At 30.5% G+C, this 57,671-nt stretch carries 53 protein-coding genes and 4 tRNA genes (2 of these 57 running past the window's edge); 24 read left to right on the top strand and 33 right to left on the bottom strand.

Going from position 1 to position 57,671, the window contains the following annotated elements; translation table 11 throughout:
- The 9 genes from AC28QF_RS09880 to AC28QF_RS09840 all read right to left on the bottom strand — a co-directional run.
- Positions 1-1,712, bottom strand: partial view of an McrB family protein gene (locus tag AC28QF_RS09880; protein WP_488201506.1) — the 5' portion only. Its footprint begins 70 nt before the window's first position; the window shows 1,712 of its 1,782 coding nt (coding positions 1-1,712); it begins with the start codon at positions 1,710-1,712; its stop codon lies beyond the left edge, outside the window.
- Positions 1,713-1,733: 21 nt separating this feature from the next.
- On the bottom strand, positions 1,734-2,699 hold the full coding sequence (locus AC28QF_RS09875) for a hypothetical protein (RefSeq protein WP_488201507.1): 966 nt from the start codon (positions 2,697-2,699) through the stop codon (positions 1,734-1,736).
- A 161-nt stretch (positions 2,700-2,860) separates the two neighbouring features.
- Positions 2,861-3,373, bottom strand: a complete 513-nt coding sequence (locus AC28QF_RS09870; protein ID WP_488201508.1) for a hypothetical protein — start codon at positions 3,371-3,373, stop codon at positions 2,861-2,863.
- Positions 3,373-4,563 carry a restriction endonuclease subunit S gene (locus AC28QF_RS09865; RefSeq protein WP_488201509.1) on the bottom strand — a complete coding sequence of 397 codons (1,191 nt, stop codon included), beginning with the start codon at positions 4,561-4,563 and terminating at the stop codon, positions 3,373-3,375. The genes AC28QF_RS09870 and AC28QF_RS09865 overlap by 1 nt, the downstream gene beginning before the upstream one ends.
- Positions 4,560-6,995 (bottom strand): type I restriction-modification system subunit M, encoded by a 2,436-nt coding sequence (locus AC28QF_RS09860; protein ID WP_488201510.1) that lies wholly within the window; start codon positions 6,993-6,995, stop codon positions 4,560-4,562. Before AC28QF_RS09860 ends, AC28QF_RS09865 begins: the two co-directional genes overlap by 4 nt.
- A gap of 133 nt (positions 6,996-7,128) precedes the next feature.
- The gene (locus AC28QF_RS09855; protein WP_488201511.1) at positions 7,129-7,962 is read right to left on the bottom strand and encodes a hypothetical protein; all 834 of its coding nucleotides are present in this window, start codon (positions 7,960-7,962) and stop codon (positions 7,129-7,131) included.
- Between the two features lie 60 nt (positions 7,963-8,022).
- Positions 8,023-8,160, bottom strand: a complete 138-nt coding sequence (locus AC28QF_RS09850) for a hypothetical protein (protein WP_488201512.1) — start codon at positions 8,158-8,160, stop codon at positions 8,023-8,025.
- A 111-nt stretch (positions 8,161-8,271) separates the two neighbouring features.
- Positions 8,272-9,279 (bottom strand): DUF3871 family protein, encoded by a 1,008-nt coding sequence (locus AC28QF_RS09845; RefSeq protein ID WP_488201513.1) that lies wholly within the window; start codon positions 9,277-9,279, stop codon positions 8,272-8,274.
- Positions 9,254-10,126 carry an AAA family ATPase gene (locus AC28QF_RS09840; protein ID WP_488201514.1) on the bottom strand — a complete coding sequence of 291 codons (873 nt, stop codon included), beginning with the start codon at positions 10,124-10,126 and terminating at the stop codon, positions 9,254-9,256. The genes AC28QF_RS09845 and AC28QF_RS09840 overlap by 26 nt, the downstream gene beginning before the upstream one ends.
- Before the next feature lie 163 nt (positions 10,127-10,289).
- Between AC28QF_RS09840 and AC28QF_RS09835 the strand changes: the two genes are divergently transcribed.
- A complete protein-coding gene (locus AC28QF_RS09835; protein ID WP_488201515.1) occupies positions 10,290-11,729 on the top strand; it encodes a hypothetical protein in 1,440 nt (479 codons plus the stop codon).
- A 24-nt stretch (positions 11,730-11,753) separates the two neighbouring features.
- On the opposite strand, the gene AC28QF_RS09830 is transcribed toward AC28QF_RS09835, so the two are convergent.
- The 5 genes from AC28QF_RS09830 to AC28QF_RS09810 form a co-directional block, all read right to left on the bottom strand.
- The gene (locus tag AC28QF_RS09830) at positions 11,754-12,956 is read right to left on the bottom strand and encodes a site-specific integrase (RefSeq protein WP_488201516.1); all 1,203 of its coding nucleotides are present in this window, start codon (positions 12,954-12,956) and stop codon (positions 11,754-11,756) included.
- A 184-nt stretch (positions 12,957-13,140) separates the two neighbouring features.
- A tRNA-Arg gene (locus AC28QF_RS09825) sits at positions 13,141-13,214 on the bottom strand.
- Positions 13,215-13,243: 29 nt separating this feature from the next.
- Positions 13,244-13,318: transfer RNA gene (locus AC28QF_RS09820), tRNA-Pro, on the bottom strand.
- Between the two features lie 15 nt (positions 13,319-13,333).
- Positions 13,334-13,417: transfer RNA gene (locus AC28QF_RS09815), tRNA-Ser, on the bottom strand.
- 99 nt (positions 13,418-13,516) lie between these two features.
- A complete protein-coding gene (locus AC28QF_RS09810; RefSeq protein WP_488201517.1) occupies positions 13,517-15,565 on the bottom strand; it encodes an HD family phosphohydrolase in 2,049 nt (682 codons plus the stop codon).
- Between the two features lie 105 nt (positions 15,566-15,670).
- Between AC28QF_RS09810 and AC28QF_RS09805 the strand changes: the two genes are divergently transcribed.
- Positions 15,671-16,846: an acetyl-CoA C-acyltransferase gene (locus AC28QF_RS09805; protein WP_488201518.1), complete on the top strand. Its 1,176-nt coding sequence runs from the start codon at positions 15,671-15,673 to the stop codon at positions 16,844-16,846.
- A gap of 18 nt (positions 16,847-16,864) precedes the next feature.
- Positions 16,865-17,635, top strand: coding sequence for a C40 family peptidase (locus AC28QF_RS09800; protein WP_488201519.1), 771 nt, complete (start codon positions 16,865-16,867; stop codon positions 17,633-17,635).
- Between the two features lie 74 nt (positions 17,636-17,709).
- Here the strand turns inward: AC28QF_RS09800 and AC28QF_RS09795 are convergent, their stop codons facing one another.
- Positions 17,710-18,945, bottom strand: a complete 1,236-nt coding sequence (locus AC28QF_RS09795) for a tetratricopeptide repeat protein (protein WP_488201520.1) — start codon at positions 18,943-18,945, stop codon at positions 17,710-17,712.
- Between the two features lie 17 nt (positions 18,946-18,962).
- A complete protein-coding gene (gyrA, locus tag AC28QF_RS09790) occupies positions 18,963-21,485 on the bottom strand; it encodes a DNA gyrase subunit A (protein ID WP_488201521.1) in 2,523 nt (840 codons plus the stop codon).
- Between the two features lie 296 nt (positions 21,486-21,781).
- Here gyrA and AC28QF_RS09785 point away from each other — a divergent pair, with 296 nt between their 5' ends.
- Together AC28QF_RS09785 and AC28QF_RS09780 are read left to right on the top strand one after the other, a co-directional pair.
- A complete protein-coding gene (locus AC28QF_RS09785) occupies positions 21,782-24,334 on the top strand; it encodes an ATP-dependent Clp protease ATP-binding subunit (RefSeq protein ID WP_488201522.1) in 2,553 nt (850 codons plus the stop codon).
- Between the two features lie 183 nt (positions 24,335-24,517).
- Positions 24,518-25,903, top strand: a complete 1,386-nt coding sequence (locus AC28QF_RS09780; RefSeq protein ID WP_488201523.1) for a TlpA family protein disulfide reductase — start codon at positions 24,518-24,520, stop codon at positions 25,901-25,903.
- Between the two features lie 62 nt (positions 25,904-25,965).
- Here AC28QF_RS09780 and AC28QF_RS09775 read toward each other — a convergent pair whose 3' ends face one another.
- Positions 25,966-26,766: a TIGR00266 family protein gene (locus AC28QF_RS09775; RefSeq protein WP_488201524.1), complete on the bottom strand. Its 801-nt coding sequence runs from the start codon at positions 26,764-26,766 to the stop codon at positions 25,966-25,968.
- A 48-nt stretch (positions 26,767-26,814) separates the two neighbouring features.
- The gene (locus tag AC28QF_RS09770) at positions 26,815-27,270 is read right to left on the bottom strand and encodes a DUF4442 domain-containing protein (RefSeq protein WP_488201525.1); all 456 of its coding nucleotides are present in this window, start codon (positions 27,268-27,270) and stop codon (positions 26,815-26,817) included.
- A 155-nt stretch (positions 27,271-27,425) separates the two neighbouring features.
- Between AC28QF_RS09770 and AC28QF_RS09765 the strand changes: the two genes are divergently transcribed.
- From AC28QF_RS09765 to AC28QF_RS09745, 5 genes are all read left to right on the top strand, one after another.
- The gene (locus AC28QF_RS09765) at positions 27,426-27,854 is read left to right on the top strand and encodes a DUF4870 domain-containing protein (RefSeq protein WP_488201526.1); all 429 of its coding nucleotides are present in this window, start codon (positions 27,426-27,428) and stop codon (positions 27,852-27,854) included.
- A gap of 18 nt (positions 27,855-27,872) precedes the next feature.
- Positions 27,873-28,217: a PadR family transcriptional regulator gene (locus AC28QF_RS09760; protein ID WP_483706663.1), complete on the top strand. Its 345-nt coding sequence runs from the start codon at positions 27,873-27,875 to the stop codon at positions 28,215-28,217.
- Positions 28,210-30,183 carry a PspC domain-containing protein gene (locus AC28QF_RS09755; protein WP_488201527.1) on the top strand — a complete coding sequence of 658 codons (1,974 nt, stop codon included), beginning with the start codon at positions 28,210-28,212 and terminating at the stop codon, positions 30,181-30,183. Before AC28QF_RS09760 ends, AC28QF_RS09755 begins: the two co-directional genes overlap by 8 nt.
- 15 nt (positions 30,184-30,198) lie before the next feature.
- Positions 30,199-30,603, top strand: a complete 405-nt coding sequence (locus AC28QF_RS09750) for a nuclear transport factor 2 family protein (protein WP_488201528.1) — start codon at positions 30,199-30,201, stop codon at positions 30,601-30,603.
- Positions 30,604-30,941: 338 nt separating this feature from the next.
- On the top strand, positions 30,942-31,952 hold the full coding sequence (locus tag AC28QF_RS09745) for an OmpA family protein (protein ID WP_488201529.1): 1,011 nt from the start codon (positions 30,942-30,944) through the stop codon (positions 31,950-31,952).
- Between the two features lie 101 nt (positions 31,953-32,053).
- Here AC28QF_RS09745 and AC28QF_RS09740 read toward each other — a convergent pair whose 3' ends face one another.
- The gene (locus AC28QF_RS09740) at positions 32,054-32,341 is read right to left on the bottom strand and encodes a hypothetical protein (protein WP_488201530.1); all 288 of its coding nucleotides are present in this window, start codon (positions 32,339-32,341) and stop codon (positions 32,054-32,056) included.
- A gap of 219 nt (positions 32,342-32,560) precedes the next feature.
- Between AC28QF_RS09740 and AC28QF_RS09735 the strand changes: the two genes are divergently transcribed.
- From AC28QF_RS09735 to AC28QF_RS09720, 4 genes are all read left to right on the top strand, one after another.
- Positions 32,561-33,226 carry a M15 family metallopeptidase gene (locus tag AC28QF_RS09735; protein ID WP_488201531.1) on the top strand — a complete coding sequence of 222 codons (666 nt, stop codon included), beginning with the start codon at positions 32,561-32,563 and terminating at the stop codon, positions 33,224-33,226.
- Positions 33,227-33,312: 86 nt separating this feature from the next.
- Entirely contained in the window at positions 33,313-33,993 is a 681-nt protein-coding gene (locus AC28QF_RS09730) for a hypothetical protein (protein WP_488201532.1), read from the top strand.
- Positions 33,994-34,135: 142 nt separating this feature from the next.
- Positions 34,136-35,131 (top strand): pyruvate dehydrogenase (acetyl-transferring) E1 component subunit alpha, encoded by a 996-nt coding sequence (gene pdhA / locus AC28QF_RS09725; protein WP_488201533.1) that lies wholly within the window; start codon positions 34,136-34,138, stop codon positions 35,129-35,131.
- Between the two features lie 3 nt (positions 35,132-35,134).
- Positions 35,135-36,766: a dihydrolipoyl dehydrogenase family protein gene (locus AC28QF_RS09720; protein WP_488201534.1), complete on the top strand. Its 1,632-nt coding sequence runs from the start codon at positions 35,135-35,137 to the stop codon at positions 36,764-36,766.
- Between the two features lie 64 nt (positions 36,767-36,830).
- Here the strand turns inward: AC28QF_RS09720 and AC28QF_RS09715 are convergent, their stop codons facing one another.
- From AC28QF_RS09715 to aroC, 6 genes are all read right to left on the bottom strand, one after another.
- The gene (locus AC28QF_RS09715) at positions 36,831-39,005 is read right to left on the bottom strand and encodes a DUF5916 domain-containing protein (RefSeq protein WP_488201535.1); all 2,175 of its coding nucleotides are present in this window, start codon (positions 39,003-39,005) and stop codon (positions 36,831-36,833) included.
- Entirely contained in the window at positions 38,995-39,423 is a 429-nt protein-coding gene (locus AC28QF_RS09710) for a nuclear transport factor 2 family protein (RefSeq protein WP_488201536.1), read from the bottom strand. The genes AC28QF_RS09715 and AC28QF_RS09710 overlap by 11 nt, the downstream gene beginning before the upstream one ends.
- Before the next feature lie 101 nt (positions 39,424-39,524).
- On the bottom strand, positions 39,525-40,439 hold the full coding sequence (locus AC28QF_RS09705; RefSeq protein ID WP_488201537.1) for a helix-turn-helix domain-containing protein: 915 nt from the start codon (positions 40,437-40,439) through the stop codon (positions 39,525-39,527).
- Between the two features lie 225 nt (positions 40,440-40,664).
- Positions 40,665-41,237 (bottom strand): DinB family protein, encoded by a 573-nt coding sequence (locus AC28QF_RS09700; RefSeq protein WP_488201538.1) that lies wholly within the window; start codon positions 41,235-41,237, stop codon positions 40,665-40,667.
- 33 nt (positions 41,238-41,270) lie between these two features.
- A complete protein-coding gene (locus tag AC28QF_RS09695) occupies positions 41,271-41,807 on the bottom strand; it encodes a Crp/Fnr family transcriptional regulator (protein WP_488201539.1) in 537 nt (178 codons plus the stop codon).
- Positions 41,808-42,869 (bottom strand): chorismate synthase, encoded by a 1,062-nt coding sequence (aroC, locus tag AC28QF_RS09690; protein ID WP_488201540.1) that lies wholly within the window; start codon positions 42,867-42,869, stop codon positions 41,808-41,810.
- Positions 42,870-43,203: 334 nt separating this feature from the next.
- Between aroC and AC28QF_RS09685 the strand changes: the two genes are divergently transcribed.
- A tRNA-Ser gene (locus AC28QF_RS09685) sits at positions 43,204-43,288 on the top strand.
- 217 nt (positions 43,289-43,505) lie between these two features.
- Here the strand turns inward: AC28QF_RS09685 and AC28QF_RS09680 are convergent.
- The 5 genes from AC28QF_RS09680 to AC28QF_RS09660 form a co-directional block, all read right to left on the bottom strand.
- Entirely contained in the window at positions 43,506-44,066 is a 561-nt protein-coding gene (locus AC28QF_RS09680; protein WP_488201541.1) for a phosphatase PAP2 family protein, read from the bottom strand.
- A gap of 2 nt (positions 44,067-44,068) precedes the next feature.
- Positions 44,069-45,112 (bottom strand): peptidylprolyl isomerase, encoded by a 1,044-nt coding sequence (locus AC28QF_RS09675; RefSeq protein ID WP_488201542.1) that lies wholly within the window; start codon positions 45,110-45,112, stop codon positions 44,069-44,071.
- Between the two features lie 89 nt (positions 45,113-45,201).
- Positions 45,202-45,927, bottom strand: coding sequence for a BamJ family beta-barrel-assembly machinery protein (gene bamJ, locus AC28QF_RS09670; protein WP_488201543.1), 726 nt, complete (start codon positions 45,925-45,927; stop codon positions 45,202-45,204).
- Between the two features lie 13 nt (positions 45,928-45,940).
- Complete coding sequence (gene gldI, locus AC28QF_RS09665) at positions 45,941-46,465, bottom strand: gliding motility-associated peptidyl-prolyl isomerase GldI (protein WP_488201544.1); 525 nt, start codon at positions 46,463-46,465, stop codon at positions 45,941-45,943.
- Positions 46,455-47,483: a DHH family phosphoesterase gene (locus AC28QF_RS09660; protein WP_488201545.1), complete on the bottom strand. Its 1,029-nt coding sequence runs from the start codon at positions 47,481-47,483 to the stop codon at positions 46,455-46,457. Before AC28QF_RS09660 ends, gldI begins: the two co-directional genes overlap by 11 nt.
- Before the next feature lie 93 nt (positions 47,484-47,576).
- Here AC28QF_RS09660 and AC28QF_RS09655 point away from each other — a divergent pair, with 93 nt between their 5' ends.
- Positions 47,577-47,996, top strand: coding sequence for a nucleoside-diphosphate kinase (locus AC28QF_RS09655; RefSeq protein ID WP_218771098.1), 420 nt, complete (start codon positions 47,577-47,579; stop codon positions 47,994-47,996).
- A 582-nt stretch (positions 47,997-48,578) separates the two neighbouring features.
- On the opposite strand, the gene AC28QF_RS09650 is transcribed toward AC28QF_RS09655, so the two are convergent.
- Together AC28QF_RS09650 and recF are read right to left on the bottom strand one after the other, a co-directional pair.
- Positions 48,579-48,875 carry a DciA family protein gene (locus AC28QF_RS09650; RefSeq protein WP_488201546.1) on the bottom strand — a complete coding sequence of 99 codons (297 nt, stop codon included), beginning with the start codon at positions 48,873-48,875 and terminating at the stop codon, positions 48,579-48,581.
- 81 nt (positions 48,876-48,956) lie between these two features.
- On the bottom strand, positions 48,957-50,036 hold the full coding sequence (gene recF / locus AC28QF_RS09645) for a DNA replication/repair protein RecF (protein WP_488201547.1): 1,080 nt from the start codon (positions 50,034-50,036) through the stop codon (positions 48,957-48,959).
- Between the two features lie 114 nt (positions 50,037-50,150).
- Between recF and AC28QF_RS09640 the strand changes: the two genes are divergently transcribed.
- From AC28QF_RS09640 to AC28QF_RS09605, 8 genes are all read left to right on the top strand, one after another.
- Positions 50,151-50,933 carry a tetratricopeptide repeat protein gene (locus AC28QF_RS09640; RefSeq protein WP_488201548.1) on the top strand — a complete coding sequence of 261 codons (783 nt, stop codon included), beginning with the start codon at positions 50,151-50,153 and terminating at the stop codon, positions 50,931-50,933.
- Positions 50,933-51,439, top strand: coding sequence for a 6,7-dimethyl-8-ribityllumazine synthase (gene ribH, locus AC28QF_RS09635; RefSeq protein ID WP_488201549.1), 507 nt, complete (start codon positions 50,933-50,935; stop codon positions 51,437-51,439). The genes AC28QF_RS09640 and ribH overlap by 1 nt, the downstream gene beginning before the upstream one ends.
- A gap of 175 nt (positions 51,440-51,614) precedes the next feature.
- Entirely contained in the window at positions 51,615-51,899 is a 285-nt protein-coding gene (locus tag AC28QF_RS09630) for a riboflavin synthase subunit beta (protein ID WP_488201550.1), read from the top strand.
- Positions 51,899-53,758: a DNA mismatch repair endonuclease MutL gene (gene mutL / locus AC28QF_RS09625; RefSeq protein WP_488201551.1), complete on the top strand. Its 1,860-nt coding sequence runs from the start codon at positions 51,899-51,901 to the stop codon at positions 53,756-53,758. Before AC28QF_RS09630 ends, mutL begins: the two co-directional genes overlap by 1 nt.
- Before the next feature lie 9 nt (positions 53,759-53,767).
- Positions 53,768-54,493: a rhomboid family intramembrane serine protease gene (locus AC28QF_RS09620; protein WP_488201552.1), complete on the top strand. Its 726-nt coding sequence runs from the start codon at positions 53,768-53,770 to the stop codon at positions 54,491-54,493.
- A 38-nt stretch (positions 54,494-54,531) separates the two neighbouring features.
- A complete protein-coding gene (locus AC28QF_RS09615; protein ID WP_488201553.1) occupies positions 54,532-55,389 on the top strand; it encodes a rhomboid family intramembrane serine protease in 858 nt (285 codons plus the stop codon).
- Between the two features lie 4 nt (positions 55,390-55,393).
- A complete protein-coding gene (locus AC28QF_RS09610; RefSeq protein WP_488201554.1) occupies positions 55,394-56,410 on the top strand; it encodes an endonuclease/exonuclease/phosphatase family protein in 1,017 nt (338 codons plus the stop codon).
- Positions 56,411-56,440: 30 nt separating this feature from the next.
- A complete protein-coding gene (locus AC28QF_RS09605; RefSeq protein ID WP_488201555.1) occupies positions 56,441-57,580 on the top strand; it encodes a geranylgeranyl reductase family protein in 1,140 nt (379 codons plus the stop codon).
- A 68-nt stretch (positions 57,581-57,648) separates the two neighbouring features.
- Here AC28QF_RS09605 and AC28QF_RS09600 read toward each other — a convergent pair whose 3' ends face one another.
- Positions 57,649-57,671: the end of an ABC transporter substrate-binding protein gene (locus AC28QF_RS09600; protein WP_488202421.1), read on the bottom strand. The gene runs 1,612 nt beyond the window's last position; only the last 23 of its 1,635 coding nucleotides appear in the window; the start codon falls outside the window, past its right edge — the gene reads right to left on this strand; its stop codon occupies positions 57,649-57,651.

The raw sequence follows: 57,671 nt of genomic DNA, 5'->3' as shown, positions 1-57,671 counted from the left end.
AAAAAAGATTTAAGCATTGGCTCTATAGATATAGCCCATAAAATAGATACGGGTCCTTTAGCTCTGTATAATTGCTTTTGCAAAGACTTATAACCTCCTATCTCTTTATAACTTTTATAGATATCTACAATTTCTCCAAAAAAAGTGTGCCCTAATTGGTATTCCTTTCCTAATTCAGGTATCTCTGATATTCTTTTATTTAACTTTACTACATTACCTACAAACATTTTTACATCATCCTCTAACTTCAACTTAGTAGATAAAGCTTCATTCTTGTATCTAATGATTTCATTTAAAACACCTTCATTAAAGCCATAAAAGAACCATAAAAACCTTCTTTGTAAAGCAAAATCAATCTGTTCCAATGAAAAATCAATTTCATTCATTGTTCCTATTACATAAAGATTCCTTGGTATGGATAGTTCTAATCCACCAACACCTAACTTAATAAGTATTTCTCTGTTTTCAAGAGCTGAGAAAACCTCTCCAAAAAGCCTAGATAAATCAACACGGTTTATTTCATCTAATATTAATACATGTGGTGTATCTTCCTCTGGTTTACTTCCTTTATCTTTTTCTGCTAATTCACAAATAGAGAATAATAAACCTTTTGTAGCTTTTGATTCATTTTCTTTAAGTTGATATCCTGCCACAAAATCTTCATAGGTATAGTTTGGGTGTAGTTGTAAATGATGTATTTTACCTTCTGAGGGGTCTAAATCATTTTTAAAATAACTTAAAACATTAGCTTTATCTTTTAAATAAGAGTTGTTAATAAGTGCTTTAGCTAACCTTTTTGCTGAATATGTTTTACTTGTTCCTGGTGGTCCATGAAGAATAATTGCTTTTTTATATTGCAGCCCCTGTACCTCATCAAACCCTTCCTCTAACAAAGAATAATTCCAGACCTTCACATACCTGTTCTCATAAAAATCTAAGTTTTTATTACCTGTTAGCTCACTTAGTATCTCTCTTATTTTTAATATTTTTTTATCTAAATTAAGACCTTCTCCATCTGTTAGTAGAGTTTTAAAAGACTGTACTATTTGGTTTTTATGTGTATCTGAAGCTATTCTTTCATATGCATCTGGATTTGATACATAAGTTAAAATATTGCTCATTGACAACTTGTTTTCTGGAATTTTATCTTTTAAAGAGTCTGGAATAGAGTAACCTTCTACTTCTTCTTCATACTTTTTAAATAAACAGATATACTCCATCCAATGTTTTACCTCATCAACTGTAGTTATTTCGTTGTTCTGTATTTTACTTTTAAGAAATTGGATAATCTGTAGGTTAAAACATATCTCAAAATACTTATTATTTGTATGCCATTGTCCTGCACTTCCAAAACCTTCATTTGGATAAATATCATCTATTAACTCTATATCTGATAAGCCTGTAGTACGCCTAGTATAATGTTTCTTTTTATTTTTACTAATATCATTTACAGCAAAAGACCACAACCATTCAGCATGTGCAAATACTAGCTTTGAATTTAAACTAGCATCTTTAAATTGAAGTTCTATCTTTTGATCAAAGTTTTGTGCTCCCTCATCAAAGTTCTCTACAAAACATTTTATACATTCACTAATTGTATTTACATTTAGTATGTCTTCATGATTTGATAGAATACTGTTATTTTTAAAAAGAAAAACATTTACAAATTTTTCATATGAATTGTAAATATCTTCTGCGTGGACTTGTCTCATAGTAATTCTTTTTTATTTTTTCTATTTATAGCAAAGGCTACAAGCCTTTAAATTGTAATCTTCTAAAAATATCTCTTCAAAAGTACTTGAATTATAATTATATGTCCATTTAAAGAAATCACTTAACAATTGCATTGCTTCCCCTTTTAAGCTCAAGTGAAAACTCCAAAACTCCTTTAATCTTTCTATTTTAAAATTATCTATAAAAGAATAGCTAACTTCTCGTAAGTATCCTTTTTCTATACTTTCATTAATATAACTTACAATAGCTTCATTATCTCTTCTTACTAAATAATCATATTTAGATAAATTTTGCAGAGTTTTACTATTACAAGTATAATCTCTCTGTTTTATTAATTCTGAAATTTTCTCTAAAAAAATATTATGGTTAAATGATTTTTTTGTATGCTTTATCTCTTTGGTTTTCTTTTCAACATACCATTGAAATTGACCTTTATCTGATTGACTAATAATAATTTTATCAACATCAGATTTATCAGCAAAGGTTGAATTAAAATCTCTAGTTAAAATTCTATCATTAATTTCTCCTAACTCATATCTCTCTACAGTATAATTTTTTATTTTAAACCAATTTCTAATCTCTTCTACCAATCTTTTGTGCTTATCTGGATTTTCTTTTTCTAACCTTACAATAGACTCTGGTATAAAAAAGTTTCTAAACCCTTTATGCAAAGCTTCACAACTACCATCTTTATGGTATTTAACTTTACCTTTGATAGACATTATATAATTTAAATTGTCTGCTCTTTCAGGAACTTTTTTATAAACAGGTACAAATCTTTCATCACCACTTAACAATACTTTTTCTGCAAATAATTTTTTTAATTCTAACTGATTAAAAAAATAATACAGATAGTCATTATCATATATATTAGTTTTAAAAAATTGTTTATCAATTTTATCTACATCTTCTATTTCTACTCTTTGTATTAATTGTTTGTACGAATAACCTGTTAAAAATGCCATTTTTTTTTTTACATCATAGTTATTAACTACCATGTAATTATTAATCTTTCTTCTTTTTATTTCTTGTATTATCTATAAAGAACAGTAACTATAGCTTGAGCAGATTATTTACTTATAAGTTTTTTATTATTACTTCCCTTAATGAGTAATAATAAATCACTCTATTTCTTTTCATACTCCTTAAATAAATTATCTCCTTTTTTTAAATAAAACGACACATAACCATCATCCTTAATCTCCTCCTCCCATAGTCTTCTTATAATCAAACTATTTTTATAATAAAAGTTCATTCCTACAAACCAAGCCTCCCAGACATCTTTACCTATTCTACCTTTTTTGTGCCAATAATATTCTTCTGCACATAGATTGAAAAAATCCATTATTGTTTTGTATTGAATAATATACTTTTCTTTAATAAAGCTTATTTCATAATTTTCTAGTAAGTGTCCGTTTTTCGCAAGATCATTTAATACCTCATTTAACTCATCATACTTTTTATTAAAATTTTCAAACAAGCCTTTTTCAAACTCATGTTTTTGCAACTCAAAAGCATTTTTGTGTTGTTGTTTTGCTAATTTTACTGAGTTTTTATGATGATAAATAGATAACAAAAAACCCACTACACCTAAAACTAATGAAGCTATTACAGCACTAAAATCTTTTAATATTTCCATTATACCAACCTAGTTTCACCTGTTAATAGCTCTTGTGCTAACCCTTTTTTTAATTGTATGTATTTTTCTTTTTTAATTTCTAAAGCATCTATTTCCTTATCCATATCACTTAAAACAGTTGCTATCGCTTGTTGTTCTTCTATATCTAAAGGGAGATGAAAAATTATAGGATTAATATCACTTGGATGGATATGAGGTTGAGCTCCACCTGTCTGCTTTTTGTAGATTCTATCTTGAATTAATTTCAAGTAGTTATAAATAAATCTTATATCATACTTAGTTGACTCACTAATTGTAGAACAATCTGAAGCAAAAATATCATATTGATGAAATGAAACATAACCTGCATTAGCTCCAGAACCACTAATTGTAATTGTCCTTCCTGTTCTGTTTGCTGTATTATGATAATATGCAGGTTTTTTTCCTCCTGCAATAACAGGTACATTACCTTTTACTCTTGTACTACCTGTTATTAATTGTCCTTTCTTAACATCACAAACCTCTCCCAAACTTTTCTCCACCCACTCACCAGAAAAACTAGGTAATCTTTTACCTCCTTTATTTGGTGGAGTAAGCAACTCTTGCATAGCTCCTTTTTTAATAGCTTTCTTTTTTGCTATTACATTTTCTAAACCTTGTATTAAGTTATCTGTATCTGTAAGAACTTTTGCTATTGCTTCTTGTTCTTTTAGAGTTGGAGGTATTGGGATTTTAATTGACTCTAATCCTTTGGCATAAATATGTACTACTGTATCTCCTTGTCCATTTAAAGATTTTTGATAATTAACTATATCTGAATTTGATAAATATCCTAAAAAAACTGAATTAACATCTTTTGCTCTTAGGATAACAATATCTCCACCTGCGTAACAGTCATCTCTCAAAACTACAGCTGATTTTCCTATATCCTCCCTTGTCTCTCCAGAACCTGCAAATAAAACATCTCCATATCTAAGCTTTATACTTTCTTTAGATACTTCCTCCGTAATGAATGAAAAAGTATTCTTTATCACATTATTATACAAAGTGTATAACTCACCATACCTTACACAAGGAATTCCATCATTTACAACTTCATCTTTCCTTATTCCTTTTCCTTTGAAAAATCTTCCTATATCTCCTAAGTTGGCAACACTCCAATCATTTGGAATTAAACCAATCTCTGTTTGTTTATAACCTTTTGCTATCATAGTAAACCCATTTTTTGTAAATGAGTATTTACTTCACTTTCTAAATCTGTAACTGTAGTATCTAGTTGTGTAAGTGTTTTGCTATATCTTTCAGCTAGAGTTTTTATAGTAGTTGTTAAACTTTGAGATATACTTTCTACTTCTGTTTGTAAAGCATTTTGTAAATATGCTAACCATTTATGGTGTACTACTAAATTCTGTACCTCATCATCAGTTAACTCAGCATACTTTTTTAACAACAAAGTATCTAAGTTTGTTTCTGCTGTTTTAATACCTTTTTTAAGCTTAGTGTCTTTAGTATATCCACTTAAAACTTCATTAGCTAAAACTACAGCTTCTTTTTCTGTACTATCTCCTTTATTTTTCTTTATAAAAGCAGTTATTATAGCTTTGGTAAAAGCTCCTTTATCATTTGTAGCATCTTCTAGTAAGCCACCTTCTACTGCATGCTCCTCTTGTAAACTTAAAATAGTAGCAACAGTGTTTTCTAATTGGTTTTGTAGCTCTTGTAACTGTTCTTTCTCTGTACTTAAACAGGTATCTATTACTAAGCTTTTAGGTAGTAAATCACAAGTCCAACCTTTATCTACCTCAACACCTTTTTTATTTTTCTCTGTAATACGTTTTACTGTAGCTTTCCAACCATCTTCCACTACTAAATACACATCATCTTTTAAAGTGCTTTCCCAATAATCCATTAGGTGTTGGTATATCTTATAATTATCTACCAATGGTTTGTTTTGATATGCCTTTAGTAAACCTTCTGATAATTCATGTATAAAAACCTTTGGAGCTGTAGTTTCTTTAATACTCTCTAACAATCCTTTAGCTTGTAGCTGCCAAGTACTAAAGACTTGCTTTAACTGATTATTGTAATCAATAAACTCAGGATGCGTATATATACTTTCCTTTATAATCTCTTCAGCTATATTAAGCTTACTATAGTTTGTTCTTAATTCACTAAACAAGGTAGTTTTTAAGTTTGGATAAACCTCCCAATACTCATTAAGAGCTTCAATATCTCTATTTGGTATTCCTCCTTTTAAATGCGCAGTAAGATCTTGTATTTCTTCTACTTCTTGCGTGTCTATATATCTTGGTATATTAAGATTAAAGTCATTAGCTTCTATTTCTGTAAAAGGTACAAAACGTGCATATTTACTTTGTTCTGCTTGCTCATTAAAAGTATCTACTATGTTATGTATATCTTGTTCTCTTAACTTATTTTTATTACCATCTTTAATAAAACCTTTACTAGCATCTATTATAAAAATACCTTGTTTTTCTTTAGGTAATTGCTCTTGTAGTGTAGCATTTTCTTTATCTATTACTATAATACTTGCAGGTATACCAGTACCATAAAACAAGTTAGCAGGTAAACCTATAATACCTTTTATAAGTTTTCTTTCTAATAGGTTTTTTCTTATTTGTGCTTCTGCATTACCTCTAAATAATACTCCATGAGGTAATATAATGGCTCCTTTACCTGTACTTTTTAATGAAGCTATAATATGCAGTAAAAAAGCATAATCTCCATTTTTATCTGGTGGTACACCATAGCCTCTAAACCTATTAAATTCATCATTTAATACATCTATACCTTTGTTCCAACTTTTTACAGAAAAAGGAGGGTTGGCTACTACAAAATCAAACCTTCTTAAGCTACCATCTTTTTCTTTAAACTGAGGGTTTGCTAAAGTATTTCCTGATGCTATTTCTGCAGTAGGACTACCATGCAACCACATATTCATTATTGATAAACTTTTGGTGGCTATGTCTTTTTCTTGTCCATAAATAGTTAATCCATTTTTAGACTCTCCAGCTACTTTTAAGAGCAATGAACCCGAGCCACATGTTGGGTCATATACAGAATAAGATGGTGTATCTGCCTTATCTACCTGAATTATCTTAGCTAATATTCTAGATACCTCAGCAGGTGTATAAAACTGCCCTTTACTTTTACCTGATTCACTTGCAAAGTGCCTCATTAAAAACTCGTAAGCATCTCCTAAAATATCATCATCTTCTGCTCTGTTGTTTTTAAAATTTAAACCAGGGTTTTCAAATACAGCAATTAGATTACTTAAAGTTTCTACCTTGTCTTTACCACTACCTAACTTATCATCATCATTAAAATCTACAAGCTCCATGGTTCCTTCTAAACCATTAGCTTCAAATAGAGGTCTTAAAATAGTTTTGTTAATCTGGTCTCCAATATCAGGTGTTCCTTTAAGGTTTACCATATCTTCAAAAGAAGCTCCCTTAGGTACTTCTATTAAACTACCTGATTTATTACCGTATTTATCTGATACATACTTTACAAATAATAAAGTAAGTACATAATCTTTATATTGTGAGGCATCCATACCACCTCTTAACTCATTACAACTTGCCCATAATGAGCTATACAGTTCTGATTTCTTTATAGCCATTGCTTGATTTTGATTACTTGTAAAAATAGAAATTAAAATGGTTTTATGTTTCCTATTCTACTTTTTTCTAAAAAAAATACCCAACTTCTAAATAAATAGAAACTGGGTATTAAGTTATAGTTTTATAAAAATCTTAAGAATCTATTTCATCACCTAATTCTTCAACTAATAGTTTTGCAATAGAATAAGGAAAAACATCTGTGAAATTATAAAATTCTTTACCTCCCAATTGTTCTTTTTGAATTCTTAACAATGTACTAATATCTAACGGAGAACCTTCGTTTGTACACTTTGCTATATCTTTTTTTCTATACTTCAATCCTTTGGAAAGTCTTTTCTTATAGACATTAATGTTTTCTACTAAATCTAACTCTTCATCTTTTGCTAAGAAAAGAGCTTTGAAAATTTCAATATATTCATCATAATATACTATTCTAACTCCTTTAAACCTATCATTAAATAGAATTCTCAACCAATTATTTAGTGTGTCAAGATCAACCCCAAACTCATTTGCTATGTTAGTTTTATTAGTTGAAAAAAGTTTCTTTTTAACAGCCTCTTTCTCTAATTTACTAATACCTAATGCATCATAAAAAACTTCTTTTATAGTTTCTTTATTTTCAAGATAAAATTCATCAAATATATTCCAATGCTCATTTGGAATTTTACCTACAAGTTCCTTTAGCTTTTCATTTGACAAAGCCTTTACCATATCAACAACACCAGATGCTTCTACTAAGTCTTCAATTAGTAATTTAAAGAAATACATTAAGGAGAAATTTTCCTCCAAGAATAAATCTATACTTTCTTCAGTTTCTAGACTAGCTCTATTATTATGCAAAAACTTAACTAACTCTTCTTCATCACCTTCGAAATAAAGTTTAGCCATCAATTCACTATCAAAATTTATAAAAGAATTACTTTCTAAAACTTTTTTTTCTAAAACTTTAAATACTTTTTCAAACATTTCATAAATATAAAAAAAGCTATCCATTTCTTAAATTAATAGCCTTATTAATACTTCTAATTATTTCCCTTGATAGTTAGAGTTATTAGGATTTAATTGATTAGATGTATTATTCAAACTACTTTGATAAGCATAGTTTGTTCCACTAGTTCCTGAATTTGAATTACTAATGTCTGCATTGTGATTTCTTGTACTCATTTTTAATGATTTTTAGATTAATATGAGTCAAATTTAGAACAGTAAAAACAATCAATACCAAATTATCCGAGATAACAAAAAACACCCTAACATTTAAGTAGGGTGCTATCATCAACTCAAAAACCAATGATAATCTCCATTACCATTGAGTGCTTTAGTTAAACTTTGAGTAAATTCAAAAACATTTGAACTTCTAGCTAAAAAAGTATCTATATAACTACTCTTATTAGCAGAAGTAAATAAGTTATATACATTCCAAAGATTAATACTTCCATCTTCATTTTTACAAAACCTTTCATCTTGATAATAATCTTTTGCAATAGAAGATACATGCCCATCACTTAATTGAAAGCAAGGAATATTTTTCTTTTCTTCCTTTGATAGGTATTGATACAACCTCATCCTTCCTAATAACTGAGCAAATTGATGTTCTGTTAAACTGTACCTGGTTAACTCTTTTAAGCTTTGTAGATGCTGTTCTGCTTGATACTGCTGTAAAATATTAATAATCTTATTTTGTAACTCTTCATATGAACTTACTCGCATTTCTTCTACATATCCATCTGAGCTAACACATAAATTGCAACATACTTGGTTTTGAAATCCAACAAAAAATTTAAACTTCTCTATAGTTTTTTTACTGTATAAATTTTCTTGATTATAAGACCTTACTCCTCCTAGAGTTAAGGAAAGTACATTTCCATTAATTACATCAGTAATACTAGGAATTTTCATTATGAAAGCCATTCTTTCATAATAAGTAGTTTTCTCATGCTCTAATAGTTCTTTAGCAGCCTTATGAATAGCAGAAGGTGTTCTTCCTTTAATTTGATGTGATATTCTAATTTCAGGTTGTGTAACAGCGTAATTAGGGAAAACTACAGCTACAGCACTCTGTACAACTTCAATAAATTCTTGATGACTAATAGTCCTTTCATTATCTTTGGAAAAGACAGGTATAATACATTTATCTTTTAAATGAGAAAGACTAACACTTTCAGTATTAGCCTCTATAAATGGTGATTTATTTTTACTACTTACGATATCATTATACTCTATTATGCTAGTAGTTTTTTGAATATCTATATTTTTCCTAGTGGGTATGAGCTGTAGTTCCATTGGTGCTAAAGTTTTGTGGGTTAATTAATTTTTCTAATTGTTCTTTTTTACTAGTGAATTGGGATTGTAGAATTTGTTGATACTTTGGATTATCATTATACAACTCAGTTAATCCTGATACTGATAAAGAATTATTAATTTTATGTATCATTTCTTTAACTGTAAGAGGCATGGTATTACACCATTTCAATAATCTCTCACCTATTTTATCTGTAATTACAAACTCTGGTTTATTCATAAACAAACCTGTTCTATCCTTACTAGCTTTTACTAAATGCCTATCATTCACTAATTCAAAATTTACAGTCAATTCATATTCAAAACCTTCTCTTGTAATTTCTTTAGTTCCGTGTTTTACAACTTTAGTTCTGCCATTTCCTACTGAATCTAAAGAATAATCTACTTTTCTACGGGTAGTAGTTATAATATGACAACTAGATTGTAATATCTTATCTACAAATGCTTGATGTCTTGGTGTTACTTTAGCCCAGTCCTGAAATCTCCCTCCTAATTGTTCTTGAATTTGTAAACAGCCTCCTGTACCATTCCATTCATGACTCATAGAATCTATAATAATCACTTCCATTTCAGAGTTTTCACATAATTTAATAGCCTCTATATATCTTTCAGGACTATAAGGTGCTTGTAGGTCTACAACATTAAAACCACCTAAATCTGAATACAGACTAGCTGATGAATTTTCAGTATCTATCACTGCTATCTTTGACCAGTCTTGTGTCATTCCATAAGCTAATAATAAAGCTGAATGAGTTTTTCCAAATCCTGATGCTCCTGATATACCTAATCTGAGCTTTACATTTTTTCTTTTACTTTGTTTTAATTGCATAATATTTATATTTAAAATTGTTAATATTTATCTGACAGATTTTACATTTATTTAAGGCATAGTTTTTGACAGAATAAATCAACTGTTATAAAATTCACTAGCCAGTTCTTTAATTAAGAACAGCTTACCTAGTTATAGGTAACTCACTCAACAAGAGTGGGAAATGAATAAATGTTCATTAGTGGTAAAGGCTTCTTTAAACCACTCAAACAGTCCAAGCAACTCAAGTGATGAAGCCACACTTGGAAATACGAGTTGCAGAGTGCCAAGTTCTTTGACATTATATGTTCCAATAAAAATTAATATTGATGAGATATTAGAACAACATCCTCCTGATTTCAAACATCATAAGGACCATTTTGTGTATATACTACATTTAATAACATCTTTACAGTCTAAAAAAAGAGACAACATTGATGATTATGATGGCTTTACACCTATAAATGGTCAAGTTTTACAAAGGAGAAATCACGAGTATAAAAAATACATCAAATACCTATTAGATAGAGAAATAATTATCTGTGATGAGTTTTATATTCCTAAAAAAAAGTCTTTAGGATATAAAGTTTCTAGAAGATATCAATCTGAGATTAGAATTATTGAAATTACAAAAAGAACCCTCATAAAAAGTATTATTAATAATAGAGATTATAATAAAGGAAAAACAGATGAGTTACTTTTTCTAAAACAATGGTTTAACTCCAGTCTTAAAATTGATATCATTTCAGCTAAAAGATATTTAAGAGCTGAATACCAAAAAGACAGAAAAGTTAGTTCACAAAATCCTAAAAGTACTCCTATAATAAAATATAATGCTAGATTACTTCCTGCATTAAACACACACACGCAAAATCACAGTTTTCATATAGACAATAAAGGCTACAGATTACACACAAACCTAACTCAGACAAAAACAGAATTAAGGAAGTTTATTAGTTATGAAGGTAAAAAACTATATGCAGTAGACATTAAAAACTCACAACCATTTTTATCCATAGCTCTATTAGATAAAGCTATTTTTCTAAAGAATAACATACAGGATAAAATCATAAATCCAAATCTTATTAATCATAATAGATACCCTATTATGCTAGTAGATTTGATTAATGAAATAGAAAATAAACCTGATGTTATTGAATTTAAAAAAATGGTTGGAAGTGGGAAATTCTATGAGGAATTTGGTGAAATTTTAATTAATGAGAAGATTGTAGAAGTTGATGAAAATTGTAATGTAAGAGCAATAGCTAAAGAAATTACATTTTCTACATTTTTTAGTCCTAACACTTCTATTTCTTTTAGACCTGCTATTAGAGCTTTTAAAGCAAGATTCCCTAATGTTTATAGGGTTTTCAAGTTAATAAAAATAGGCAGAAAGAAACACAATTCTTTAGCCATAGCATTACAAAGGTTAGAAGCAGAGTTGGTATTAGATAAAGCTTGTAAAATCATTAATAGATTAAAACCAAATGTTCCTTTATACACATTGCATGATTCTATCATTACAACAGGAGAAAATGTTCTTTTTATTAAACTTATAATGACTAAAGTACTTAAAAAGCAAATTGGTGTAACTCCCAATTTAAAAATTGAGCCTTGGGTTTAATTATCAAAATGAGGCAGAGGTTTTTTACCTCTGCTTTTTTATTTTATTATTTAGTAAATAAATTTCATCACTAACTTTCTTCTTTACAACTTTTGCATAATGCTCTTGGGTTATTGCTACTTTAGAATGCCCTAGTAATTCAGATACAATCTCTATTGGAACACCATTATAAAGCAATACAGTAGTTGCAAAAGTTTTTCTTGCTGTATGATGGGTTAACTTCTTTTCTATCTCTAAAATCTCAGCTATCTCTCTTAAATATGAATTAAATCTTTGGTTAGATATTTTAGGCAATTCATTATCATATTTTTCTAAAATAGCTTTAGCTTTTGGAAGTAATGGAACTGATATTTTACCATCAGTTTTTTGCCTATACATTTCAATCCACTCATTACCATCAAACCCAATTTTAATGTATTTAGTTGTCAAAGTTGACATCTCTTGATATGCTAAGCCTGTATAGCAACAAAACACAAATAAATCTTTTACTTTTTGTAATCTTAATTGATTAAATTCATGTTTTTCAAATTTATCTAACTCTTCAACTGACAAATAAATAATTTTAGTTTTATACTTCTTATTCTTGTATAAATTAAAAGGGTCTCGTTGTAAATAATTTTCAGCAATAGCAAAGTGCACTATCTTTTTTACTCTCTGCATACTTCTATAAATAGTGGCTTGTTTTAAATTCAATTCCGTTTTAAAATAATATTCTAAATCCTTAATAAATTTTAAATCCAAGTCTTTCAACTTAACATCTTTCTTCTTATAAAATTTAGTAATAAAATTTGATACCTTTCTCCTACTCTCTACATACCTACTCCATGATAATTCATTAAAGTCTACACCTATTAGCTTTTTAGTTTTCTCGTTATGCAAGTCATAAGCTCCTAAAATTGTTATTTCTGTTTTAACATCTTCACCTTTATACTTCCTATAAATATCATCTACATCAAAATTTTCTGATGAAATTTGAAGTAATAAAAAAGCCTCATTAATCTTCTGACTAATAAGGCTCATTTGAGTATTCAAAATATTATTATCTTTATTATAAGGAAAAGCTTTCTGCTCTTTACTTTTCCATTTATCTGGATTTATAAAAAGACCTGTTGAAAATTGTCTCCTTGTTTTTAAAAAAGTTAGCCTACATTTTATAGGGCACTGATTCTTTTTATTCAATTTTACCTTATCAAGATAAAAAAGAACACTTAGTTTAAATTGATTCATAGTCTATTTTTGTTTTTGGGGTACTTTTTTGGAAAGTGGGGTACTTTTAGAATACCTAAAAAGGTATACTTTTATAAAATACTAGCATAGTATAGAAACACAAAGAAAGATTATGAAACAAGCTACAAGCATTATAAAATATAAGAAAACAAAAAAGCCTCACTATTTCTAGTGAAGCTTTAAGTGAGCCCTGGAGGATTCGAACCTCCGACCGCCTCCTTAGAAGGGAGGTGCTCTATCCAGCTGAGCTAAGAGCCCGTAGTTTTTATCTTTCTACGAAAACAGTGTCGGGGTGGCAGGATTCGAACCTGCGACCTCCTCGTCCCAAACGAGGCGCGATGACCGGGCTACGCTACACCCCGAGTGCAATTTAATTGCGGAGAGACAGGGACTCGAACCCTGGCGACAGTTACCCGTCGACAGATTAGCAATCTGCTCCATTACCACTCTGGCACCTCTCCTTGAATTTCAAACTACTTAATAAATAAGAGTTTTAAATTGCGAGTGCAAATATACAACGACTTAACAGCTTTCACAAGTCTTTTTGAAAAAAAATTATACTAATCTGGGTACTCAACTCGTAAGTGATAGATACTCATTAACTTATTCTTTATAATTTTTTTTATTTTTTCTATTTCTCTAAAGGTAATATCTGAATTTATGAACTGATTATCGTTTTTTTGCTTATCAATAATCTTATCTATTAAATTATCTATTGATTGTGCTGTTGGATTCTTTAAACTTTTAGAAGCTGCTTCAGCTGCATCACACATCATTAAAATAGCTGTTTCTTTAGAAAAAGGAATTGGCCCTTGGTATTGGAACTTTTTTATATCTACTTCTTCTTCTAAATTATTTTTTAATTCTTGCTTATAAAAGTAATAAGTAACATTTGTTCCGTGGTGTGTTCTAATAAAATCTATTATTCTGTCTGGTAGTTTGTTTTTCTTTGCTATTTCTATTCCTTTTATAACATGGTCTAGAATTATTCGAGCACTATCTTTTGGCAATAATTCGTTGTGAGGATTTACACCTGTCGATTGGTTTTCTGTAAAATACATCGGGTTTGCCATTTTACCAATATCATGATACAATGCTCCTGTTCTTACAAGCATTGAATTAGCTCCTATCTCGTTTGCTGCAGCTTCTGCTAAGTTTGCCACTTGCATTGAGTGCTGAAAGGTTCCTGGTGCTTTTTCATTTAAATCTCTTAATAATTTCGAATTAGTGTTTGACAACTCTAATAAAGTAACATCTGAAACCAAACCAAATAACTTTTCGTAAAAATAAATAAAGAATACTGCCAAGAAAGACAATAATCCGTTTGCGGCAAACAAACCAAAATATAACCAATTAATTTTATCCGCATTTCCTTCTTTTAATATTGAAAATGCAAAATAAGTAACCATATAGATTAGAGTAATTTGCCCTATCGACACAAATAAACTTGCTCTTTTATACAGCTCAGAAACAGTTAATATCGTTACAATACCTGCTATAATATGCAAGTAAATAAACTCGAAACTATTGGGCACTATAAAACCTAATAATAAAACCGTTAAAACATGGGTAAATAATCCTAGCCTTGCATCAAAAAAAGCTTTTAAGACTATTGGCAATATACTTAAGGGCACAACATATAAATATTCAGAATTGTATTTAACCACCAATGTTTGCACAAAAATCATTAAAAAAACATTGAAGAAAATAAAGGTTACTTTATTGTTGTCGTTAAAAATCTCAAATCTATATTTCTGTAAAAAAAGCAATAACATTAACAATGCTAAGGCTACTAAAATTGTATATCCAAAAACAATCCAATAGTAATTAGATTTTGTCCAAAGTTGCGAACTTGAAGCTGTTTCATAAGATTTTAAAACATTAAATTTCCTTCCCTCAACAATATCTCCTTTTAAGATTATTAATTCTCCTTTAGAAACTTTTCCTTTTACATGTGATATACTCCTTAAAGCTTCATTTAACTCCTTACTACTATATTTGGTATCGAAAATAACATTAGGCTTAAGACTTTCTGATAAAAGGTTTAAAAGTATATTTTGATTATTTACATCAACTTTTTTTGTATTTTCTGAAATAAACTTAAGCACATCTTTTGATTGTACTAACATTGAAAAAGAAATATCATCTATAGAGTTTCCTTTACGGAGTATTATAAGCTCCCCTGGATTACCTCTATTTACACTTCCATCATCTAGGAAGCCATATTTATATATTTTTTTAATAATAAATTCACCTTCTTTTTTTAAAGTACTTAAATCTTTAATTGATAAAGAATCCAAAAGAGCTATTTTAGCACCAAAAGAATTTAAAACCTGTGTTTCTATCGCTTCGTTATAAACAAAATATTTTTTAATATTTGATCTAATCTCACGAGTTTCCGTATCAATTTCTTTTGCTGTTTTTTGAATTGCAAAATCAAATGGAGCATAAAAATTATCATACTGCCAAGGCTTTCCTTGCGGATAATCATATTTAAATTGTCCTCCTTTAGGAAACAGATATACAATTGATACAACTGCAATTAGAAATAATAATACTTTATAAATAATAGCATTATTCTTATATAACTTATTAATGAAATCGTTCATTTTATATGTTTAAAAATGTAAATATAACCTTTCTCTATTATTTGAGTACTTGTTATAAAATCGTTATTTTCGCAAAACAAATCTTAACACAATACATCCAAATATATGAAAGAAGTAGTTATTGTATCAGTTGCTAGAACACCAATCGGTAGTTTTTTAGGAAGTTTATCAACTATACCTGCACCAAAATTAGGTGCTGTGGCAATAAAAGGAGCTTTAGAGAAGATTAACTTAAAGCCAGAAATGGTAGATGAAGTTTTTATGGGAAATGTAGTTTCTGCCGGAATTGGTCAAGCACCAGCTCGTCAAGCTGCAATTTTTGCCGGAATTCCTAATACTGTACCTTGTACTACTGTAAATAAAGTTTGTTCTTCTGGTATGAAATCTATCATGTTAGCTGCGCAAACAATTGCTTTAGGTGATGCTGATGTTGTTGTAGCTGGTGGTATGGAAAACATGAGTATGATTCCTCATTACCAACATGCAAGAACAGGTTCTAAATTCGGACCAATTAAAATGGAAGATGGTTTACAAAAAGACGGTTTAGTTGATGCTTATGAACAAGTAGCAATGGGAGTTTGTGCTGATGAATGTGCAACTGAATATAGCTTTTCTAGAGAAGACCAAGATGCTTTTGCTATCGAATCTTACAAACGTTCTTCTGATGCTTGGAGCAAAGGAAAGTATGCTGATGAAATTGTACCAGTAGAAATACCTCAACGTCGTGGCGAACCTGTTATTTTTTCTGAAGATGAAGAATATAAAAATGTAAAAATGGAGAAAATTCCTGCTTTACGCGCTGCTTTTACTAAAGACGGAACAGTTACTGCTGCAAATGCATCAACAATTAATGATGGTGGAGCTGCTTTAATCTTAATGTCTGCTGAAAAAGCTGCTGAATTAAACTTAACTCCTTTAGCTAAAATAAAAGGATATGCAGATGCTGCTCACGAACCAAAATGGTTTACTACTGCACCTGCTAAAGCATTGCCAAAGGCATTATCGAAAGCTGGAGTTGCAATTGATGATGTAGATTACTTTGAATTAAACGAAGCGTTTTCTGTTGTTGGTTTAGCTAACATGAAAATTTTAGGTTTATCTGCTGATAAGGTAAATGTAAATGGTGGAGCTGTTTCTTTAGGACATCCATTAGGGGTTTCTGGAGCAAGAATTATTATCGCTTTAACTTCTATCTTAAAACAGAATAATGCTAAAATAGGTGCTGCCGGTATTTGTAACGGTGGTGGTGGTGCTAGCGCAATGGTAATCGAAAGAATTTAATCTTTAATTAACTAGTCAATGTCTTTCGGAATTTGTAATTTAAGTATTGTACCTCTTCGTCTTGAACCTGCTGACCCATCAGAAATGGTAAATCAAGTAGTTTTTGGCGAACATTTTAAGGTTTTAGGAAAATCTAAAAAATGGAGTAAAATTCGTTTAGCTTTCGATAATTACGAAGGTTATATCGACAATAAGCAATATGAAGAAATTACAGAGGATGTTTATAATTCTTTATCCGAAGAAAACAAAAGTTATGCTGGTGAATTAATTGATTTTATTACTGATAATAATCATAATTTAACTACAATTCCGATGGGAGCTAGACTTCCGTTTTACAAAGACAAGAATATTAATATAAATAAAATGCTATATTCATACGAAGGAAAAGTATGTAATACAAAGCTAGCCAAACCTGCTATTATTGATACTGCTTTTCTATTTTTAAACGTACCATATTTATGGGGAGGAAAATCTCCTTTTGGTATTGATTGCTCTGGTTTTACGCAAACTGTATATAAATTATGCGGTTACAATTTATTACGCGATGCAAAAGAGCAAGCTACACAAGGTGAAGTTTTAAGCTTTATTGAGGAAAGTGAACCTGGTGATTTAGCATTTTTTGATAACGAAGATGGCAATATTACGCATGTTGGTATTATTATGAATGATTATAATATTATTCACGCGCACGGTAAAGTACGAATTGACAAGTTAGATCATAGCGGTATTTATAATATCGACACCAATAAACACACTCATAAGTTAAGGGTTATTAAACGTTTTATTTAGAGTTTACTTAAAATATAAGCACAAAAAAAACCGAAACTTAAAAGTTTCGGTTTTTTTCATTTAATGAAATAAACTTATTTCATAGACTTATATAAATCTCTATATTCTGCTGCTTTAGCTGAATTTTCTAAAACTTCATATAAATTCATAAGAGTTTTTACCGTCTCTATACTTCTATTTAAAGAATCTGCTTTCTCTAAGTATGGTAATGCCTCTTTATAAACCTCTTTTTGTTCTAAAGCTAATTCATCATACTTTTTAAAGTTTGATAAATTTTTATTCATTTCCTCTACAATTTTCTTGTCTTTATTTAAAACAGCAACTGCTAAATTCATATAAGCATCAGCATAGTCAGGCTTTAACTCTACTGCTTTTCTATAGTATTTTTTTGCTTCATCAACTCTTCCATCATTAAAGTTAACAACACCTAAATTATAGTATAGTGTAGGATTTTCAGGATCTAAAGCAATTGCTTCACTCATTAATTCTCCAAATTTATCCATTTGCTTAAGCTTAATATACATATCAGCTTCATTTAACAATAAATTTAAATCTTTTGGATTTGCATTTCTTGCTTCAGCCAATGCCTCAATAGCCTCATCAGTTTTACCTTGCTCTTTTAATAATAAAGCAATATTCTTAACTATTATAGCAGTTTTAGATTCTGATGATTTTACGCTAGGCTTAATATATTGTTTAGATTTAACCATTAAATCTCTTTGCTGCTTAGAACCTAAGTTTTCTACTTTACCAGTTGCTATATTTGTTGCTACATACTGAGTTTCAATACCTGTATAACCAACTTTTCTTAACTCCTTATAATACTTAATAGCGGTATCATAATCATTTGCTTGTGTTGCAGATATTGCTGCGTTATAAACAAAAGAGGTATCTGTAGGGCTTAACATGTATGTTAAGTAGAAATTTTCTGCAGCGTTCTTATAATCTTTTTTATTATTATACAAATCTACAGCCTTGTTAGACACTTCCTGAACCAATTGATTCAATAAAGGCTTAGCTTCTTCAGTATATTTATTACCCTTCATTGCTAATAGCGCCTGAAAAGCTTCTGCTGAATTTCTATAATCTTTTTTCCCTGCTAATGCTTTACCTTTTAAGAAGTAAAATTTAGATTTATATTTATCTTCTTCCTCCATCATTACTGCTCCTTCTACAGAATTAAGAGTTGTAATAGCACTTGTATAATCTTGTTTTTTTATAGCTTTCTCAGCTGCTTTTAATTCAGATTTTTGAGCCATTAATCCTAATGTCATCAATCCTAAAGAAAAGGTTAAAATTTGTTTTTTCATTTTAATTACTGTTTTATTTATTGTTGTTCTTGATCTTCGTTTGTTATATCTTCATTTTCAATTTCCGTGCCATTTTCTTCTTCTTCATTTTCATCATCGTCTTCTTCACGCATAACTTTTGCAACGGCAGCAATACTATCGGTATCTTTTATATTAATTAAACGAACTCCTTGCGTAGCACGTCCCATAACACGTAAATCTTCAACAGCCATACGAATTGTAAGCCCAGACTTATTAATGATCATTAAATCATTTGAATCATCTACATTTTTAATTGCAACTAACTCACCTGTTTTTTCTGATATATTTAAAGTTTTAACTCCTTTTCCTCCACGGTTTGTAACTCGATAATCTTCTAACTTAGATCTTTTTCCATATCCTTTTTCAGAAACAACTAATATATTACTATCCATATCGTTTACAGCAATCATACCGATAACCTCATCTTTATCATGCTGTAAAGTAATACCACGAACTCCCGATGCAGTTCTTCCCATTGGTCGGGTTTTTGCTTCTTCAAAACGAATAGACTTACCAGATTTTAAAGCTAACATTACTTGGCTATCACCAGTTGTTAATTTAGCTTCTAAAAGCTCATCGCCTTCTTTAATTGTAATTGCATTTATACCATTAGTTCTTGGACGAGAATACTGTTCTAAAGGAGTCTTTTTAACTTGCCCTTTTTTAGTTGCCATAATCACAAAGTGATTATTGATATACTCCTCATCTTTTAAATCTTCAGTAACTAAGAACGCTTTTACTTTATCATCTGACTCAATATTAATTAGGTTTTGCATTGCTCTACCTTTGGTATTCTTTCCTCCTTCTGGAATTTCATACACACGCATCCAAAACACTTTTCCTTTTTGTGTAAAGAACATCATGTACTGATGATTGGTTCCTACAAATAAATGCTCTAAGAAATCTTCATTACGAGTCGTTGCTCCTTTTTGCCCACGTCCTCCTCTATTCTGAACTTTATATTCGTCAAGATTGGTACGTTTTACATAACCTGCATGAGAAATAGTTACTACAACTTTAGAGTCTGGAATCATATCTTCGATACGCATATCTCCACCAGCATAGTGAATCTCAGAACGACGATCATCTCCATACTTGTCTCTAACATAAATCAATTCTTCAGTAATTATTTGGTAACGTCTTGGTTCGTTTGCTAAAATATCTTTCAAGTCAGCAATAGTCAACATAATTTCATCGAACTCTGCACGTAACTTATCTTGCTCTAGACCTGTTAACTGACGCAAACGCATTTCTACAATTGCTTTTGCCTGAATTTCTGTCAATTCAAAACGCTCAATTAACCTTTCACGAGCTTCATCACCATTTTTAGAAGCACGGATAATTTTAATTACTTCATCAATATTATCTGAAGCAATAATTAATCCTTCTAAAATATGTGCTCTTGCTTCTGCTTTCTTTAATTCAAATTCGGTTCTTCGAACAACAACTTCATGCCTATGCTCAACAAAATAATGGATTAATTCTTTTAAATTTAATTGCTCAGGACGACCTTTTACTAACGCAATATTATTTACACTAAAAGATGTTTGTAATTGTGTATATTTATATAACTTATTTAATACAATATTAGGTATTGCATCACGCTTTAAGACATATACAATACGCATTCCGTTTCTATCCGATTCGTCGCGTATATTGGCAATTCCTTCTAATTTTTTATCATTTACTAACTCGGCAGTTTTTTTAATCATTTCTGCTTTGTTAACCTGATAAGGAATTTCTGTAACAATAATACATTCTCTTCCTTTTACCTCTTCGAAACTAGTTTTTGCACGCATTACTATACGTCCACGCCCAGTATGAAAAGCATCTCTTACACCATCATAACCATAAATGGTTCCTCCTGTAGGAAAATCTGGTGCTTTAATGTGCTGCATTAACTCATCAATCTCAATATCTCTATTTTCGATATAAGCAATCGTACCGTTTACAACTTCTGTTAAGTTATGTGGTGCCATATTTGTTGCCATACCTACTGCAATACCAGACGCTCCGTTTACTAATAAGTTAGGAATACGTGTTGGCAAAACCGTTGGTTCTTGCAAGGTATCATCAAAATTTAAACGATGATCAACAGTATCTTTTTCAATATCAGCCAACATGTCTTCTGATATTTTTTGCATTCTAACCTCAGTATAACGCATTGCTGCTGGTGAATCACCATCAACAGAACCAAAGTTACCCTGGCCATCAACCATCATATAACGCACACTCCAACTCTGTGCCATACGAACCATAGAATCATATACAGATGTATCTCCATGCGGGTGATACTTACCCAATACTTCCCCTACAATTCTTGCAGACTTTTTATATGACCCCGTTGCTTTAATCCCTAACTCATGCATACCGAATAATACTCTTCGATGAACTGGTTTTAAACCATCTCTTACATCTGGTAATGCTCTTGATACAATAACCGACATTGAGTAATCAATGTATGCTGATTTCATTTGCTCTTCAATGTTGATAGGAATCAACTTTTCGCCATCTGCCATATATATTTCTTTAAAATATTAGTTCTCATTTTCGTCAAAAAAGTGAATTTTACACTTGATAAAACTCACTTTTAAAATACACTAAAAATAGCTGTATTTATTAAAACATTGCAAGATACTATAATACCATGTTTTACACAAAAAATATTTTTATTGTTTTAGCGATACTTATCAACAATTTTAACATAAAAAATGCTATTTTACATTGCCAGAATGTCTGCTAAAAACTATTGGCATATTTTTTGTAATTTTTAAGAAAAAAACTTACTAACTTTACACATATACAAATTAAATTTATGGACGATAATTTTTCACCACAAGTTAGAGATGTAATTACTTTCAGTAAAGAAGAAGCCCTAAGATTGGGACATGATTTTATTGGAACAGAGCACCTGTTATTAGGTTTGATTAGGAAAGGAGACGGTAAAGCCATTGAAATACTAACTACTTTTGATGTAGATTTAGATTTAATGCGCAATAAATTAGAGAAATTAAACCCAACCACCCCATCAATAGCAAACATCGAAAAAAAGAGTTTGCACCTTACAAGGCAAGCTGAAAAAGCAATAAAAACAACGTTTTTAGAAGCTAAATTATATCAAAGCAACTCTATAGACACTGCTCATTTATTGTTATGTATTTTACGTAACGAAAATGACCCTACAACAAAACTACTTCAAAAATATGATGTAGGCTATGAAGAAGCAAAAGCACTTTACAAAGAACTTCATGTAGAAGACACTTTTTCTTCTCCTACTGCCGAAACACCTTCTGAAGATGAATTTAGCAATGATAAATCAAATCCTTTCGGGCAACAAACACCTAAAGGGAAACAAGCAAAAAAGTCTAAAACTCCAGTCTTAGATAATTTTGGACGGGATTTAACATTATTAGCCATTGCTGGTAAATTAGACCCAGTTGTTGGACGAATAAAAGAAATTGAACGCGTTTCTCAAATATTGAGTCGACGTAAAAAGAACAATCCAATGTTAATTGGAGAACCTGGTGTTGGTAAATCTGCCATAGCGGAAGGTTTAGCTTTAAGAATTGTAGAACGCAAGGTATCTCGTATTTTATTCGATAAAAGAATTGTTTCTTTAGATTTAGCCAGCTTAGTTGCCGGAACAAAATACAGAGGTCAGTTTGAAGAACGCATGAAAGCTCTAATGAACGAATTAGAGAAGAATGACGATATTATTTTATTTATCGATGAAATTCACACTATTGTTGGTGCAGGTGGCGCTACAGGCTCTTTAGATGCCTCAAACATGCTAAAACCAGCTTTGGCTCGTGGAGAAATTCAATGTATTGGAGCCACTACTTTAGATGAATTTAGAACAAACATCGAAAAAGATGGTGCTTTAGAGCGTCGTTTTCAAAAAGTAATTGTAGAACCTACAACGGTTGAAGAAACAGTACAAATTCTACATAATATTAAAGGTAAATACGAAGCACATCACCAAGTATCATATACTGATGAAGCTATTGATGCTTGTGCAAAATTAACGAATCGTTATATGACAGATCGTTTTTTACCAGACAAAGCTATCGATGCTTTAGATGAAGCAGGATCTAGAATACATATAACGAATATTGTTGTTCCGCAACAAATATTAGAGCTAGAAGCTAAACTAGAACAAATTCGCAAGCAAAAAACAAAAGCAGTAAGCGGCCAGAAATACGAAGAAGCTGCAAAGCTTCGCGACGACGAAAAGAATATTGAAACAGCGCTACAGTCTGCTCAAAACCAATGGGAAGAAGACGCTAAACTAAATAGAGAAATTGTTACCGAAGACAACGTTGCCGAAGTTGTTTCTATGATGACAGGAATACCTGTTAACAGAGTTGCTGAAGCAGAAAGCCATCGTTTAGCCGATTTACCTAAGATGATTAAAGGTAAAGTTATTGGCCAAGATGAAGCTGTTACCAAAGTAGTAAAAGCCATACAACGTAATCGCGTGGGCTTAAAAGACCCTAATAAACCAATTGGTTCATTTATTTTCCTAGGATCTACTGGTGTTGGAAAAACTCAATTAGCAAAAGTATTAGCACGTGAATTATTTGACTCTAGTGATTCTTTAATTAGAATTGATATGAGTGAGTACATGGAAAAGTTTGCTATTTCTCGTTTAATTGGTGCACCTCCAGGATATGTTGGTTATGAAGAAGGCGGACAGTTAACCGAAAAGGTTAGAAGAAAACCATATTCTGTAATTCTTTTAGATGAAATTGAAAAAGCACATCCAGATGTTTTTAACATGCTTTTACAAGTTTTAGACGACGGACATATTACTGATAGTCTTGGTAGAAAAATCGATTTTAGAAACACTATTATCATTATGACTTCTAATATAGGAGCTCGTAAAGTAAAAGAATTTGGCGCTGGTGTTGGATTTGGTACTGCTTCTAAAAAAGATCAAGAAGATGCACATGTAAAAAGCATTATAGAAGGTGCTTTAAAAAAATCATTTGCTCCCGAATTTTTAAATCGTATTGATGATGTTATCATTTTCAACTCTTTAGAACGAAAAGATATTCATAAAATTATTGACATCGAATTAGAAAAACTTTTAACTCGTATCGCTGATTTAGGTTATAAATTAATGTTAAGTGAAAAAGCTAAAGATTACATAGCAGATAAAGGCTTTGATAAAAAATATGGTGCAAGACCTTTAAAAAGAGCTATCCAAAAATATATTGAAGATGCTTTAGCTGAAGAGATTGTAAACTCTAAATTAGATGAAGGTGATACTATTTTTATGGATTTAGATGAAAAAGACAACAAGTTAATTATCAAAATAGAAAAAGGAGAAAAACCTACAGAATCTCGCACTGAAATAGGCGAATAAAACATACAAAATTCCTAAACACTGTGTTTGGGAGTTTTATTTTTTCAAAAAACGCAAGATACTAATAAGTAATTTTTCACTAAAGACCCAAAAAATAGCAAATATTTTGTTAAATTCTTTGATAAAAAATCTAAAAAAAGTAACTTCGACCCCTAAATCCCTTATTAACAAAAATATTAAACAATGAAAAGACTAGTACTTTTAGCACTTATAGGAGTTACCATTATTTCATGTAAAAAAGAAAAACCAGTAAAAAATCACCTTATTTTATCTGGTAAAATTGAAAATTTCAAAAAAAGAGACATTTCTTTAGATGGGTTTAATTTTACAAAAAAAATAAAATTTGATAAAAAAACAGGTTCTTTTTCTGATACTATAAAGATTGACAGAGATGGTTATTATACTTTAATAGTTGATAAAAAACCTATTAATTTATACCTTAACGACACTATTGACACGGAAATTAATCTTGACTACAAAAAATCAGACAAAGTTAGCTTTAAAGGAACCAATGCAAACATTAACAGTTATTTTGTTCAAAAAAAGAAAAAATTCTCTGAAATTTTAATAAATGCCAACAAATTATTCTCTTTAGAAGAAGAAGCTTTTTTAGAAAAAATGGACGAATATAAAGATGCTTTAACTGAGTTATCTATAGCTAACAATTTACCTACTGAATTCTTAAAGAACGAAGTAAAAAACATTGATTACGAATACTTAAGAAACTTGAGTAATTACGAAGGCTATTACGGAACTTTAACGGGTGATGCCGATTTTAAAGTTTCAGAAAACTTCCCTGATCCTTTAAAAGATTTTAATTACAGTAGTGGTGATGATTATGTAAATTCATATTCTTACCGTAAAATGCTAGAAACACAGCTAGAAGTTTTAGCTAAGGAGAAAAACAAAAAAGGTGATGACTATTCTTTAACCTACTTAGAAACCTTACAAACTGAGGTGAATGATACTTTAGCTAAAAATGATTTATTATTTAAAAGTGCTAAAGAAAGTATAACCTATACAAACAACTTAAAAGAATTTCATGATAAATTCATGGCATACTCTACTAATAAAGAACACAAGGAAGAAATATCAAAAAGCTATAACATTCTAAAAACTACAGCTAAGGGGCAGCCAGCTCCTAAGTTTAAAGATTTTGAAAACTATGCTGGAGGAACAACATCTTTAGATGATTTATTAGGCAAAGGGAAATATTTATATATTGATGTTTGGGCTACTTGGTGTGCTTACTGTAAAAGAGAAATACCTTTATTAAAAAAGTTAGAAGAAGAGTATCACGGCAAAAACATAGAGTTTGTTAGTATTAGTGTTGATGATAAAAATCAGCATGAAAAATGGAAACAAACCATTGTAGATCGTGAAATGACAGGAATACAATTATTTAGCGGAAAGAAACAAGGAGATTTAGAATGGGCTCAAAAATTTTTAATAAAAGGGTTGCCTAAATTTATAATTATAGACCCTAAGGGTAATATTGTAAACCCTAATGCACCAAGACCTTCTTCAGGACAAGAATTACTTGATATTTTTGATGAATTAAAAATATAGAATAACATAATCAGCATGAAAAAACCGCCAATTGGCGGTTTTTTCATGCTGATTATATACATTTAAAATCTATTATCACCATCCAAAATATTCCCTAAACCACCTAAAACACTTCCTTCTCCTTTATCTCCTTTACCATTTTGTGGTGCCATTGCCAATACACGCCCCGCTAATCTGCTAAACGGTAAAGACTGAATATAAACCGTTCCTGGTCCTTGAAGTTTGGCGAAAAATAAACCTTCACCACCAAATACTGTATTTTTTATTCCGCCTACAAACTCAATATCATAATCCACATCTTTTGTAAAACCAATAATACAACCCGTATCAACTTTTAAAATTTCACCAGCTTGTAAAACTTTTTTAGCCATTGTACCACCTGCATGCACAAAAGCCATTCCATCTCCTTCTAGTTTCTCCATAATAAAACCTTCACCACCAAACAGCCCTCTTCCTAAACGTTTAGAGAATTCTATTCCGATAGAAACTCCTTTAGCTGCACATAAAAAAGCATCCTTCTGACAGATAAACTTACCATCGAATTCTGATAAATCTATCGGTATAATTTTACCTGGGTAAGGTGAAGCAAACGAAACTTGTTTTTTACCGTGACCTTCGTTAGTATAAACAGTCATAAACAAACTCTCGCCTGTAAGAATTCTTTTTCCTGCCGAAAATATTTCACCTAATAAACCTGCTTCTTGATTAGAACCATCACCAAAAATAGTACTCATTTTCACATCAGCCTCCATCATCATAAAGCTTCCGCTTTCGGCAACAACTCCTTCTTGTGGATCTAATTCAATTTCTACATACTGCATTTCTTCTCCGAAAATGCGATAATCTATTTCGTGTGCGTTCATCTTTTTGGTTTTTATATTCAATTATTAGACGTAGAAAATTATTTTTTGTTACGCTTTCACTTTCAAGCTCCACTCAAACTGAAATTTAGACACTGAAACTCCGTCTTTATTTATACCTTCTGAAGTTACTAAAACTGTTTGCCCCTCGCCTGTTTCTACTGATTTTTGAATTGCCTTTTTAATTGCCAAACCATCATTACACTCAAAAACGATTCTGCCGGTTGCTTTTTTAGTAAAAGTAGCATTCATGTTGGTTACCAGCATCGACACATTTCTGTTAGACTTATCAATAGCTAGCATCACCAAAATTCCTGTAGATAATTCTGCCGCCATACCTTGTACTGCCCAAAACATACTATTAAAAGGGTTTTGATTTATCCAGCGATGTTTTACGGTAACTAATGATTTTTCATCAGAAATAGATTTTACTTTAATTCCGCAGATATAAGCTGATGGTAATTTAAATAGGGTGAAAAAATTTATTTTTCGTGGTGTAAACTTCATTTTGTCAGTATTTATGGGCAATTTAGAGCTTTTTTTTAACACTTCCTAAAACATGACAAATGTTAAATAAATGTTAAATACAGTACTATGTATTGCACAATACCTTTTTAAAGATATATATTTGCATAGTATAGTATTATATAAAATATTTAATCATGCAAAAAAACAACGAAAACACCAACGCTTTCTTAATACACATATCCGCTTTTGCGGGATACCTATTCCCTTTAGGAAGCATTATAACTCCGCTAATTTTATGGCAAACGTTAAAAGATAAAAGTCCGTTTTTAGACAATCACGGTAAAGAAGCTGTAAACTTTAACATCAGTTTTGGTTTGTACATCTTTATATTAAGTGCTTCGTTTTTCTCTTTCTTTTTTGGAAATTTTTTAGATGTTTTTAATGGAATAGATATTGATTTTGGCGGACACCATTCTTACAATGGCTTATTTGGATTTATTAGTATTGTTTCTTTAGTAAGTATTGTTTCACTTATTAAAATAGCTTTAATAATTATCGCCGCAATGAAAGCAAATAAAGGAGAAGATTACACATATCCTTTTACAATTAATTTTATAAAATAACCTCATAAACCGCATTATATGAAGATAGAAAACACAAAAGCACAAATGCGAAAAGGAGTTTTAGAATATTGCATTTTATCAATTTTACAAAATGGTGATGCATACACTTCTGAAATACTTTCGACATTAAAAAGTGCTGAAATGATTGTGGTTGAAGGAACTATTTACCCGCTACTAACTCGTTTAAAAAACGCTGGATTATTAACGTATAGATGGGAAGAATCAACCTCAGGGCCGCCAAGAAAATACTATGTTTTAACCGAAAACGGTGGCATGTTCTTAAAAGAACTAAACAAAACATGGGGTAATTTAGTAAACGCAGTAAACCTAGTAACAAGTACAAAATCAACTAACGATGAATAAGACAATAAACATAAACTTAGGTGGATTCTTCTTTCATATAGATGAAATTGCTTATCAGAAATTAAAGCGTTATTTAGAAGCCATTGGGCGATCTTTAAGCGATGATCCGCAGGGAAAAAACGAAATAATATCAGATATTGAAGCGCGTATTAGCGAACTTTTATCTGAAAGAATTACGGATGCTCGCCAAGTAATAAACGAAAACGATATTGAAGAGGTTATCGCTATTATGGGGCAACCTGAAGATTATGCAGAAGCTGAAGATAATTACAACGAAGGTTCTTCTTACAATACAAGATCGACTAACAGATCATCTAAAAAATTATTTAGAGATGGTGATGACAAGTTTTTAGGAGGAGTTTGTTCTGGTATCGCGCATTATTTTAATATTGATGTTATTTGGATTCGTATTGCTTTTATTGTTTTAGTAGCTTCTGGCTTTTCGCCTTTAGCTTATATAATCCTTTGGATATTATTACCTGAAGCAAAAACAACTTCAGAGAAGCTACAAATGGAAGGTGAGGCTGTAAATATTGACAATATTGAAAAAAAAATTCGTGACGAATTTGACTCTTTTTCAACAAAAATAAAAGATGGAGCAACTGGTATTTCAGAAAAAATATCGAGTGCAGATTACGAAAAAATGCGTGCGCAAACAAAATCTGGTTTTCAGGATTTTATAGACACTATGGGTAAAATTTTACTCACACTTTTTAAAGTATTTGGTAAATTTATAGGTGTACTATTAATATTTATTGCCGGTATAACTATAGTTTCTTTACTGCTAGGTGTATTTTCTATAGGAAGTTTAGAGTTTTTAAATGTTGATAGTGAATTTGTGCATTACCCACCTTTCTTTTACGAATCTACATTACCAAGATGGTTATTGTCTATTTCATTATTTGTTTTAATCGGAATTCCGTTTATCGTATTGTTCATTTTAGGCTTACGAATATTATCGCCAAATATTAAAAAACTAAGTACTGGCGCAATCTTAACCTTATCAGGAATTTGGCTAGTATCTTTATTAGCAATCGGTTTTTCGGGTATAGAGTTTGCAACAACACATGCTTATAATGGCGCAAATATTAGTAAACACAGTATTAGTTACGCTATAAATGAACCTCTAAAAATTAGAGTGGTTAATGATGATAATATTTATTACAACCATAACCTACGCAACAGAAATAATTCGATTGGAGTTTCCGTTAATAATACTGAGTTAAAATACTCTAACGATATAAATATTGATGTTCGCAAAAGCGAAACTGGTAATGCTTATATCGAAATTAAAAAAACATCTGAAGGTAGAAAACGTAATAAGGCAAATGATAATGCTGAAGCTATTAAGTACAATTTTAAATCAGCAAATAATACTATTGTTTTTGATGCTTTCTTTTTAAGCGAATACAAAAATATATGGAAAGATGAAGAGGTAAAAGCCACCATTTTTATACCAGAAGGAACAACGGTATACTTTGAAGGATCGTCTCGTAGGTTTTTAAATGACATTAAAAATACTGATGATATTTATGATCGCGATATGGCTAATCATCATTTTAAAATGACATCAAAAGGTTTTGAGTGTACCGATTGTGATAATGATGAAACAAACAACAATCAAGATAATAATTGGAATTCTGATAACGACGAAGATGTAAGTTTTTTATTCGACAGCACTATTAACGATTTAAAAGCTGAGTTTATCATCAGTAAAAAAACCACAAAAAAAGAGTTAGAGAAGTTAGTTACTTGGTTTAAGAACAAAAAAAATATTGACATTACTATTAAAGATTCTAAATACAATAAGAATAATCAAATAGATAAAATTAAACTAAGAATAAACTGTAATGATGGTTATAGAGGCGAATTAACAATCTCTAACAACACTTTAAACGATATTTCTAAAGGTTTTAGACGAACTTATAACCAAGAACATAAAGGTTTAGCTTTTAAAACCTGGTAATCAAAAACAAAAACTATGGGAGCTATTTTCAATTTTTTCTTTAAAGGCAATTTTTTCTTAAAATTAATCACCCTATTATACGCTTTATTATTCTCTTTGATAACAAATGCACAAGTAGCTGAAATACCGAATTACAAAGCTGTGGATATTAATTTGCACAATGAAATTGTAAAAATGGATAGCATTTATTTTACTGCTTACAATACTTGTGATATGAAAACCCAAGCAAAGTTGTATGACGAAGATTTAGAGTTTTTTCACGACAAAGGAGGTTTATCAACCTCTAAAAGCGATCTTTTAAAAGCATTAGAAAAAAATATATGTGGCAAAGTAACCCGAACTTTAATAAAAGGAAGCATTGAAGTATATCCGATAAAAAATTACGGCGCAATACAAATTGGTTATCATAAATTTTTATAACAATCAAGAACCCAATGCAATATCAACTCCAAGTAAATTTATTGTTATTTGGAAACAAGAAAACAAACAATGGAAAATAACAAAAGTTATTAGCCTACATTAAAATACAGTTCACACTAAAAACATTAGTTCATTTGTTATAGCTAACTCCAATGATACTAATACTTGGTTTTATTAGTTTACTAAGCCAAAGCTTAATTGCTTTGGCTTTTTTATGTGTAAAAATTTAGTTTGCATCTCATATAAATTTTATAGAACTTCGCTATCAACTGATATTGTGTAGTAAAATAATCACACATTATTAATTTGCTATGTTTAGTTTACCTAAAAACGAAAAAATGAAGAAAAAACACTTAATCAATCTACTAATAATTTTTATGCTTTTTAGTTGTAAAAACGATAAAGGCGAAAGCTCTAAAAGCAAAACTATTATTACTAATAAAGATGAATTAATAAAAGATTTACCGAATGAAAAAGACGTAAAAAAATTCTCTTGGAAAAACATTCCTGAATCAAAAGCTAACATAGGTATATTTCCATATATAACACCACCTAAAGGGATGCTTGTTGATAAAAACGAATCTAAGTCATATGAATTTGATAAACTAGAAATGTTTGATGGAAATACTTTTTTTACTCTTGATGGAAAAGTTACAAGAATGGAAATAATAATGGACAATGATAAAGAATGGCAAAAGTATTTATTTGACAAAAGTATTTCTGAATATTTAAAATCTATAGGTGCTAAATTAATTTTCAAAAATAGCATACCCTATGAATTAACACAAAAATGGGGAGACAACCCCAATGCAATATATAAACACATGCATGAATTTTATGCTGGCGACGTAGTTAATGGACCTATAGAAATGTACCTTCTTAAAACTGCTGATAAAAAAATTGGTTTCCAAGTTTCTTCAAAATCTAGAACTATAGGTGTTGTAGAGTATAAAAACTTTAAGCAAACTATAAAAAAAATTACAGCTAATGATATTTTAAACGATATAAATAACAAAGGCTATGCAACATTATATATTAATTTCGACACTGGTAAATCAAGGATTAAAACTAACTCTTATGATGTTATTAATGAAATAATAAAAATGATGAAATCAAATATTGATTTAAAAATTAGTATAGAAGGGCATACAGATAATACAGGTAATGAGTCATCAAATATAACATTATCTAAAAATAGAGCAAAATCTGTTCTCATGGCACTTACAGATGAAAACATTGCTGAATCGAGATTAAAAAGTCAAGGTTTTGGTCAAACTAAACCTGTAGATGACAATACCACCGAAGAAGGTAAAGCCAAAAACAGAAGAGTTGAATTAAGAAAAATATAGCGTAACTACTATTATCAGTAATACTGTTATACTTATTTAAAGAAAAGAACATCTATCTAATAACAAAAACCCACACTTTATAAAGTGTGGGTTTTTGTTATTTACGCTACTCCTAAAATTCTTTGTAGCGGAATAATTGTTGATTTTTTTAAGATGACCGACTTTTCTGTCAGTCCCCATATAGTAGTTTCTACCATTTTTAAGCCAGAATCATCTACAAAGGTAATTCTTACTTTTCCTTTTTCTAAATTACCAAGAGCCAAAGCTCTTTTTAAATCTAAAAAACGGTTAAGTTGATCATTTTTCTTTCCTAAAACATCTGCTTTCGAAAAATTTAAAAATTTAATTTGTTCTTTTTCAATAATTTGAATATTGCTAATTGGAATCATATAACTGGGGAATTATAGGTTATTTACTAATACATATGAAAAAACATATTACTCAGTAAAAATAAACAATAATTACACTTTTAACAACATACACATGTTAATAAATACTAATACGCAATCAAAACACATATACATAATAGATTTAACAATAAAATAATGTTGTTTTTTGGAAGCCTTTTTTCTCTAACGATTTAAAAAACATTTTCTTATTTTTACCTTATGAAACATATTACTTTTATTCTATTCTTCTTTTCTTTTTTCGTTCAATCACAGCAACTACCAAAAGGCTTTTCTTATTTACAAGAAATTGCTCCTTCAATAAAAAAAGAACTTAGGTATTGCTCTGATAATAATTTTGTAGGTACTGCAATTAATGGGTATCAAGAAAACGCACTTATTATCACTACAAAAGCGGCCAAGGCATTAAATAAAGTACAAGACGAATTGCTAAAAAAAGAATTGAGTCTTAAAGTTTTTGATGCTTACAGGCCACAAACTGCTGTAAACCATTTTGTAAAATGGGCTCGTGTTATGAGTGACACATTAATGAAGCAGCAATACTATCCGAATGTTAAGAAAAGACAGCTTTTTAAAAAGGGATATATATCGTCAAAATCTGGTCATTCTCGTGGTAGCACAGTCGATTTAACAATTATCGATTTAAAAATAAATAAAGAATTAGACATGGGAAGTCCGTATGATTTTTTTGGTATCTCTTCACATATTTTATATCCTAAATTAACAAAAGCACAAAAAGAAAACAGGCAATTATTACAAACTATAATGCGTAAATATAACTTTAGACCTTACTCTAAAGAATGGTGGCATTTTACTTTAAGAAACGAACCCTTTCCTAAAACTTATTTTAAGTTTCCTATTAATTAAGAACTACTTACTTAATAAGTAAGTTTTAACGCTTTGTTTAGACAAAGAAAAAAAATGGGCATTATATTTGCCTAGATTTATTTGGAATGACAAAAAAACTGCACTTCTTTTTATTTATTATTACGTTAAGCATAAGCACGTATAGTTTTGCGCAGCTTGACGGTTCTTTTGGCAATAAAAAAAACAATAACTCTTCTTCTTTTGGTAATATACCTGCCGCATCTAAAGAAGTTAAAAAACCAACATCGTTAGATTTTAAAAATAATGATGGTTTTAAAACGGCACATACCAAACAACAAAAGGACCTTAAAAAGAAACAAGCTGAAAGAAATTTAGAGAATAAAGGTATTTTAACCAAAGCTAAAATAGCAGAACAGCAATACCTAAAATCTTTCCAAAAAATAAACGGAATGTACAACTACCCTGTTATCGATCAAGATTTAGGTAGTTTTAGTACAAAATCTAAGAATGTAAATATCATTTGCCGAGACTTTCAATACCCAGACGGAGACAGAGTAATGATCCTTGTAAATAATATTCCAGTAGTTAGCAATATAACCCTTAAACAAAGTTATCAATCTTTTAATATCCCTTTGGATGAAGGTATAAATACGATTGAAATCATAGCTTTAAACCAAGGAAGTTCAGGGCCTAACACCGCAGGATTTAAAATTTTTAATGATGCAGGAATGCTAATTTCATCTAACCAATGGAATTTAGCTACAGGCGCAAAAGCATCAATTATTATAGCAAAGCAAAAAAATTAAAGGATAGAGATTTTAGTGCAAAAAAAACCTTGCTATAACTTTTAACAAGAACTTTTTTAAAATTACCAAAAACTACTTACTTTTGTAGTTGCGTTTTAAAATACGCAAAACAAACAAACTTTAAATAAACAACTAATATATAATGAATAAAATAACCAAAGAAACCTATATCAATTGGTATAGAGACATGCTATTTTGGAGAAAGTTTGAAGATAAGCTAGCAGCCGTTTACATTCAACAAAAGGTAAGAGGTTTTTTACACTTATATAACGGTCAAGAGGCTGTTTTAGCTGGTTCATTGCACGCAATGGATTTAACTAAAGATAAAATGATTACTGCATATCGTAACCACGTACAACCAATTGGTATGGGGGAAGACCCTAAACGTGTAATGGCCGAATTATACGGTAAAGTTACAGGTACCTCTAAAGGTATGGGAGGTTCTATGCATATTTTTTCAAAAGAATTTGGTTTTTACGGTGGTCACGGAATTGTTGGTGGTCAAATTCCTTTAGGAGCAGGATTAGCTTTTGGAGACAAATACAAAGGTAATGATGCCGTAACTCTTTGTTATTTTGGTGATGGAGCAGCACGTCAAGGATCTTTACACGAAACTTTTAACATGGCTATGAACTGGAAGTTACCAGTGATTTTCATCGTTGAAAACAATGGTTACGCAATGGGAACTTCTGTAGAAAGAACCGCTAATCATACTGATATCTGGAAATTAGGTTTAGGGTATGAAATGCCTTGTGGACCGGTTGACGGAATGAATCCTATAAAAGTTGCCGAAGCTGTTGATGAAGCTGTTCAAAGAGCTCGTCGTGGTGAAGGACCAACTTTCTTAGAAATGAAAACTTACCGATATAGAGGTCACTCAATGTCTGATGCACAGCATTACAGAACAAAAGACGAAGTTGAAGAGTACAGAAAAATTGACCCTATTTCGCAAGTATTAGAGATTATTAAAGAAAACAAATATGCTTCTGATGAAGAAATAGAAGCTATTAAAAAAGAAGTTAAAGATTTAGTAAATGAATGTGAAAAATTTGCTGATGAATCTCCATATCCTGAAATAAACCAATTACATGATATGGTATACGAACAAGAAGACTATCCATTTATAAAATCTAAGTAAACCATGGCTACAATTATAAACATGCCTCGCTTAAGCGACACGATGGAAGAAGGAGTGGTAGCTTCTTGGTTAAAAAACGTTGGAGACAAAGTTGAAGAAGGTGATATTTTAGCCGAAATCGAAACTGATAAAGCTACAATGGAGTTTGAATCTTTTCATGAAGGTGTTTTATTACACATCGGTGTTCAAGAAGGTGAAGCTTCTCCTGTTGATACTTTACTCGCTATTATTGGTGAAGAGGGTGAAGACATTACTTCTTTATTAAACGGAAATTCTACTGATAAAGAAGAGACCTCTAAGCAAGAAGAAAAAAGCACTGGCGAAAATAACACTAACGAGAATGAAACAACAGCAACTCCTGAAGGTGCAATTGTTATTAACATGCCTCGACTAAGTGATACCATGGAAGAAGGTACAGTAGCTTCTTGGTTAAAAAGTGTTGGAGACAAAGTTGAAGAAGGTGATATTTTAGCTGAAATTGAAACTGATAAAGCTACAATGGAGTTTGAATCTTTTAACGAAGGTGTTTTATTACACATCGGTGTTCAAGAAGGTGAAGCTGCTCCTGTAGATACTTTACTTGCTATTATTGGTAAGGAAGGAACAGATATTGATGCTGTATTAGCTTCTCAGAAATCAGGAAATGCAACTGCTGCTCCTAAAGAAGAGAACAAGAAAGCCGATCAAAAAAAGGAAAAAAACGTAGCTACTAAAACTACAACAACCCATTCTGGAGGTAGAATATTTGCTTCTCCACTAGCTAAAAAAATAGCCGTAGATAAAGGAATTAATTTAGCTGATGTTAAAGGTTCTGGAGAAAACGGGCGTATCGTTAAAAAAGATGTAGAAAATTACACTCCATCTGCTAAAACTGAAACTCCAGCTACCACAACTAAAACGAATACTAACACCTCTACTCCATCTTCAGTAGCAAACTTTGCTGTTGCGGGAGAAGAAAATACATCAGAAGTTAAAAATTCTCAAATGCGTAAAGCAATAGCTAAAGCATTAGGAAATTCTAAATTCTCTGCACCTCACTTCTACTTAAATATTGAAGTAGATATGGACAATGCAATGGCTTCTCGTAAAACAATTAATTCGATTCCTGATACTAAAGTATCATTTAACGATATGGTTGTAAAAGCGTGTGCTATGGCATTAAAAAAACACCCGAATGTAAATACTAGCTGGACAGATAACAATACGTTATTTCACAGCCATATTCACATTGGTGTTGCAGTAGCTGTTGATGAAGGCCTAGTGGTACCTGTTGTAAAACATACAGATACTTTAAGCTTAACGCAAATCGGAGCTTCGGTTCGTGATTTAGCAGGTAAAGCAAGACACAAGAAAATTACTCCAGCAGAAATGCAAGGAAGTACTTTTACTGTTTCTAATTTAGGTATGTTTGGTATCGAAAGCTTTACTTCTATTATAAACCAACCTAACTCTGCAATTTTATCTGTTGGGGCCATTATACAAAAACCTGTTGTTAAAGACGGTGCAATTGTAGTTGGTAACACGATGAAATTAACTTTAGCTTGCGACCACAGAACGGTTGACGGAGCTGTTGGTGCTCAGTTTTTACAAACATTAAAAACATTTATTGAAAACCCTGTTACAATGTTAGCATAGTTTTTTAATAATATACCTTAAAAAAAGCTCGCAATTTGCGAGCTTTTTTAGTTTAAAATAATTATTAAAAATCAAAACGGTAATTCATTTTAAAAGCAACTCCCCAATTTTGTCGTTTTATGTTTTGATTAAAGTTATCACTTAAAACCAAATAAACATAAGACAACGGTTTGTACTCCCACTGTAACCTTGTATTTACATTAAAATTATTTCTTTGCGTATTATGCTGTACATAAGTTGTCCAATTTAATCGATTATTAAAGAAAACTTGCCCCGTAAAACGTGTTAAATGAAACGTTTCTTTTCCTAATTCATTTAAATCTATCTTATTAACATCGTAGGATAGTTCGAAATTTGCATATGGTAACATTTGATAATTTAAATATGCGCCCGCTCTAGCTCTTTTTCCGCCATAATATGTTCCCTTTTGAACATTTACCTGATAACGCAATTTTTGATTATTAGCAGAATTATACCCTACTTTTAAAACTCCGAAATCATACTTTCCTGGAGATAACGGATTTCCTTTTCCTAAAGGATCAAAACCATATTTTAAATCTACATTATCATAATTAACAACATAATAAACCGAAGATAGGTTTTTAAAAAACACTGATGAATTTAAAAAATGTTGTGTTTGTGTTAGTTTTCCGTTTATATCAAAATAATTATTTAATCCATAATTAATAAAACGAACTGAGTTTATTTTATCAGAATTTTCATAGAATTTCTCATATTCAATTCCAGATGATATTTGCAAGTAACCTTCTCTAATAGTCAGGTTATTTATAGCATCATAATTATACAATCTTGGTGTAAAACCAACATCTGTAATATAATTTTTCTCTAATTTTCTTACAGATGTGTTAAAGTTAAATCCTCTTTTATTAAAATAAATACTAGCGTTATAAAATGAATTATCGTTAGAAATTCCGTTATTAAAACTCTTACCATAATTAAGTAATCCTATCCATTTATTATTATCAGATTTATAATTTACATTAACACCTGCAACGCGGTTATAGTCATTTTTAAAGTCAAATTTCTCAGCTACTTGCCTGTTGATAAAAAAGCCTGTAGTTGTAAAATTTTTAGTTAATTGATGCTCTGCAACCAACACTCCAAAATTTTGTGAAGCAATATCATTCTCTTTTTCTGTTTGAACATTTAAAACACCAATTCTTGTTTTTGAAGATATATTTCCTGATAATTTTAATCCGAATTGAATATCAGAACTTGAACCAATTCTTCTAGAATAAAACGGATTAATTCCGAAAACACCCAAGTTAGAAAACAAATCAGCATTTTCTAAAAAAAAGTTTCTTCTTTCTGGAAAATCTACTGCAAATCGAGTTAAATTAGTTACTTGTTGATCTACATCAATTTGAGAAAAATCAGGATTTATAGTAGCGTCTAACTTTAATGATGATGTTACGTTATATTGCACATCTAAACTTGGTTTAAAAGCCGTTTTAGAGGTATTTTCTTTTACATTATTTTGATAATTTAAAGTAACAGATGGCGTTACAGTATATCTTAAGTTAGATTTTTCTGATAAGTTTTCTATTAAAAATTCCTCATTAAATCGTAGATCAAAATTCGCGTAGTTGCGTTTTACATTTCTTAAAATTGTCCAAGAATTATTTTTAATATCACGCACATAAAATTGCACTCCAAAAGCACCATTATCTTTATTAAAATTTAAAGATTTTAAAGGTATCGCTATTTCGTACTGTTTCTTTGTACCATTTAAAATCGCTTTAGATTGCCAAACTGAATTCCAGCTAAAACTTAAATCATAACCTTCACTATTTCTACTAACTAAACCATCAGTTTGAGCTCCTAAAGAGTTCACTGCAAAGAAATATCCATTTTGCTTTTGATTTTGAGTGTCTAAAACCATTACAAAAGCATCACTTAAAAAAATTGATGCATCTCTTTTTAACGTACTAACTTGTGTTTTTTCAGTTGAATCATTGTAAATTCCTTTCACATATAAATACTCTTTATCATGAAACATTTGAACGGATGATTGTTTTTTTGCCAAACCGATATCCGTAGGCGCATAATTGTAAAAACCTGTGTATTCTGGTAATTGTTGCCAAACAGCTTCATTAAATTTTCCATCAATTTTTACTTGTGTATCGACAAACTTAATTGTTGGTTTTTGAGCATACATAGCTAAAGAAAAAAACAATATTAGTAACGATAAAAAACACTTCTTGCTTTTATTTTTCATTATCAATTCGTGTTGCAGTTTTACTAATTACTTTCCAACCATTTTCAAATTTCTTCAATAAAAACAAATCGATATATACCCATTTTCTTGCAGGAATAGCTATTTCAATTTTTGCTGTTGCAATGTCTTTTACAATATCAATTGCCAAAACTTTTGCATACCTACCGTTAAATTCACCATACTTTTTGTTCTTAAAAAAAGCTACATATTCTTTTGGTGTATATCTTTTAAAATCCCCATTTCCTGATAAAAACAAGGTGGCATTTTCGGTGTATACACTTTCTAAAACATCTAGTTTATTATAAGAACTTCCGTCCATATAATTTTCTAATGTTTTTTGAATTAAAGGAATTTCTGATTGTGCTTGACTAATTTGCAAACTAAAAAGTGTTACAATTAGTAAAAGTAATTTTCTCATGTCGTAAATTTTAAAGATTTTGTCAAATCTCTAAAATCATCGAAAAAATGAAGTAAATAATTATAATTGAAATGTCCGAAATTATAAAACAGGATAAGAAACTAAGAAAATTGTTTCTTAAATTCTGATGGAGTTTTACCGACAATCTTTTTAAAAGTAGCGTAAAATGTTGATTTAGAACTAAACCCAGCTTCAAAACCAATAGCTTCTAAAGTAAACTGGTTGTTTTCTTGCAATAACTTTTTTGCTGCTTCAATTCTGTACTCATTTATAAACAAAGCAAAACTTTTTCCTAAATTATCATTTAATAATTGAGATAATTGATGTGATGAAACATTTAATTCTTTAGCAATATCTTTTATTTTAATATTTGTGTTTCTATAAAATTGCCTTTCAGACATTACTTCACTTAAAGATTTAATTAAAATAATTGCTTCGGATTTCTGTATCTTTTTTAAAGCATATTTTTCAGGAATATCTTTAAATACATTTTCTCTATTACTTTTAAATAACAAGAAAATTAACAACCCGTAAAACACTATAGAAAAAGTAATTGTACCTACTAAGTACAAATAAAAGTAACCTACGATATAAGCCGCATAAATTAAAGCATTACCTATATACACCCAAATTAACCATAATTCAGAAATAGTCAATTTCTCATTTTTAGCAACTAACTTTATAAAAACATCTTTTAAAACAACTCCTGACAGCAAAACATAAATTCCCCAAATGGCATAAATAATATGAATTACATATTGATTCCAAAGTAATTTATTTGATATATATGGCTTAAAAAATCCGACAATAAAAATTGCAAAAACTAATATTAAAACATGTATTTTCCATGAGTGTGGAATTACTTTTATGTTTTTAACAGAAGATTTTAAGTAAAAAAACAAAGCAGCTCCTATTAAAAAACATGCAGACAACCCTATCTGTAACACAATAAAACTCTTATCTAATTTCGGTGTAAAAATTGCATATACAGATTTCCCTATTCTAAGACTTAACATCAATAATAAAAAACCAAAAAATAAATTTTGAGCGCGTTTTTCTTTGCTAAAAAAAAGAAAATAAAAACTTGCTAAAAAACCATTAAAAACTCCAATGAAGCAAATAAAAAAAAGAATAGGGTTATTAAACATATTTAAATCTAAAAATCTACAGTTTTTTCGCTGTAAGCTAGTTCGCTAAAATAGCATTTAATCTTATTAAATTATAAAAACTTGTTTGAAGAGCTACTTAATTTTACTTTCTAATGCTTTTTTAGCTTGTACTATATGTCTTTCATTATGATAAATTACAAATCGAAAAGTATCTCCTAGCCTAAACTTTAACAAAGGCAATGTTATCGGAGTTTTTACAGCTGTTAGATCAACTTTTTTAGCAAATTCAAGTAGTATTAATAATTCTGATTGAAATGCTATAAAACGAGTTAAAACATCATTAACATTTAATGTAGAATACTTCGGGTTCTTACTTTTAAACGTATTCATTGTTTTCATGCCTTCTTTCGGCAACATATCTAACGCAAATTTATTACCTAAATAACCTGTTTTAAATTCAGTCTTCGTTTTTGTTGATGATTTTTTAATACATCTTTTTATTTCTGAATTGTAAAATACAGCATACAAGTTTAAATGCTCTAAACACTCAAGTGCCGACCAAGACTTATCTACTCTTTTTTGCTGTAATTCTTTTTCTGGAAGCTTTTTTATATACTCAACAAAAGCAATGTGGTTAGTTACTTGCCCTTTTAATTCGTTTATAAGTTCTTCGGATTTAAAAATCATACCTTTTATTTTTTTCAAAGTTGATAATTTTTAAATTGATGATCCTTGAGCCTAATCAAGAGTTTTTAAAATTCTTGATACCGTTTCTGGTGTCATACGCAAATAAGAAGCGATGTGTTTTAGTGGCACCTCTTGAAACAACTGCGGACTTCGATGCAACACTCTTTCAAAACGTTTTTGTGGTGAATAGGTTATTAAATCTACTTCTCTTTCTATTTGCTGATATACAAAACCCTGTAGCATCTGCTCCCTCACTTTTTTATTTGCATCCGAAGAATGCATTACTTCATTAAAGCGTTTTTTAGATAGCACTTTTAAATGACTCTTTTTTAAAGCTTGAATGTAAAACTGAGTAGGTTTATCGGTTAAAAAACAATCTAATGCCGCAATTATTGAGTTTTTATACCCAAAACGAATAGTGTGTTCTTCTGTTTCATCCTCTATAAAAACCCGTAAAGAACCTTCAACAACAAAGTACAAATTTGTATCTATTACATTCTTTTGAACAAGAAAATCATTACGTTTTAAAAGAACTTCACTTTGCCATTCATCAGATAAAACTGACAATAATTTTTCATGAATATTCATTTAAATTTTTCGAGTCTTATTCATCAACCAAAAATCTGCCAATACTAAAGCTGTTAACGCCTCTACAATAGGTACGGCTCTCGGGACCACACAAGGGTCGTGACGTCCTTTACCTTGTATTTCAGTTAATTCATTCTCTGAATTAATCGTTTGTTGATTTTGCATAATAGTAGCCACTGGCTTAAAAGCTACGCGAAAATAAATATCCATTCCGTTTGAAACACCTCCTTGAATTCCCCCTGATAAATTTGATTGCGTGGTACCATCTTCATTAAAAATATCATTATGCTCAGAACCTTGCATTTTAGCTCCACAAAATCCGCTTCCGAATTCAAAACCTTTTACAGCATTGATAGATAACATTGCTTTACCCAACTCTGCATGTAATTTATGAAAAATAGGCTCTCCTAAACCAATAGGCATATTTTGTGCTACACAAGTAATTGTACCACCAATAGTATCGCCCGCTTTTTTTATTTCTTTAATCTTAGTAATCATTTTTTCTGCAGAAGCTTCATCAGGACAACGAATAGCATTACTTTCTGTTTTCGTAAAATCTAAATCCTGATAAGGTTTCATCATAAATACATCACCAACAGATGAAGTGAACGCATTTATATTAATATGCTTTATTAATTGCTTTGCCAAAGCACCCGCAACGACCCAATTAGCAGTTTCACGTGCCGAAGTACGACCACCACCCCTATAATCTCTTATTCCATATTTTTTATCGTACGTATAATCTGCATGCGATGGGCGATATACATTTGTATTATGATTATAATCTTTGCTTTTTTGATTGGTGTTTTTTATTTGAAAGCCAATAGAAGCCCCTGTTGTTTTCCCTTCAAAAATTCCTGATAAAAATTCAACAGTATCCGGTTCTTTACGTTGGGTTACAATTTTAGATTGGCCTGGCTTACGTCGATCTAATTCTTTTTGAACCGCACTTAAGTCTACCACCATTCCAGCCGGAAAACCATCTATAACTCCTCCTATTGCAATTCCGTGTGATTCACCAAAAGTGGTTAGTTTTAAAATATTCCCAAATGAATTAAACATGCCTTATCTATTTTAAAACAAAAATAATTTATTTGAAATAAAAATTGAGGCTTTTAAATTATAATTATCCTAAAAATGGCACTAAAACTAAAAGAACTTATTCATTAAATCTATTTAAATACTCAAATTTTAAAAGTAAAAGTGGTGAAATATAATTTTTATAAAAATAAAATCATTTTCACAAAACAGCAAACTACCTGATAACAAAACAATTGCAACTAGCACTGGTTATTTATCGAAAAAAACGCTAAAAAAAAGTCGTTATTTTTTTTGAGAACTAAAAAAAGGTTCTATATTTGCACCCGCAATCAGGACATACTTGGTAGCACACTCAGGAGAGTTGGCAGAGTGGTCGAATGCGGCAGTCTTGAAAACTGTTGACTGTAACAGGTCCAGGGGTTCGAATCCCTTACTCTCCGCTAAAACCGAAGCTTACGCTTCGGTTTTTTTTTAGGGGATTAAAGAGAAAAGCTTACTTTGTAAGCTTTTTTCTATTTTAACAAACTCTCTTTCATAAAAGATACCTAGAAATAGCTATTTTTATCAAATAAACATTTACTTATAAAATTACAAAACAAAAAAAACGATCCATTTTATACAAAATGGATCGTTTTTTTGCTAGAGTTATTAAAAATACTAATTGAATATTTTTCTAGATAAAGTTTTGTGTAAAAAATATGCTGAAAAACCAATTATTGTTCCGTTTATAAATCCACATAAAATATCAATAGGAAAATGAACCCCTAAATACAATCTACTATAGGCAAAAACCAAAGGAAAAAAAAGCAGGAATTTAATATAACGTACATGTTTTTTTAACAACATAATTAAAAAAACAGCAACTACTGTAGATGTTGTTGCATGACCAGAAGCAAAACTAAAACTCTGCGGTCTTATTAAGGTTCTAAGCGATTCTTTTATCGACGGGTCATTATTTGGTCTTAATCTTTCAAAGACACCTCTTATAACGTTTGTTATCTGATCTGAAAAAGTAATTAAAGCCGCAATAAAAACCATGGTAAACAATCCTTTTTTCCATCCATAATGTTTAAATATCAAAAAAAATATAAAAACGAATAAAGGAATCCAATTAAACTGATTTGTTATTGCCAACCAAAGCCCGTCCCATTGCTCACTTCCTAAATTATTTAAATAAATTAGGAGTTGCTTGTCTTTTTGTATAATGTTTTCTATCAAAATTATTTACCTACTTTTAGTACTTCTATTTCAAAAATTAAATCAGATTTACCTATGATTGGACCTAAACCAGCTTCACCATACCCTAGATAATAAGGTATAAAAAATGTTGATTTATCTCCTTCTCTCATTGTTTTTACACCTTCTTTCCAACCTGCTATTAATGGTTTTTCTGGATTATTGATTGTGAAAGTAAATGGTTTTTTATCTAAACTAGAATCTATTTTTTTTCCATCTGCTAAATACAACGTATAATGAACCGTGGTTGGTAATGCCGGGTTGACCCTTTTACCGGCACCTTTTTGTAGTCTTAAAATCTTTAAACCTGAATCTGTTTCAACAGCATCTTTAATACCTTTTTCTTCTTGAAACTTAAGTTTCGCAACCTCCACAGCTTTCTTACGCTCAGCTTCTCGCTTTGCTACATTGGTTAATTCGTGCTCGAAAACGGCAACTGCTTTAAATCTTTTGGCTTCTTTACCAACCCTGATTATAGTTACATGATTGATGTAATCGTTTTTCTTAATTATATCAACAATATTTTGACCAAATAGTACTTTACCGAAAATTGAGTGTAAACCATCTAACCAAGGTGTTTCTTTATGTGTTATAAAAAACTGACTAGAGTTTGTTGCTTTTCCTGAATTTGCCATCGACAATACGCCTGGCGAATCGTGTTTATAAATTAATTGTCCGTTTTCATCCATAGGAAATTCATCTCCAAACTTATACCCTGCATTACCAGCACCTGTACCAGTAATATCTCCTCCCTGAACCATAAAATCATTAATAACTCTATGAAATTTTGTTTTATCATAGTAAGGTTTCCCTTTTAAAGAGTCTGTCATTTTAGGATTATCTCCTTCCGCTAAAGAAACAAAATTAGCAACCGTCATTGGCACTTCTTGTTCGTGTAGCTTTATTAAAATATCTCCTCTATTGGTTTGTATATCTGCATACAATCCGTTTTCTAAATCTGGATATTTAACAGATTTACAAGCTGAAAACAATACCAATACTGCTATTAAAACTTTATAAAACTTCATTTATTATAATTTTAAGATTCTCTTATAAACAATCAATTAGGTTAGTAACAAGTACTAACCTAATTGTATTTTAGTTATTTATATTGTTATTACTTAATCTCAAGTAACTCTACATCAAACACTAAAGCAGAAAAAGGCTTAATCTTTGCGCCTCTTTGTTGCGCTCCGTACGCTAAATCTTGAGGAATAAAGAATTTATACTTTGCTCCTGACTTCATTAATTGTAAACCTTCTGTCCAACCTTTAATAACTTGGCTTACTCCAAACTCTGTTGGCTCACCTCTATCTACAGAGCTATCAAAAACAGTTCCGTCTGTTAACGTACCGTGGTAATGAACTTTTACACGTGAAGTTGCAGTTGGCACATCTCCGTTACCTTCTTTTAAAACGATATACTGCAAACCACTAGCGGTTGTTTTTACACCATCTTTTGTTTTATTTTCAGCTAAGAAATCTTCACCAGCTTTTTTATGATCTCCAAATTCTGCTTCTGCTTTTTTAGATTGAAGCGCTTGTTTCTCCTTCATTTTCTCTTCTTGTTTTTTCTGAAAAAACACTCTTAAAATATTGTTTATATCTTTAGATTCAACTAATAAATTGGTAGAATCCATTCCGTTTTTAAATCCCTGAACGAATAAACCTTGATCTATATCATCAAAATTTGTTTTAATCTTATTCGCCATATCTAAACCTAAACTATAACTTACAGAATCTATTTCTGTTGCTAATGATTTTTTTGTTTCAAATTGGCTATTACCGCATGATACGATTGATAAGGTTACAACTGCTGCTGCTAAAATTTTAGTTAATTTCATTTTTATTTATTTGTTATTTAATTTCGATTAATGTTACTGTACTTTTTATTGGTTGATTTACAACAATCTTATTTCCATCTCCTACAACTCCATAAGCTCGGTAAGACGGAATTACAAATATAATTGTTTCTCCCTTTTTCATCAACTTTATTCCGTCTTGTAATGCAGGAATAAAATCTTCTTTATCTACTTTATAGTTTCTTTCTTTATTCTGATAAATAATATTTCCTTGTATATCTAAAACATCATATTTTAATAAAACAAGATCTTCTGATTTAGGTTTTACCGTATTTAAAGTATCTTTAACAATATATGTATACCAAAATCCGCTTTCTGAAGCTATATATTTATGAATTGTATCTTTAGAAATAAAGTTTTCTAATCGCTCTTTCTCTAAAGCATTAAGTTTTTTATTTTTAGTAATAACCTCTTTATAAAAGTTAACGGTTCCTTGTTTTTTAGGCCTTCTTGCTTCAGGCTCTTTACAAGAACTTATGCTTAAAACAACTAGCAAGAAAAAAACTATATTAAACTTCATAAGACGTTTCTAATTCTTTTTGATAGTTAGGTAATAACGCTGTAAATGTTGCAATCGTATCTTCCATCGACTCTAAACTTTTACCTCCAGCTGCATTATCATGTCCTCCTCCTGTAAAATGATTTCTAGCAAACTGATTTACAGAAAACTTCCCTTTACTACGAAGCGACATTTTAATAATACCTTGTTCTTTATCCTCTATAAAAATAGCTGCAAATACAATTCCTTTTAAAGAAAGTGCATAGTTCACAACACCTTCTGTATCTCCTTTTTCGTAATTAAATTTTTTCTTTTCTTCTTCGGATAGAGTTATAAACGCTGTTTTATACTCTGGCAACAACTTCATATTACTTAAGGCTTGTCCCAACAATAACAAACGGCTGTATGAATTTGCATCGTGTACATTGCTATGAATCTCATCATTCTTAGCTCCCTTATCAATTAAATCGGCAATAATACGGTGCGTTGTACTTGTGGTAGATCTAAAACGAAAAGAACCTGTATCTGTCATAATACCCGTATACAAACAGGTAGCTATGTTCTCATCTATCATAGCAACATCTCCCATCATTTCGATGAAATTATAAACCATTTGGCAAGTAGATGACATGGTAGTATCTGAATACATATACTTAAAATCGTCTGGTTGTTGATGATGATCTATCAACGTAAAATCATTACCATATTGTTCTAAAGTGTTCTGCATATCGCCTCCTACTCTGTGCAATGCATTAAAATCTAAAAGGAATACAATTTCTGAATTATTTAAAGACCGAACACTTTGCTTGTTCTGGCGATCGAAACGATAAACGGTATCTGAACCAGGAATCCAATGTAAAAAATCTGGATATTCATTAGGCATAACCACCTGAGCAGTATGTCCTTTTTTATCTAAATAATGTTTTAATCCTAAAGTAGAGCCAACGGCATCACCATCGGGATTCCTATGACCTATTATCACAATATTTTTAGGTTGCGATAAAAATTCTTTGAGTTCTGTAAAGTGTTTTAAAATCATAAGTGGCGAATATACAATTAAATTAAAAAAATTGTGTAATTTCGCGCCGATTTTGTGTGACGTTCACACGTACAACTATTAAAACAAATACAGATGGCAACAAATAGAACTTTTACAATGATTAAACCAGATGGTGTTGAAAACGGACATACTGGTGCAATATTAGACAAAATTAATGCTGCAGGTTTTAGAATCGTAGCAATGAAAAAAACTCAAATGACTAAGCGTGATGCTGAAGCTTTTTATGCTGTGCATAACGAACGCCCTTTCTTTGGTGAATTAGTTGAGTTTATGACTCGCGGACCAATTATCGCTGCTGTTTTAGAAAAAGACAACGCTGTTGAAGATTTTAGAACTTTAATCGGTGCTACAAATCCTGCAGATGCTGCTGAAGGAACTATTCGTAAAATGTTTGCTACTTCTATTGGTGAAAACGCTGTTCACGGATCTGATTCTGATGAAAATGCTGCTATTGAAGGTGCTTTCCATTTTTCTGGTAGAGAGATGTTCTAAGAACAAACTTCTTAAAATATAAAAAAACTCGTTACTATTATGGTAACGAGTTTTTTTTATTTAAATTATTTTTAAATAAATTCGCTTTTATCAAATTTTATTAGATATGAAAAAAGAAAAACTTCTTTTCTTGGGGCTTCAACTATTTTAATTATAACTTTTACATTATTAATTACGGGTTCTCCTTTATTAACCCACCCCTTAAGCTATAATCATAATATTCCTCTAGGAACATTTATATCTTGGTTCGGAATCATCTCGCTACAAATATCTGTTTACTTAGGAGTAAAAAAAATAACACAACCTAACAATTTGTTTTATCGCTCTCTTAAATCAATAATAAAAACATCCTTTGTGTTTTCATTATTATGGATAGTTATTTGTTACTTTCTTGCAGGTAATTTATCATTTATACTTACGGAAAAAGAGGAGTTTCAAGGAGGACAATTAGCAATGAAATTATTTTGAAATTTCACCTACCTACTTCTTTTAATTCCTTTTGGGTCGTTAATTGCTCATTGGATATTTTCTTTATTCAAAAAAAAATAAATCCACTGACAAACTTCTTATTTAATTAAAAAATTAGACTAACATTAACTTTTTCACCAATGTTTCGCCCATTTCTTCGTTAATCATAGTTATAATTTTATCTTTTCCGTAACTTAATTGCTCTCTTAACGCTGACGAAGTTAAACTAACTATTAAAGTTCCGTTTTGCAATTTCACTTCCCTTGTATATGACTCCACACCTGGACCCATCATTTTACCCCAAGCTTCGTCTATGTGGATTTTCTGAAAACCTTTATTTAAGTTTCCTTCTTTTATAAAACTACCTAATAAATCTTTCATTGAAAGACTATCGTTTTCTCTTTTTGCCATAATTAATTATACTAATATGTCTTTGTGAACAAAATGAAATAACCTTTTAAATGATTACTTCGTTATCCTGTGGTAATGACATTATAATTTAAAAATTTGATATTCTTGATTGCTCTTTTTTATGACACTCTCGGTACGATCAAAATGTGTATCGGTAATAAAAATTTGTCCAAAAGCATCATTATTTACCAAATCTACTATTTGCGCAACACGATTTTCATCTAATTTATCAAAAATATCATCTAATAATAAAATTGGAGTTACGTTAGATTGTTTTTTTATAAACTCGAACTGCGCCAACTTTAACGCTATTAAATATGATTTTTGTTGTCCTTGAGAACCAAATTTTTTAATCGGATATTCTCCTATTTCAAAATTTAAATCGTCTTTATGAATTCCTGACGACGTGTATTGTAACAACCTATCTTTCTCTAAGCTTTGCGCAAACAAATCCGTTAAAGAAGAATCGTGCAACTGACTTTTATAGCGTAAATTCACTTCTTCCTTCGCCCCTGATATAATTTGGTGTTTTTCATTAAAAATAGGCACAAATTCTTCTAAAAAAGCTTTTCTCTTATTATAAATAACGGTTCCGTATTCAACTAATTGCTCATCGTACACTTTTAAATTTAATGCATCAAAAATTCTGTTTGCTGCAAAATACTTTAACAAAGCGTTACGCTGACTTATTATCTTATTATACGAAATTAATCCTTGTAAATAGCTTTTATCTTGCTGAGAAATAACGCCATCTATAAATTTCCTGCGTGTTTCACTTCCTTCAACAATTAAATCTCTATCGGCTGGTGAAATAATTACCAAAGGCAAATGACCGATGTGTTCAGAAAACTTTTCGTATGCCTTTCCGTTTCTTTTCAACATTTTTTTCTGACCTCTTTTTAAAGAGCACAAAATTTTCTCATTTCTGTCGCCTAATAAGTAATCTCCTTCGATCATAAAAAAATCTTGACCATGACGAATATTCTGCCCAGCAACTGAATTAAAATAACTTTTTGCAAATGATAAATAGTAAATAGCATCAAGCACATTGGTTTTTCCAATTCCGTTATTACCCACAAAACAATTTATTTTCTTCTGAAAATCAAAGGTTTGCGTTTCTATATTTTTAAAATTTACTAGTGATATTTTCTGCAAATACATGAATGAGAATTATTTCGAAAAAGAAAGTGCAAATTATCATTTTTTTTACGAATAACTGATTTTTAAAATCCAATTTAAAAACCTATTTTTGTCGCCACTAATTTTTAAGCAATTATGGCTACATACAAGAAAAGAGGTTATAAACCTAAAAAAGAAAAGTTTGCACAGGAAGAAGTAGAAAACTTTGATGAATCTCAAAGTACTACCGCCGAAGTATTTAATACTTTAGACGATACAGCCAACAAATCTGAACAATGGATTGAAAAAAACAGCAAGCCTTTATTTTACGGATTGATAACTGTTGCTGCTTTAATTTTAGGATATTTAGCATATACTAAGTTTGTTGCTGAACCTAACGAACAAGAAGCATCTAACGAATTAGCTTACCCAAGAACTTTCTTTGCAAAGGCTACTATATCTGCAGGTGTTGCTGCTGATTCTTTATATAATTTAGGATTAACTGGTGGTGACGGAAAATATGGTTTTACTGATATAGCTGCTGATTTTAGTGGAACTAAAGCAGGAAACTTAGCAAACTATTATGCTGGTATTTCTTACTTAAAAATGAAAAAATACGAAAAGGCAATTGATTATTTAAGTGATTTTAATTCTGATGATGAATTATTAGGCCCAACTGCTTTAGGTGCTATCGGTGATGCTTTTGCTGATATTAACCAACCAGAAGATGCTTTAGCTTATTACCAAAAAGCAGCCAACAAAAAAGATAATGACTTTACATCTCCTTTATTTTTATTCAAAGCAGCTCAAATTGCTATGGACTTAAAGGATTATAGTACTGCTGAAAAATTATACACAAGCATTAAAGAAAAATACGCAACTACTGATCAAGGTAGAGATATTGAAAAATATATCAACAGCGCAAAATATGCTCAATAATGGCAACAACAAATTTATCATACTACGATAAAGCTTCAATCCCAAATGCGAAATCTTTTCGATTTGGGATTGTTGTTTCAGAATGGAATCCTGAAATTACTGGCAACCTACAAAAAGGTACCATAGAAACACTTTTAGATTGCGGAGCAACAGAAGAAAACATTATTTCTTGGGATGTACCAGGAAGTTTCGAATTGGTGTACGGTTGTAAAAAAATGATAGAATCTCAAAAAGTAGATGCTGTAATTGCAATTGGAAACGTAATTCAGGGAGAAACAAAGCACTTCGATTTTGTTTGTGAAGGAGTAACACAAGGAATTGTAGATTTAAACATTAAATACGATGTTCCTGTTATTTTTTGTGTCTTAACAGATAACACTAAGCAACAATCTTTAGATCGCTCTGGAGGAGAATTAGGAAACAAAGGTATTGAATGTGCCGTAGCTGCTGTAAAAATGGCTGCTATTAAAAACCTAGAAAGACCTAAAGGTTCTTTAGGATTTTAGAGATCATAAAAAATACAATTAAAAAAAGAACCAAGATGTTTATCATTTTGGTTCTTTTTTTAACTTTAATTTAGTCATAATTTTTGACCACTTATTCATAATTCAGTAACTTTGAATTTCGTCTTAATTTGGTGTGATTTTTGTTACACTATAGTATTCAAAACAACAGCATTTTATGGGATTTATTAAAAGAGAAAATAAAAAATTCGATTACAAGCCTACTTATTACAAAGGCGAAGGAAATCCTTATCAAGTAAAACATAAATTTGATAAATACCGTACAACTGTTGGTAAATCAAAAGGATTAAAAGGGAAATTTACTGATGCTATTAATGAATTTAAAAGTTCTGAAAATGGTGGTTTCAACCCTACAATCCTAATTATAATTGCTATTTTACTGCTATTATTTTTATTTTTTATCGAATTTGATCTTTCTATATTTTTATCTAAAAACAACTAATGTCAGATATAATACAATTGCTTCCTGATCATGTGGCGAATCAAATTGCTGCAGGTGAAGTAGTACAAAGGCCCGCTTCTGTAGTTAAAGAATTGGTAGAAAATTCGATTGATGCAGGTGCTAGTTCTATAAAGCTTTTAATAAAAGATGCCGGTAAAACGTTAATTCAAGTAATTGACGACGGTAAAGGAATGAGTGCTACCGATGCTCGTTTAAGTTTCGAGCGTCATGCTACTTCTAAAATTAAAGATGCTCAAGATTTATTTAACCTAAATACCAAAGGTTTCCGTGGTGAAGCGCTGGCTTCTATTGCTGCGATTGCGCATGTTGAGTTAAAAACGAAACAAGAAGATGAAGAACTAGGTTCTCAAATAAAAATAGAAGGAAGTAAAATTGTTTCTCAAGAACCTGTTTCAACTTCCAAAGGAACAAGTATCGCTGTTAAAAATTTGTTTTACAACATCCCAGCAAGAAGAAATTTCTTAAAATCAGATACTATTGAAACGCGTCATATTGTAGATGAATTTCAAAGAGTTGCATTAGCGCATCCTAATATTGCATTTTTATTACATCACAATAACACAGAGGTTTATCATTTAAAGAAAAGTAATTTACGTAAACGAATTGTAGCTATTTTCGGTGCAAAAATGAACGAAAAATTAGTTCCTATTTCTGAGCAAACCGATATTATTACTATAAACGGATTTACTGCAAAGCCTGAGTTTGCTAAAAAGAAAAGAGGTGAACAATACTTTTTTGTAAACAACCGATTTATAAAAAGTTCTTACTTAAATCATGCCGTTTCTAATGCTTTTGAAGGTTTGTTAGAGTACGGTTCGCATCCGTCTTATTTTTTATATTTAGAAGTGCCGCCAAATAGCATCGATATAAATATTCACCCAACAAAAACTGAGATTAAGTTTGATAATGAAAAAGCATTGTATGCTATTTTACGTGCTACTGTAAAACATAGCTTAGGGCAATACAATGTTGCACCAGTCTTAGATTTTAACAGAGACGCTACACTTGATACTCCGTACGATTATAGCAAAAATAAAAGGACATCATCCGTTGTTCCTCCGATTAGCGTAGACCCTACATTTAATCCATTTAAAACAGAAACTAACTACGAATCTAAATCAAATAACTCAAACGACTCACAGAGTTCTAAATCGGTAAGTTATCAATCTAACTTTAAAAAAGAAACCAGCAACTGGGAAGCTTTATATACAAATACAGAACCGTTAGAAACGGCAAAACAAGAACAACTTTTTGAAAGTCATCAAGAAACTGAAACGGGTAAAACTTTTCAGATTCAAAAAAAATATTTATTAAGTTCTATCAAATCGGGCGTTGTTTTAATCAACCAATCATTAGCGCATCAACGTATTTTATACGAAGAATTTTTAGAGAATATCACCGTAAAAGAAGCTAGTAGTCAACAATTATTATTTCCTGTAAATATTTCTTTTTCTAAAGCAGATATTGAAATGATTTATACGATAAAATCTGATTTAGAAAGTGCTGGTTTTATGTTTGATGAATTCACGAAAGAAAGTGTTGTTATTGGCGGAATCCCAACATCAATAAGTGAAAGTCAAATCACTTTAATTTTAGAACAATTATTAGACGATATTAAGCTAGAAGTACCAGATACTAGCTTTAGCCATTTTGATGTAATGGCAAAGTCTTTTGCAAAATCATTGGCTATAAAAACAGGAACAGTATTATCTACTAAAGAACAAGAAAACTTAGTTGACGATCTATTTTCTTGTAAAGAACCAAATACATCGCCTTTAGGTAAACCAACGTTTAAAACATTGACTTTAAACGAAATTGACACCATTTTTAATAAATAAAATAAAAATATGGGAAAATTAACTGACGCTATAAAACATTTAATAATCATTAACGTGATTATGTATTTTGCGCCGCAATTTTTAAATTTAGACTTAACAAATATATTTGCTTTACATTATCCTCAAAACGAGCATTTTGGTGTTTGGCAATACGTTACGCATACTTTTATGCATGGCGGAACAATGCATTTACTTTTTAACATGTATGCGTTATGGGCTTTTGGTACTCCTTTAGAACAAATGTGGGGTAGAAATAAATTTATATTTTTTTACTTCTCTGCAGGTATAGGTGCTGGGTTGATATATACACTTGTAAATTATTACCAATTTAATGGTATATACGAGCAAATAGTAGCCTTAGGGCTTTCTCCTTCCGAAATACAAAACATTTTAACTACAGGGCAGTACAATGAAAATATAATAACGCTTTCTAACAGAACAATGAGCGAGTTTTACAGCTTGTACCATACGCCTGCCGTTGGTGCTTCAGGTGCTGTTTATGGTATATTAGTTGCCTTCGGATTAACGTTTCCGGATGCAAAATTAGCGTTGATCTTTTTTCCTGTGCCAATTGCAGCGAAATACTTTATCCCGGTAATGATTGCTAGTGATTTATTTTTTGGTGTTACAAAATACTCAATTGGTAATATTGCGCATTTCGCACATATTGGAGGCGCTATTATTGGTTTTATTATTGCTTGGTATTGGAAAAAAAACCAGTTTAAAACTCATTAATGTAGTATATTAGATACCTTGAAAGAAAAAGAAAATTGATGAATACTTTAGATAATTTAAAATATCGTTTTAAAAATGCAGGTATTGTAGAGCAACTTATCTACGTAAATCTTGCTATTTTTTTATTGGTTTTTATTACCAATACTTTTGGATTTTTATTTCAATCTAATAATAACTTATTGGTTGAATGGTTTTCTTTACCTGCCAGCTTTGATGAGTTTTTATACAAACCGTGGACAATTATTACTTACGGATTTTTACATACCAGTTTTCTTCATATACTATTAAACTTAGTTGCTTTATTCTATATCGGGCATCTTTTTAAACAATATTTCACCTCTAAACAATTACTAAATTTTTACCTTCTAGGAACCTTATTTGGCGGAATCTTATTTTTAATTAGTTATGCTATTTTTCCTGTATTATTAAAAGAAGCTAACATTAGTGTTTTACTTGGAGCATCAGCAGGAATTTCTGCAATTTTTATCGGTATTGCAACCTATATTCCTAATTACCAATTAAAATTTCCTTTAATTGGTTTTGTGAAATTATGGACTTTAGCTTGTATTTGGATAGCTATTGATATTATACAAATACCTGCAGGTAATGCTGGTGGACACCTTGCACACATTGGTGGTGCTATATTTGGATTTTTATATGTTGTTAGAGCCAGCAATAAAGAGTTAGAGATTCTAAAACCGCTAAAAAAGTTTTTTGAGAGAAAGGAAAAACCTTTAAAAACAGTTTATAAATCCGGAAAAAAACCATCAAAAAACAACTACAAAAAAACAGAAAACCAAGCTGAAATAGATAGTATTCTAGATAAAATAAGTAAATCAGGTTATGATACTTTAACAAAAAACGAGAAAGACTTTTTATTTAAACAAGGTAAATAATCAAATGAAAAAATATTCACTTGTCCGTAAGTTGATGTTCTTTATCAATTCAGTTTTTGCAACTTTTTTGTTGCTCTCTTACGTGTTACCTTTTCTATCTCCAAAAACAATCCCTGCTCTTGCCATTTTTAGTTTATTTGTTCCTTTATTAGTTATTTTAAATATTGCTTTTTTTATATACTGGTTACTTAAACTACATAAAAACGCTTTATTATCACTACTTATATTAGTCGTTGGCTATTTCATTTCTCCGCCTTTAATAAAATTTTCTAATAAAGAATTCATATTAAATAACGATTTAAAAGTGATGAGTTATAATGTACGGTTATTCAACCATTATAAACATCTAGAAGATAGCACTACCGAACAAAAGATTTATGATTTTATTGATAATGAAGATCCCGATGTTCTTGTTATGCAAGAGTTTTACAGATCTAAATCATTAAACATAAAACTTCCTTATAAATACATTAAAACCAAGTCGAAAGCTAATAAATTCGGACTTGCTATTTACTCGAAATACCCTATTATAAACTCAGGCTCTTTAAATTTTAAAAACAGTGCTAACAATACTATTTTTACTGATATTTTAAAAAACAAAGACACAATTCGCATTTACAATGTACACTTAGAATCTTTGAAGATAAATCCGGAGAAAGTAAATTTCGGAGAGAAAGATTCTGAACGCCTATTTAAACGTTTATCTAACGGTTTTAAAAAACAAGTAAGTCAAGCTGAGCTTATCTTTCAACATGAAACCTTATGGAAAGGAAAAAAAATTGTGTGTGGTGACTTTAACAACACCGCGTATTCTTGGGTTTACAACAAACTCTCTAAAAACAAAAAGGATGCTTTTTTAGAAGCTGGTATTGGCTTAGGGAAATCTTTTAGATATGTATATCCTATGCGTATCGATTTTATTTTTACTGATAACAAGGCAACAATAAATCACTACAAAACATATAGTGCTATTAAATTATCAGACCACTACCCTATTATGACACGTTTACATTGGAAGTAATGTGTATATTGCATCTCAAAAAAACAACTTATGCAACATTTTGATGTAGCCATTATTGGTAGTGGACCTTCTGGGGCTTCAACGGCCTTTCACTTGGCTAAAAAAGGAATTTCAACTGTTATTATTGAAAAAGAAACATTACCCCGTTACAAAACTTGTGGTGGCGGATTTGTTTTTAGGGGCCGTAATGATTTACCTTTTGATATTTCTTCTGTTGTTGAACGTGAATTTCATACAATCGATATTTACTTAGGAGAGAAACTACACTTTAAAACACAAAGAGAAGACCCTACTGTTACTATGATTATGAGAGATTCTTTTGATCATTTAATTGTAAAAAAAGCAAAGGAACTTGGTGTTACACTACTAGAGAATCATAAGTTAAATGAATTGCATTTTTCTGATGATAAAATCACATTAAAAACATCTCAAGGAGAGCTTTCTGCTAAATTTATAATTGCTGCAGACGGTGCTTTAAGCCCTACTGCAAAAATGGCTGGATGGAAAGAAGATACTCGAAAATTAATACCTGCTTTAGAATATGAAGTAGAAGTTTCTGAAGACGACTTTAATAGATTAAAAGACGAAGTAAGATTTGACATTGATGCTATACCTTATGGCTATGCTTGGAGTTTCCCTAAGAAAAACCACTTATCAATAGGTGTTGCCTCTGCAAGAAGAACAAAAATAAATTTAAAGAAATTTTACCAAGAGTATATGGAAACACTTGGTATTACTAATGTTATTAGCGAATCTCAACACGGATTCCAAATTCCTGTAGCGCCAAGAACTGATGGATTCGTGAAAAACAACGTATTTTTAATTGGAGATGCTGCTGGTTTTGCTGACCCTGTTACTGCTGAAGGTATATCAAATGCTATTTATAGCGGTAAATTAGCTGCTGAAGCAATAATTGAAAGTAACCTAAACGATAAACTTGCTGAGGAATTATACCTTGACAAACTAGATGAAAAATTACTACCAGAACTTAACACTGGCTTATGGCTTTCTAAGTGGTTTTACGAGCAAAAAACTATCCGTAATCTTTTATTAAAAAAATACGGACAACGTTTTAGCGAAGCAATGGCTGATGTTTTTCACGGAAAACGCTCGTACCCTAAAGACATTAAACAAACAATAAAAAATAAAATAAAATCGTTGGTTTCTTAGTCGAAGATTTTTAAATAAAAAGAGACCGTTTAGATAATCTAAACGGTCTCTTTTATTTATTGCAAAATTTAATCTTTACGTACTCTTTTTA

It is taken from the genome of Tenacibaculum sp. M1.3A, assembly GCF_057732375.1.
This window is presented reverse-complemented; position numbering and strand designations above follow the sequence as displayed.

What these genes read in the sequence shown, in the direction of transcription:
- AC28QF_RS09810 (WP_488201517.1), bottom strand. Translation starts at nt 15,565, where the DNA reads ATGAACGATTTCATTAATAAGTTATATAAGAATAATGCTATTATTTAT.
- AC28QF_RS09800 (WP_488201519.1), top strand. Translation starts at nt 16,865, where the DNA reads ATGTCTTTCGGAATTTGTAATTTAAGTATTGTACCTCTTCGTCTTGAA.
- AC28QF_RS09630 (WP_488201550.1), top strand. Translation starts at nt 51,615, where the DNA reads ATGGGATTTATTAAAAGAGAAAATAAAAAATTCGATTACAAGCCTACT.
- AC28QF_RS09705 (WP_488201537.1), bottom strand. Translation starts at nt 40,439, where the DNA reads ATGTTAAGTCTTAGAATAGGGAAATCTGTATATGCAATTTTTACACCG.
- mutL (WP_488201551.1), top strand. Translation starts at nt 51,899, where the DNA reads ATGTCAGATATAATACAATTGCTTCCTGATCATGTGGCGAATCAAATT.
- AC28QF_RS09655 (WP_218771098.1), top strand. Translation starts at nt 47,577, where the DNA reads ATGGCAACAAATAGAACTTTTACAATGATTAAACCAGATGGTGTTGAA.
- pdhA (WP_488201533.1), top strand. Translation starts at nt 34,136, where the DNA reads ATGAATAAAATAACCAAAGAAACCTATATCAATTGGTATAGAGACATG.
- AC28QF_RS09615 (WP_488201553.1), top strand. Translation starts at nt 54,532, where the DNA reads ATGAATACTTTAGATAATTTAAAATATCGTTTTAAAAATGCAGGTATT.
- AC28QF_RS09805 (WP_488201518.1), top strand. Translation starts at nt 15,671, where the DNA reads ATGAAAGAAGTAGTTATTGTATCAGTTGCTAGAACACCAATCGGTAGT.
- AC28QF_RS09620 (WP_488201552.1), top strand. Translation starts at nt 53,768, where the DNA reads ATGGGAAAATTAACTGACGCTATAAAACATTTAATAATCATTAACGTG.
- AC28QF_RS09780 (WP_488201523.1), top strand. Translation starts at nt 24,518, where the DNA reads ATGAAAAGACTAGTACTTTTAGCACTTATAGGAGTTACCATTATTTCA.
- AC28QF_RS09735 (WP_488201531.1), top strand. Translation starts at nt 32,561, where the DNA reads ATGAAACATATTACTTTTATTCTATTCTTCTTTTCTTTTTTCGTTCAA.
- AC28QF_RS09710 (WP_488201536.1), bottom strand. Translation starts at nt 39,423, where the DNA reads ATGAGAAAATTACTTTTACTAATTGTAACACTTTTTAGTTTGCAAATT.
- AC28QF_RS09795 (WP_488201520.1), bottom strand. Translation starts at nt 18,945, where the DNA reads ATGAAAAAACAAATTTTAACCTTTTCTTTAGGATTGATGACATTAGGA.
- AC28QF_RS09745 (WP_488201529.1), top strand. Translation starts at nt 30,942, where the DNA reads ATGAAGAAAAAACACTTAATCAATCTACTAATAATTTTTATGCTTTTT.
- AC28QF_RS09765 (WP_488201526.1), top strand. Translation starts at nt 27,426, where the DNA reads ATGCAAAAAAACAACGAAAACACCAACGCTTTCTTAATACACATATCC.
- AC28QF_RS09675 (WP_488201542.1), bottom strand. Translation starts at nt 45,112, where the DNA reads ATGAAGTTTTATAAAGTTTTAATAGCAGTATTGGTATTGTTTTCAGCT.
- AC28QF_RS09770 (WP_488201525.1), bottom strand. Translation starts at nt 27,270, where the DNA reads ATGAAGTTTACACCACGAAAAATAAATTTTTTCACCCTATTTAAATTA.
- recF (WP_488201547.1), bottom strand. Translation starts at nt 50,036, where the DNA reads ATGTATTTGCAGAAAATATCACTAGTAAATTTTAAAAATATAGAAACG.
- AC28QF_RS09605 (WP_488201555.1), top strand. Translation starts at nt 56,441, where the DNA reads ATGCAACATTTTGATGTAGCCATTATTGGTAGTGGACCTTCTGGGGCT.
- AC28QF_RS09870 (WP_488201508.1), bottom strand. Translation starts at nt 3,373, where the DNA reads ATGGAAATATTAAAAGATTTTAGTGCTGTAATAGCTTCATTAGTTTTA.
- AC28QF_RS09840 (WP_488201514.1), bottom strand. Translation starts at nt 10,126, where the DNA reads ATGCAATTAAAACAAAGTAAAAGAAAAAATGTAAAGCTCAGATTAGGT.
- gldI (WP_488201544.1), bottom strand. Translation starts at nt 46,465, where the DNA reads ATGAAGTTTAATATAGTTTTTTTCTTGCTAGTTGTTTTAAGCATAAGT.
- AC28QF_RS09865 (WP_488201509.1), bottom strand. Translation starts at nt 4,563, where the DNA reads ATGATAGCAAAAGGTTATAAACAAACAGAGATTGGTTTAATTCCAAAT.
- AC28QF_RS09715 (WP_488201535.1), bottom strand. Translation starts at nt 39,005, where the DNA reads ATGAAAAATAAAAGCAAGAAGTGTTTTTTATCGTTACTAATATTGTTT.
- AC28QF_RS09760 (WP_483706663.1), top strand. Translation starts at nt 27,873, where the DNA reads ATGAAGATAGAAAACACAAAAGCACAAATGCGAAAAGGAGTTTTAGAA.
- AC28QF_RS09875 (WP_488201507.1), bottom strand. Translation starts at nt 2,699, where the DNA reads ATGGCATTTTTAACAGGTTATTCGTACAAACAATTAATACAAAGAGTA.
- AC28QF_RS09720 (WP_488201534.1), top strand. Translation starts at nt 35,135, where the DNA reads ATGGCTACAATTATAAACATGCCTCGCTTAAGCGACACGATGGAAGAA.
- AC28QF_RS09650 (WP_488201546.1), bottom strand. Translation starts at nt 48,875, where the DNA reads ATGGCAAAAAGAGAAAACGATAGTCTTTCAATGAAAGATTTATTAGGT.
- AC28QF_RS09775 (WP_488201524.1), bottom strand. Translation starts at nt 26,766, where the DNA reads ATGAACGCACACGAAATAGATTATCGCATTTTCGGAGAAGAAATGCAG.
- bamJ (WP_488201543.1), bottom strand. Translation starts at nt 45,927, where the DNA reads ATGAAATTAACTAAAATTTTAGCAGCAGCAGTTGTAACCTTATCAATC.
- AC28QF_RS09850 (WP_488201512.1), bottom strand. Translation starts at nt 8,160, where the DNA reads ATGAGTACAAGAAATCACAATGCAGACATTAGTAATTCAAATTCAGGA.
- AC28QF_RS09785 (WP_488201522.1), top strand. Translation starts at nt 21,782, where the DNA reads ATGGACGATAATTTTTCACCACAAGTTAGAGATGTAATTACTTTCAGT.
- ribH (WP_488201549.1), top strand. Translation starts at nt 50,933, where the DNA reads ATGGCAACAACAAATTTATCATACTACGATAAAGCTTCAATCCCAAAT.
- AC28QF_RS09835 (WP_488201515.1), top strand. Translation starts at nt 10,290, where the DNA reads ATGAATAAATGTTCATTAGTGGTAAAGGCTTCTTTAAACCACTCAAAC.
- gyrA (WP_488201521.1), bottom strand. Translation starts at nt 21,485, where the DNA reads ATGGCAGATGGCGAAAAGTTGATTCCTATCAACATTGAAGAGCAAATG.
- AC28QF_RS09845 (WP_488201513.1), bottom strand. Translation starts at nt 9,279, where the DNA reads ATGGAACTACAGCTCATACCCACTAGGAAAAATATAGATATTCAAAAA.
- AC28QF_RS09750 (WP_488201528.1), top strand. Translation starts at nt 30,199, where the DNA reads ATGGGAGCTATTTTCAATTTTTTCTTTAAAGGCAATTTTTTCTTAAAA.
- AC28QF_RS09755 (WP_488201527.1), top strand. Translation starts at nt 28,210, where the DNA reads ATGAATAAGACAATAAACATAAACTTAGGTGGATTCTTCTTTCATATA.
- AC28QF_RS09855 (WP_488201511.1), bottom strand. Translation starts at nt 7,962, where the DNA reads ATGTTTGAAAAAGTATTTAAAGTTTTAGAAAAAAAAGTTTTAGAAAGT.
- aroC (WP_488201540.1), bottom strand. Translation starts at nt 42,869, where the DNA reads ATGTTTAATTCATTTGGGAATATTTTAAAACTAACCACTTTTGGTGAA.
- AC28QF_RS09740 (WP_488201530.1), bottom strand. Translation starts at nt 32,341, where the DNA reads ATGATTCCAATTAGCAATATTCAAATTATTGAAAAAGAACAAATTAAA.
- AC28QF_RS09830 (WP_488201516.1), bottom strand. Translation starts at nt 12,956, where the DNA reads ATGAATCAATTTAAACTAAGTGTTCTTTTTTATCTTGATAAGGTAAAA.
- AC28QF_RS09660 (WP_488201545.1), bottom strand. Translation starts at nt 47,483, where the DNA reads ATGATTTTAAAACACTTTACAGAACTCAAAGAATTTTTATCGCAACCT.
- AC28QF_RS09860 (WP_488201510.1), bottom strand. Translation starts at nt 6,995, where the DNA reads ATGGCTATAAAGAAATCAGAACTGTATAGCTCATTATGGGCAAGTTGT.
- AC28QF_RS09640 (WP_488201548.1), top strand. Translation starts at nt 50,151, where the DNA reads ATGGCTACATACAAGAAAAGAGGTTATAAACCTAAAAAAGAAAAGTTT.
- AC28QF_RS09610 (WP_488201554.1), top strand. Translation starts at nt 55,394, where the DNA reads ATGAAAAAATATTCACTTGTCCGTAAGTTGATGTTCTTTATCAATTCA.
- AC28QF_RS09730 (WP_488201532.1), top strand. Translation starts at nt 33,313, where the DNA reads ATGACAAAAAAACTGCACTTCTTTTTATTTATTATTACGTTAAGCATA.
- AC28QF_RS09695 (WP_488201539.1), bottom strand. Translation starts at nt 41,807, where the DNA reads ATGAATATTCATGAAAAATTATTGTCAGTTTTATCTGATGAATGGCAA.